Raw genomic sequence first — 56210 nt, forward strand, 5'->3', positions numbered from 1 at the left:
TCGTGCCCATGCCTGAGCGCCTGGCCCGGTTTCCACCAACACCGTCACGCTCGCTGGAAGCTTATGAAGAAATGCCTGAAAGGCCTCACGTGACTTGATTCGATTCTCGAACAACACCTGACCGAGAGCATCCTCCCCGGCCAACTGAAAGACTCTTTTGGCAAGATCCACCGCAACTGTGGTGCATGCCGCCAGATCGGCTGACAAAGACTGATTGATCGTCGTATGCTTTTTCATGGCCTCGCCCTCGCTGTCGTTGGCTTCTATAAGAATGCCACCGTGGCGCACAGACGCCTCGGCTTGGGCGAGTCCATTCAATTACAAGGATCGTGTTTTGGCTTAACTGATCGGCACTGGCCATCAAGGCGCCCGCTTTTTTGTGTCCATGATCCAAGTGGTTCGCCCGCATCCAACAGACGGCTGACCTTCCCTCAGGAGTGGACCCAAGACGTTCAAGCAGCCCCTTGAAATAACAATCAAGCCCTCCGCGTAGAGCAATACTCCACAATAAGCTGAGTAACCGCCGCCACAATCGCCTGATCCGCGTCAGGCGAGCTGAACAGCCGACATTGCGCATCCGGCAAATCCGGCAATCCTTGTTCTACCCCAATAACCGCCAACCCCTGCCCCAACTGACTGAGTGGCATGGGCGCTACCGCGAAGCCTGCCAGGGCCGCCGCCCGCAACCCGGCGGTGCTGCTGCACAACATCGCCGTGCGTTGGGCGATTCCCGCCTGCGCCAGCCTCGTCAGCGCGGCTTCGCGATAAGGGCACGGCGCGGGGAACAGGGCCAGGGGCAACGGCGTGGGTAACCGGGTGACGGGTTGCGCCGACCAGGCCCACACCAGCGGTTCTTGCCATAGCAACAGCCCCGTTTCGCTGGTTTCGCACAGCGAGCCGATGACCACTTCCAGATGCCCTTGCTTCATCAGCGCCAGTAACGTGCCCGGAATGTTCACCTGCACCTCGATCTTCATCCCGGGGTACTGCGCCGCGAATTCCTGAACAGTGCGCAGTAATCGAGACTCGACAAAATCTTCAGACACCCCGATCCGCAGCCGCCCGTGAAACGGTGTGCGGGTCAGGTCAGTCCAGGCATCACGGTTCAGCGCGAGGATCGTGCGCGCATAAGAGACCAGGCGCTCGCCATCGGCCGTCAGTTGCTGGGAACGGGTGGTGCGCGTCAACAGGGGTTTACCAATCTGTTCTTCCAATCGCCGCACATGGCCACTGACGGCCGACTGAGTGAGGTGCAGCTTCTGGGCCGCACGACTGAAGCCGTCTTCATCGACGACGGTGACAAATGTCTTGAGCAGCAGAGCATCGAACATAGTTTTATACGTGATCAATTGAACAGGAATTTACGATTTATATTTCAAATACAACTATGTTGCAATGCTCTCACCTGCCCTGCTTCCCCATCATCCAAGGTGTGCCATGACGACTCTTCTCCATATTCAGTGTTCGCCACGCAAGCAGCGTTCGGCTTCCCTTGAAGTCGCCCGCAGCTACATTGCGCGTTATCAAGCAAACACTCCGGACACCGAAATCATCACCCTCGACCTCTGGAACATGGCGTTGCCGGAATTCGATGATCTGGCCATGGAGGCCAAATACGCCGGGCTCAATGGCGCGCCGTTGACCGCCGCACAACAAGACGCCTGGAACACGTTAAAAGAGTTGGCCAGTCACCTGCACCGCGCGGATGTACTCGTGATGTCCGTACCGCTGTGGAATTTCAGCATCCCGTACAAACTCAAGCACTTCATCGACCTGGTATCGCAGAAAGACATTCTGTTCAGCGTTGACCCGGAACGCGGTCTGGAAGGCATGCTGCACAACAAACTCGCCGTGGTGATGTACGCCCGCGGCCTGGATTTTTCGGCGCAGTCGAGCACACCGGCGGAGCGCTTCGACTTCCAGAAGCCCTACGTGGAAGCCTGGCTGAAATTTATCGGCGTCACGGATGTGCATTCGGTGATTGTGGAGAAAACCATCCTGGGGGAAGACGTTGATCGGCGCGCGCGTGAGGACGCGACTCAGCAGGCCAGGAACCTGGCAGACAGGTTCAAGTGAAGTAAATGAACTTACTCTTGCCGGACAATATCGACCGAGATCTCCACCGCCGCAATCGTGCCTCTGTTCTCAAGCCAGTGTGTGGTGTTCCTGTCCTCGGGCCAGCCCACTCCCGGCCCGTAATCCGTGGCGACTCCATTTCGATGGTCGGTGATCGTTCCTTGCAGAATGTAGACGGTGCCGGGTCTGTCTATATGGTTGTGAATCGGCCCGAAGACGCCTCCAGGCTCGATGGTCACCTTGCGCATTCTAAGTTGGCGCCCCGCCATACCCTCGATCTCAGGCCCCAGGTCAATCGTTGCAAGTAACGTCACCGTAACGCCTTTCGTCTCGGGTGCAGCCTGTTCGTTGCTCATCGCGCGCTCCCCTCTGTACGTACAGGGCCTAACTAGAAGTAGAGACGCTAAAAGGTGTGATCAGTCGGGAGGCGACAAAGGGTCGTTTTCAGTCGGTCGCGACAGGCTGAAATTCGGCAGCCCGAGCCGCGCTCGAGGCGTCATCGCAGACTATTCTTGATCTGGGTAACCGACCGGTCGCACCGAAGGAGGTCACTCGTTTATGCACTGTGTCCTTTTCGAAATTCCGCCGCGGTTCGATCGGATGCATGAAGGCAAATCGATCCGCGCCGTCATCGAGTTCCGATGAACTACCGGTCTGGGGCACGGCCCCAGGCACTTTTGTCTAACCCCCTGAAACGGAGACGCCAGCATGAGCACCTTGCAACTTCACCCTGCACTGGACAATGGTATCCAACCCGCCGCCGCGAATTTCACAGGTGGCACCCTGCAATGCCAGTGTGCGACAGACAAGGTCGAGGTCAAGATCGACGCACAAACTCTGCATAACCACGCGTGCGGCTGCAGCAAATGCTGGAAACCGCAAGGCGCGACATTCGCCGTCATCGCGGTGGTGCCTCGGGATAAGGTCAGCGTCACTGCCCACGGTGAAAAACTGGCAATTGTCGACGAAACCGCCACCATCCAGCGGCACGCCTGCAAGCAGTGTCACGCCCATCTCTTTGGGCGTATCGAGAACAAGGACCATGCGTTTTATGGCCTGGACTTCGTCCACACCGAGCTTTCGCCACAGAGCGGATGGGCTGCGCCGGGATTCGCGGCGTTCGTGTCCTCCATCATCGAAACCGGCACACCGCCAGCGCAAATGAAGGCCATCCGTGAGCGCCTGCGCTCGATCGGCCTGGAACCCTATGACTGCCTGTCCCCGGACTTGATGGACGCACTGGCGACTCATGTCGCCAAACAGAAAGGCCTGCTCCCCGCCGCCTGATTGATCGGTCGCCGCGGTTTTTTTCCGGACCGCGGCTCCGATTCACCTTTGATGTTGTGCGCCCGACATAATTAACTTAGCGCCATGCTATCAAGCAACGTCAAACAAACAACGCCAAAAACCCAGTCATTTAGCGAACTCCTCGCGACTGGAATTTTTTCATGGCGTGAAGTGTAAAGTGCAAAAGGTGTCCTAGACTACAGGCTCAAATGGTCTGATTTCTTGAATTTTTCACCGCTGCAGCTACTGGTTTTTTATATGAATTCAGACAGCCTTCAGACGCAGCACTGCCTTTATAGAATGCCCTCTATCGACCCAAGAGCGGGATGCGAATATGAACAGTAGTTCCGTAGCGGGCTCTCGATTCAGCGTACTTGATGGATGGCGCGGCATAAGCATCTTGCTTGTCTTGGCATGCCACCTGCTACCACTTAGCCCAAAGGCTTGGCAATTTAATGCCGCCGCAGGCGTTATGGGAATGGCTATATTCTTTACGTTATCGGGTTTCCTGATAACAAATTTTCTGCTCAACAACAGCAGCGTCGTTGATTTTTTAATCCGCAGAATCTTTCGGGTTGTACCGCTCGCCTGGTTGTACATGCTCATTGCTTTACCTGTCATGAACAGCACTTCGGATGTCTACATCGCAAACTTTCTGTTCGTTGCCAACTGGCCGCCTATGTGGCTTGGCAGTGTAAACGGCCACCTATGGAGTTTGTGCATGGAGGTCCAGTTTTATTTCGCCATCGCTTTGCTGGTAGTTCTGATGAGAAACAAGTGGGTAGTGCTAATCCCTTGTCTCTGCATCGCCGTCACGATGTATCGAGTCATGAATGATGTCCATGTTGCAATCAACACTTATTACCGCATTGATGAAATACTTTCCGGATGCATACTTGCACTGATCTACAACAATAGACTGGGTAACATCCTTGACAAACTTCCGACACAAACGGGGATTACGCAAATATTTTTATTCCTCCTGTTTGTCTTGTCCTGCCATCCCGATGCGGGGTTCATGAACTACTTCCGCCCCTATCTTGCCGCAGCGATGGTAGGGAGCACGTTACTCAATAGCCAAACACGAGTTGCCCAGCTTCTGAATAATCGCGTTCTGTTTTATATCGCCACCATCTCGTACGCTCTCTACGTTGTTCATCCGCTGCTAATACATACTTGGCTGGGTAGCGGAGACACCGTCATAAAATATTTGAAGCGCCCTTTGTTGTTCGCCGCCATTTTTCTCACCGCGCATATCTCGACCTTCTATTATGAAAAATGGTGGATTGCTTTTGGTAAGAGATTTGCCAAGAAAGTAGCTAGCCAATCTGTTGCATCGGGCGTTTCGTAGTTTGGGATCTACCGAAGAAGATGTCCGGACTAGACTCGCTCATCCTTGCAGCCCTGCCATACTGTTCAACATGACCAGAGCAACCTTCCGCTTCTACGAGGAGCTCAACGATTTCCTGCCGGCCGAACGGCGGCGGCAGTCCTTCACTTGCGAGTGCGCGCGAGCGGCGACGGTCAAGCACATGATCGAGGCGCTCGGGATACCGCACACGGAGGTCGAGCTGGTGCTGCTCAACGGCGAGTCGGTGGGCTTGGAGCGGGTGATTTTCGACGGTGACCGGCTGGCGGTGTATCCCAAGTTCGAAGCGCTGGACATCAGCCCGCTGCTCAAGGTTCGTGCGCAACCTTTACGGGTGCTGCGCTTCGTCGCTGATGCGCACCTTGGCGGGCTGGCCAACCTGCTGCGCATGAGCGGCTTCGACACCCTCTACGACAATGGCTTCGAGGATGGCGAAATCGCCGAGATCGCTGCGCAGCAAGGACGCATCGTGCTAACCCGTGACCGCGAACTGCTCAAGCGACGGATCATCAGCCACGGCTGTTACGTGCATGCCCTGAAACCGTCGCTGCAGCTGCGCGAATTGTACGAGCGCCTCGACCTGGCGCGTAGCGCGCGGCCATTCAGCCTGTGCCTTCATTGCAACCTGCCGCTGCACGAGATCAGCGCGGAACTGGCCCGGTCGCAGGTGCCGCCACGCGTTGGCGCCCTCTATTCGCACTTCCTGCGCTGCGACGCCTGCCAACGGGTTTACTGGGAGGGTTCGCACTGGCGCGGCATGTGTGCACTGCTGGCACCTCTGCTGTACCGATAGCCGAGCGCATCGGGCCGCCTCTACGACTTGAAGCGCCCCACCAGCCCGTTCAGTTCATTCGAGAGGTGCTAACGCCGGCCTGAGTCTGTGCTGCTCTTCTGCTGCTGCCGATATCTGCAGGTTCTGATCCCTGATTTCATTGACGGACAACTGGATGCCTTCAAAGCTGTCACGTGCGCTCTCGATCGAAGACACACTGGTTCGCGACAGGTCCAGGCAACTTTCCATCTTCTGCGAAACTTCCTGGGTCTTGCTGCCGAGCGTGTTGAGCAACTGGTCGATTTACCCGGTGGAGTCGGACGAAGATAAGCAGGGTTGAAATTACTTGGGAAACAATAGCGTAAACGCCACCCGAAAACCCCAGCCCTCAGCGCCATCTTTCGGGCTGTCAACCCAGTAGCGCGGCCCTGCTTGCAGGCTCATGGGTTGGTGGCCCACTTTAAACAACTGGGTGACGAACAGGTTAATCGGCACTGACCATTCGCGGGTTTGCCAGTCGTAGGTGGATTCTGTGTTGATGCCGTAGGTTGTATAGGTATGGGTGGTGTAGCTGAAGAAAGGTTGCAGAAAGGTTTGGTTGATTTTGTTTTTGTCATCGGGCGGGCTGTTGTCCAGCGACCAGATGTGGTTGGCCAGAATACCGCGGGTCCAGCCATTACTTTGTTTGAGGGCAACCACGGTGGGCCCCGCCCCCCATTGTTCACCGCTCAACAGCTCGTCGCTGCCAGTCGGCACCAGAATCGCCGGCCCAGCCCCCCAAATCCAGCCGCTTACGGTCGGGTGTTTGGGTGAAAAGAAGAAACTCTGGGTCACGTCACCGATACCGGATTTGTCTGCCTGCCCGCCAGGTACCAGGCCATGCTGATCGATGATCGGCAAGATGGTTAGCCCGACTTTGGGTCAAATAATTGCCAAAGCGATCACAGACAGGAATTGAAGGCGTTTACTCATCAGTAGCTCCTTCCCGATATTGAGAATATGGACTACCACTTATGTGTGACCGAATCGGTCCCCGTCAGCTTAGTTCAGGTTTTCTCGACTATGGTTAGTTCGACCTGAGAGGGTGCGTGGTGCGCCGTGAATGACCCATGCCCTATGACCTCCAGCTACCCTTAGTCGAAAGTGGATATTTGCCGAGGTTAATCAGATGCAAGTCAAAACAGCTGCCCTGCCTGCCTCTACGCTGTTTACCTTGTGCTGCCAGCAGGCGTATGCGGGCGGCATCATGCTCTACGAAATCGGCACCGAAAACGCCGGCCTCGCCAACGCCGGCGCCGCCGCCCGCGCTCAAGGCCCGTCGACCATCGCCAGTAACCCGGCGGGCATGAGTTACCTGCCGGGCACACAAATCACCGGCGGCTTGCAGGTGCTCTACGGCGACCTGAGCTTCGATCGCGACGCCGGCACCAATGTCCCGGGCAGCGGCAGTGGCAATGCGCTGGACCCGATTCCCGGTGGCAGTTTCTTCATCAGCCATGAACTGGATGACCACTGGAGTGTCGGTTTCGGCCAGTACGGCGACTTCGGGCTGGCGGTCAATTACGACAACGACTGGTCCGGGCGCTACTTCGCGCAGAACGCCAGCCTCCTCGGTTTGTCCCTGGTGCCCAGCGTGGCTTACCGCTTCAACGAGCAGTGGTCGGTGGGCGTTGGCGTAAGAGCCATGTACGGCATGTTGCAAGCGCAAACCGCCATCGACCGCTCGCCTTTCGGCTTCACCGACCGTGGCGATGGCCAGTTCAAGTACAAGGACAAGGATTGGGGTTTTGGTGCCAACGTGGGCGTGATTTACGCCCCGCAACCGGGCACGCGCATCGGTCTGACTTACACCAGCAAGGTCGACCTGGAGTTCGAAGACGGGCTGGACGTCAAGGGCGATGGCCGGTTGCTGGAGCGAGTCAATGGCACTAACACCCAACTGGATATGACGGTGCCGCAAACCGTCACCTTGAGCCTGTTCCAGCAACTCGACCGGCAATGGGCGTTACTGGCGTCGGTCAACTGGCAGGATTGGTCGGAGTTCGGTGACATCGCCGTGCAGGTCGACACCACGGCGTTCGGATCGCAATCGAGAACTGTCGACGCCGACTTCAAGGATACCTGGCACCTCTCCCTTGGCGCGCAATACCAGGCCACCGAGCAACTGTTGTGGAATGTCGGCGTGGCGTATGACAGCAGCGCCGTCTCGGACAGCAACCGCACCTTCACCGTGCCTATGGGCGAATCCTGGCGCATTGCGACAGGAGCCACCTATGCTCTGAACAAGGACACTGATGTCAACGTCAGCTGGGCCATGGTCTGGCTTGGCGACATGCCGGTGGACCAGACCAAATCCGTATCGGGCACTCGAACTTCCGGTCAGTTTGACAGTGCCTGGATTCAAGCCTTGACCGGAAACATGACCTGGCGATTCTGATCTCCAGCCAACGAAATAAGACGACTTTAACCCAGGAGCACCTACCGCTATGAACTTGCCCCGAAAATTGCTCGTCGGCGCCACACTGGCCGGTCTGTTGCTTGGTGGTTGTACCTCAAAAGTCACCGAACAAAACCAATACTCCGGCTTCCTGCCTAACTACAACAACCTGGAAGAAGTGACGACCACCAGTGGCGAGAAAGCCATGCGCTGGGTGAGCCCGTCATGGAATCCGAATGCGTACGACACGGTAGTGTTCAACAAGCTGGAACTCTATCCGGCGCCCAAACCCAACGAGCGGGTCAACCAGCAGACGCTGGACGAATTGCAGAACTACATGACCAGCAAGGCCAAAGGCGTGCTGGGCCAGAAATACCGGGTAGTGTCCAAAACATCCGCTGCACCGGGCGGCTCAAAACCCCTGATCCTGCGCGCAGCGATCACCGGGGTGAGCGCCTCCAACGAAGGCATGAAGTGGTATGAAGTGGTGCCGATCGCGGCCGTGGTCGGGGCGACGCAGGCAGCTACCGGTCACCGGGATCAGGACACTAACCTGTTCATCGAAGCCGAGTTTATCGACGCGAAAACCAATCAGACCGTGGCCAAAGTCGTACGCAAGGTATTTGGCAGCCAGCTGTCGAACGAGAGCGAGAAAATCACCACCAAGGACTTCAAGGCCGCGATCGACAAATTGAACGCCGATCTCTGGGCCTTCATCCGCAGTTGACTCCTGTTTCAACCGCCAACAAACGTTGGCGGTTGAATAAACCTCAAGCAAAGGGTAGCTGACATGTGGACCCCTTCATCGCTTCGACTCTCAAGATTGCACAGACCGTTACTCATCGCAGCCCTCATCACCAGTGTGCTTGGGCTGAGCGCTTGCGCATCGGTAGATGCGCAGACGACCGCTTACGTCGGGGTCGAGCATCCCGCGCCGACCCTGCCCAGCGAAGTCCAGGTATTACGCGCAGAACCGACGCGCCCCAATGTGCGGTTGGGCGAAATCCTGATCGATGCCACTGTCGATCCTGCGCCGCCGATCACCCAAGTTGAACAAAAGTTGCGTGAAGAAGCCGCCAAACTTGGCGCAGACGCGGTAGTCGTCGTTTACGACCACATTCAGCCCGTCGCCGCTTACGTGACAGGTCCGTTGTGGAGCCGTGACATAGAAACGATCCAGGGACGCAAGCTAAAAGGCATTGCCATCAAATACCAATAACGAGGTGCACAACAATGAAAACTGTCCTGTCCTGGCTGTCGCTAACGTTGGCCACTGTGTTGATCAGTGCCTGCTCCGCCGTGGGATCAACCGATGGCGGTGCCGGTGAAATCGAGATTCGCTCAGGGAAGATCGAGCAGATATCGCTGACGCAGATGCAGACCAATCACGACAGTGGCGTCGGCGCCGTACTCGGAGGCCTTGGCGGACTCGGTATCGGCAGCCTGATCGGTCATGGCACCGGGCGCGATGTCGCCATGGTTGCGGGTGCTCTCGCCGGTGCTGTTGGCGGTAATTACGCAGAGAAGAAAAAATACGACCAACCGATCGAGGCGCAACAGATCATCGTGCGGGTAAGAAGTGGCGTGTTGGTATCGGTTACACAACCGATCAATCCATCCCTGGGTAAAGGTATGAACGTTTATATCCAAGGCTCAGGTAATGATGCCCGAGTGGTACCGCAAGGCGGTTAAACGGCTGGGGCATGCCTCTCTGTAAACCTTCTTTCCGAAACCCTGAATTTTTTTGCGGCACGGTTTGGGATGAGTTGCTTCCCGATCAGCCAGGGTGAATCGGTAGACCCATCTTCGGTAGCCCCCCATGAACTCGTACTTCACGCTGTTCTTCGGAATGTTCACCACCCTACTGGCAATCATCAATCCATTGGAGGCCATCCCTGTTTTCTTGGGCCTGCTACAAGACAAGGACGCCGCCGAACTGCGCCGAGTGGCACGCAAAGCGTGCCTCTACACGCTGCTGCTGATGTTCTTCTTTCTGATCTTCGGCAACCTGCTACTGCGCCTGTTCGAGGTGCCCCTCAGCATGATTCGGGTAGTTGGCGGGCTGATCCTGATGCGTATCGGCTTCGAGCTTTTCGCCCCCTCGCCCAATAGTAGCCTGATTCCCAGCGGCGCCAAGGGCGACCAGGATATTGCCTTCATCCCCATGGCCATGCCGATCATGTTTGGCCCTGGCGCCATCGCCACCGTGATCGGCTTGACCAGCACCATCAAGGATTCCCAACGCGCTGCGCTGTCGTTCGCCGTAGTGGCCCTGGCCATCTGCGCCACGATGTTCACCACCTACCTGTCACTGGTCTACGCCAAGGGCATATTGAAGAAGATCGGCCCGCAAGGCATAGACGCCGCGACCCGCATCGTCGGCTTTTTTGTCTCGGCCATGGGCGTGGGCCTCATTTTCCACGGCACGGTGGAGTTCCTACAGTCGTACGGAGTGCTACTCAATGGGGTGACAAAGTAGGAACTGCAATGACCGCCGAATTTTCCTGTGCCAAATAAGTACTCTTGATCTCTTCAGACATCCCCATCGTCTAGACTTATCCATCCACGAACTGACGTTTGCAGCACCGCAAGGCTGGAGGGTCATCATTACCAATTCTCGCATTTCGAACGAAGTGCAGCGGTAGTCAGATGTAGCTGTACGCCTATATCTATCGATAGAGGAACACGCTATGAGACTTAAACAGATGGTGCTGGTGGGGCTGGCCACCGGTGGCATGATGCTGGGGGCATCTGTGCCCACGCTCACCCAGGCGGCCGACAAAAAACCCAACATTCTGTTCATCATGGGAGATGACATCGGTTGGATGCAGGTCGGGGCTTATCAGAACGGGCTGGGTTTTGACACAACCCCCAGCCTGGACCGGATTGCCAATGAAGGCGCCAAGTTCATGACTTACTACGCCGAGCAAAGTTGCACGGCGGGTCGTAATGCCTTCTTCACAGGCATGACTCCCTTGCGAACCGGCATGATCCCGCCGCAACTACCCGGCAGCCCCTCCTACCTTCGACCTGGCACACCGGCGATCTCCAAGTTCCTGCTCGACCAAGGCTACAACACTGGCGAGTTTGGCAAGAATCACCTAGGTGATCACCCGGACGCACTGCCCACGGCACACGGCTTCCAGGAATTCTGGGGGTACCTCTATCACCTGGATGCCATGCAGCAGGTGAGCTTTCCAGACATCAACAAGAGCCCTACCGAGCAGGGCTTTGCCCCACCGTGCCAGGCGGAACTCATTCCAGGGGTGCCGCCAGTACCAGGCGCAGTCGATCCCAAGACCACCGTTTGTTTGACGCCACCGCGGCCGGTCCTGGCCTGTACGTCCAAGGATGGTTCGGCGCAGAACCAGACGTGCAAGGATGAGGGGCCGCTGACGCTGGAACGCTCGAAAACCGTGGATGAAGAAATTTCCGCCAAGGTGATCGATTTCCTCGACCGCAACGATCCGAAGACGACCAACAAGCCGTTTTTTGTCTGGTACAACCCGGCGCGCATGCACATAACCACCGTTTTCTCGCCCAAGTATGAGGCCATGCTGGGTGAACGAGGGGGTAACGACTGGGGCATCCAGGAAGTCGGCATGAAGCAGATGGACGACAATATCGGCCTGGTATTGAAAAAGCTCGAAAGCATGGGGCAACTGGACAACACCATCGTGGTGTTCACCACGGATAACGGCGCGGAAAGCCAGACATTCCCCGATGGCGGCATGACGCCCTTCAAGGCTAACAAACTGACGACCTGGGAAGGCGGTATGCGTGTTCCGGCGCTGATCCGCTGGCCAGGTCAAATCAAGCCGGGCACGGTATATGAAGACATCTTTGCCTCGTACGATTGGTTGCCAACACTGGTTGAAGTCGCGGGTGGTCCGAAAGGCAATGCACTCAACGAGCAGATCATGGCGGGCAAGTACCCTGGCATCCTCAAGACCAAGTTGCAGGGCGTTAATCAACTCGACTACCTGACGGGCAAGTCGAACAAGTCTGCGCGTGACACGTTCTTGTATTACACCGGGGCTACACCGTCGGCCGTACGCTACAAGAACTGGAAGATCTACTTCACCATGGAAGGCTCCTCTGGCGTTTCAGCGTTGATGGGTCCACAGACATATGGCTGGGCGCAGGTGCAAAACATCCGTAGGGACCCGTTCGAGCAGGCCGTAGGGGAAGATCAGAAGTCGGTGCTGTCGGTCGGCGGTGCATTGGCTGGGGCAAGTACGGCCTATCTCTATAACTGGAACGTGTTACCGGTAGGCCAGCAACTGTGGCTGCAGGAACTTGAGTCCTTTGCAGCGTTCCCACCTCTGCAGTCGCCGGAATCCTACAACCTCACGCAGGTCCTGGAGCAAGTCAAGGCGATGAGCAAGAAGGTTCCAGGCCAGTAGGAGTGTGAAGTGAGAAAGCCAGGGCGCGCTAACCCTGGCTTTCTTCGCTGTACCTGATCAAATCCATCCCGGTTGTGTTGGGGAAGTGATGGCATTAGCGGGGATGCAGGGATTTGTTGGCCAAAATTCACGCACCCGATCGATTGCAGCCCCTCAAAACAGGCAGCTACCGGCCAACTTCTGCCGATGCTGACCGGCAGCCTGGGTCGATTGCAGCCCGTTGCTGACCACTAATCAACGGCCTTCACTTCAACATTAATCCCCATTTAATGCAGATTTTAAGGATGGCTTTCCAAACGCCAAGAACACCGATAACGTAGTAAGAACTACAAAATAAATAGCGCTCTCTACATGAATAACTGGCTGACACTGATTCTCGCTTTACCCACCGCGAATGCCACCGAGCGCATGCGAGCCTGGCGTGCTCTGAAAGCCTCAGGTGCGGCGGTTTTGCGCGATGGTGCCTATCTGTTGCCTGATACCGGTGTCTGTCGCGATGCTCTGGCGTCTGTCGAGCGCGACATCCTTTCTATCAATGGCACTGTTTACATCCTGCCCGTGGTCGATCCGGAGGGTGAGCGCTTTGTCGAGTTGTTCGACCGTAGCGATGACTACAGCAAGCTACGCGCAGAGATTGAAGAGTGCCGTGGGCAGCTCAACCCTGAAAACGCAGTGGCCACCACCAAACAAATTCGCAAGCTGCGCAAAAACTACGATCAGCTCACCAGCATCGATTATTTCCCAGGCAAGCCCAAGGAGCAGATTGATTCAGCCTTGCAGGAGCTTGAGACGGCTGTCAGCAGAGCGTTGTCTGCCGATGAACCCCATAGCCGCGACGAGCCCATCACGGCACTCAACCGTGGTGATTATCAACGTCGTGTCTGGGCAACACGTAAGCGTCCGTGGGTTGACCGTCTGGCATGTGCCTGGTTGATTCGGCGCTTCATTGATCCTCAAGCCCGGATCCTCTGGCTGAATACTCCACATGACTGTCCGGCAGACGCGCTGGGCTTCGACTTCGATAATGCGACCTTCAGTCATGTCGGAAATCGCGTGACCTTCGAAACCCTGCAAGCCAGTTTTGAGCTTCAAGAGCCCGGCCTGAACCGCATCGCGGCCATGGTGCACTACCTCGATATCGGCGGCATTCAGCCTTTGGAGGCGGCCGGCATCGAACGAGTGCTGGCAGGGTTGCGCGAAACCATTACCCATGACGACCACTTGCTGGCTGCTGCCAGCGCCATCTTCGACGGCCTGCTCGCCGAGTTTGCGAAAGAGGAACAACCCAATGAGTAAGGTGTTGGCATCAACGGCTGAAGAGGATCTATCGAGGCCGGAGGCGATCAGCTTGTGTGAGGCATTCCGGTTCTGGTTGAAGCTCGGCTTCATCAGTTTCGGCGGGCCAGCAGGACAGATTTCGATCATGCACCAGGAACTGGTAGAACGTCGGCGCTGGATCTCCGAACGACGCTTTCTCCATGCGCTCAACTATTGCATGTTGCTACCTGGGCCAGAGGCTCAGCAATTGGCGACCTACATCGGCTGGCTGATGCATCGAACCTGGGGCGGAGTGATCGCCGGAGTGTTGTTTGTGCTGCCCTCACTGTTCATCCTCATCGCGTTGTCGTGGATGTACATCGCGTTCGGCGAAGTGCCTGTGGTGGCCGGCCTCTTCTATGGGATCAAGCCTGCCGTGACGGCCATCGTGGTGCAGGCAGCACACAGGATCGGCACTCGGGCGCTGAAGAATAATTGGCTGTGGGCGATAGCAGCAGCTTCATTTACCGCGATCTTCGCGTTCAATGTTCCTTTCCCGCTGATCGTATTGGGGGCAGCGTTAATCGGCTATGTCGGAGGGCGTCTGGCGCCTGAGAAGTTCAGAACAGGGGGCCATGGCGCTGCCAAAAAGTCCTTCGGCCCAGCCTTGATCGATGACGACACCCCGCCCCCGGAACATGCCCGTTTCAGCTGGTTCAAGCTGGCGTCGCTCGCCCTGACTGGCACCGTGTTGTGGGCTTTGCCGATGGGTATTTTGATCGTCCTCTTTGGTTGGGAAGGCACCTTGACCCAGATGGGCTGGTTCTTTACCAAGGCCGCGTTGCTGACTTTTGGCGGGGCCTATGCAGTCCTCCCGTATGTCTATCAAGGTGCGGTCGGTCACTATGGCTGGCTTACCCCGACCCAGATGATCGACGGTTTGGCACTGGGAGAAACCACACCAGGGCCGCTGATCATGGTGGTGGCCTTCGTCGGCTTTGTTGGAGCGTACGTCTCACAAGTGTTCGGCGCCGATCATGTATTTCTGGCCGGGGCTGTCGCAGCCACCCTGGTGACATGGTTCACCTTCCTGCCCTCGTTTCTGTTCATCCTCGCCGGTGGCCCGCTGGTGGAATCGACCCACAATGAACTCAAGTTCACCGCACCGCTCACCGCAATCACAGCGGCGGTGGTTGGAGTGATCCTCAATCTGGCATGTTTCTTCGGCTATCACGTGCTGTGGCCGAAGGGCTTCAGCGGCAACCTCGACTGGCCCTCTGCACTGATTGCCATTGCCGCGGCGATTGCCTTGTTCCGCTTCAAACGGGGTGTCATTCAGGTGCTGATGGCTTGCGCGCTTGTCGGCTTGGCGGTGCATCTGCTGCGCTAGAGAGGATGTGATCGGTCGACGTTTACGGACTCAAGCAGCGGAACAAACGAAAACGGGCGCCTTGTCGGGGCGCCCGTTTTGTTTAGGGTTACGTGCTGCGGGTTTTGGTCGCTTGCAGCCTATTCACCCACTGCCGAACGACGTAGGCCATCGCAGCAAGCAGCTAAGCTTTAGCAGAAGACCTTCGCGAAACCTTGAAAAGTCTGGAGGCAAACAATGAGCAAACAACCTCAACCCCGGAGCCGCTCCAACCCCCAACCCAGATCTCGCCCGGTAGTGCCTGCCCTGTCCGGCAAAACAGGCACCCAGTCCGGGGGGTTGCGCAGTAACTACCCGCCGAAGAAGTCCAATTGAGCTCAAGCGTGCGGCAGACTTTGCAGTTGAGCCTGTTGTACTTCCCTACCAGCCCTTATGGCTGATCAGTGCGTTCTTTTCGATACCGATGTCCCGGCTTTGCTCAACCCTTTCGTGTTGTGATCGCCTGGTGTCGTGGTCGAGATTGCTCTGGCTTTGGCCACGCCGCGAGTATCTTTGGAATGGGCGATGCCTGAAGTCGTTGGGCCATGACCGCGATCACTATTGCGATCACTGCCATAGTGGTTTCCGCTTTCACCATGGTCGCGAACAGCCTTGCCGGCATGATCGCTGCTCAGTCCATTGCCGCGGCCGTTACTGTTGGCACCGCCGGAGTGATCCGAACCACTGTGGCCGCCGCCTATACCGCCGCCGTGGCCACCGCCATTACCACCACCTCCGTTTCCGCCCCCATTACCACCGTCTTTCGCATAGGCGGAGTTCATGATGGACAGGTCAGCAGGGAGTAATGGGGCGGCCGCAAGCATCAGGGCGCAGGACATTACAGCAACGAGACTCTTATTCTTTAAAAGCATGATTGCTTCCGTAGGGTTGGTTGATATCACGAGTCTTATGACGCATTAAGCCCCAGACAGTTCAAGTCCTGCGACCGACGGATGCTGCCAGCGCTAGTGTGCAGCGCTCCGGGTACCCGCGAACGCGCTCGTGCCAAGCCAGCGCCACAAACTTTCCGCATCCTTCACCGCGCCATCTACACGAAGTTCTCGCGACTGAAGAACCTCCCGTGGTGTGCGGTCGCCCGTCCACACCTCGGTCAACGCACGCACGCTGGAGTCCACGACGAGCGTCAGTTCGCGGCCGGGGTCGTCGCGACAGAGGTCTGCCACGCCCTGTTCAACCACGAGCCACCACGCTTGCTCGCCGGGTCGCGCGTCACGGAATCTGAAGTGGATGACCACCGGTCGGGACGGGAACGTCTCGACGCACACGAACCGGCGCACGTCCCACATGAGCAGGCCCGCGTCGAGTTCGTCATCGCGAAGGCGACTGCCGATCCAGCGCGCGCCCCAATGCCCTAGCGCCATGATGATGGGGCGCAATTCCTCGCCCGCCTCGGTCAGGCTGTACTCCCAGACTTTGCCGGTGGCCGTGCGGTGCACGACGCCAATTTCTTCCAAATGGCGCAGCCGCTGTGCCAGCAGGTTGGTGGACATCCGGGGCACGCCGCGGTGCAGTTCATTGAAGCGCTTGCTGCCGCACAGCAATTCGCGCACGACCAAGGGTGTCCAGCGCTCGCACAGGGCTTCAGCACCGCGCGCGACCGTGCAGAACTGACCGTAGCTTTCGTCCATTGCCTTGGCTCCGCAATTACAACGCTTCAGATTCTGAACTAGCCCCGCCACTTCGCCACGCGCACGCTGAAACCTCGAAAGCCAAATACCAAAAGGAGCACGCCATGACCAAGGTAGCCATCATTCAGCGCCCGCCCGTGCTGCTCGATCGCAGCGCGACGATCGCCCGGGCCGTGCAATCAGTCACTGAGGCTGCGGCAGCGGGAGCCTCGCTGATCGTTTTGCCCGAATCGTTCATTCCAGGTTACCCGTCGTGGATCTGGCGGCTGGCGGCGGGAAGAGACGGGGCTGTCATGGGCCAGTTGCACACGCGGCTGCTGGCCAACGCCGTCGATATCGCGAACGGTGACCTGAGCGAATTGTGCGAGGCCGCCCGGGTCCACGCGGTGACGATCGTGTGCGGCATCAATGAATGCGACCAGCGCAATGGTGGCGGCACGCTCTACAACAGCGTAGTCGTTATCGGCGCGAACGGCGCAGTGCTCAACCGCCACCGCAAGCTGATGCCAACCAATCCCGAGCGCATGGTGCATGGCTTCGGTGATGCCTGCGGGTTGCGTACGGTGGATACACCCGTCGGCCGCGTGGGCACGCTCATCTGCTGGGAAAACTACATGCCGCTGGCACGCTACTCTCTGTATGCCCAAGGGGTGGAAATCTACATCGCCCCCACGTACGACACGGGAGATGGCTGGATCAGCACGATGCGTCACATTGCTCTCGAAGGCCGCTGTTGGGTGCTCGGCAGCGGCACCGTGCTGCGCGGCAGTGACATCCCCGACGACTTCCCGTCTCGTGCGCAACTGTTTCCCGATCCGGACGAATGGATCAACGACGGCGACTCGGTGGTGGTCAGTCCTCAAGGCCGGATCGTGGCCGGTCCATTACACCGAGAGGCCGGCATTCTGTATGCGGACATCGACGTCGCACTCGTGGCGCCAGCGCGGCGGGCGCTCGACGTCACCGGGCATTACGCGCGCCCTGACATTTTCGAACTGCAGGTGCGGCGCACGCCGGCGACTGCGGTGCACTACATTGACGAATGACGTCCGGCGGTATCGCCTGGCAATTGATCAAGGAGTCATGCCATGAGCATTGAACAGTCTTACAAGGGCAGTTGTTTTTGCGGCGCAGTCGAGTTCACCGTCAGTGGCGAGCCGGCCGCGATGGGCTACTGCCATTGCGAGTCATGTCGGCATTGGTCAGCAGGGCCGGTCAATGCCTTCACGCTGTGGAAACCCGAGGCGGTGCAAGTGACTCGGGGTGCTGACAACATCGGCACCTACAACAAGACACCGCAGAGTTATCGCAAGTGGTGCAAGACGTGCGGCGGGCACATCTTCACTGAGCACCCGGGGATGGGGCTCATCGATGTATATGCCGCGGTCATCCCGGATCTTGCGTATTCGCCAGGCGTTCACGTCCACTATCAGGAGACCGTGCTGCGCATCAAAGATGGATTGCCCAAGCTGAAGGATGTCCCCAACGAATTAGGGGGATCGGGCATCAGCGTGGGCGAATAGCGCTGTTTACACTGGTTGCCACCTTCAAATGGGCATATGGATCATGCCCATTAATCAAATGCACCGTTGAGCACTTCGTAGATGAGCCCGGTTGCCAGCGCGACCAATATCAAGTCGGTGCCAACTTGCTGCCATTCATACCCATCATAATGAGGAAGCCTGCCGATCAACCGGCCGTCCAGTTTTTTGGCAATCCCGGGGGGAAGCGGCTTACCTCGCGCGAGGTTCTTTTGAATGCCGGGTGGCAATGCAGGTCCGGGGCTCCAGTAGTCCCGATACCCACCAACAATTCCAAGAACGCTTGCGTGATTGATGCTTGGGCCATTATCCCAATCGCCGCCTCCGGCGTTTTTGCCCTTGCCTCCCTGGTTGCCATGAACCTGGCTGTTTTGCGGATGCCCCTTGCCGTTTCCCTGGCCCTTTCCATTACCAGGATCGGCCAATGCAGTCACTGAACCGGAAACCAGCGCAAGGCATGTAATAGCTGCAATCAATGAGCGAGATCTGAGCATGAGTCGTTCCTTCAGCGTGGCGGGACATCTCTCTGTAATTTAGACGCTATCGACGATGTGGGTTCCATGTTCTCCCATCGACACCCAAGCCCCCACGGCCGGTTTGCAATGGAGCCTATCGAACTGCGCGTCACTTCAGCATTACTTGCCTCTATTTCTGAATAAGGCAGGTCATTCCAGCATGTCGAGGCATACATGAGAAATCGTGAAGAGCGTAGCCGTTTGCCATCACGCCTCCCGTGTTCGACGTCGAACACAGGAAACAATGGGCCGCACGTTTCATCAGTAATGCTCAATGCGCAGTAGCTGTTAGTGCCACGGCATCTGCATCAACGGTTGTTTTTTTATGGCGCCGCCTCGGTCAAAACAACCCGGTAAATTTTCCACACAGTGCATTTCCCGCATAACCATGAAAGATAGGTCCCAGGGTCATCAGAGGGCCGCAGGCATAAAACGGTGATGTTAAAGATTGCCCCTGGTGAAGTTTGCAGACGGGCAATTTCAAGGGGATCGGTACGATCACGGCCCAAAGCGTTACACCACACCACGCCCGCGTGGTCAGGTCGCTATCTGTTTGCTGGTAGGTCAAGGGAATGCGTTCACTTTCCGGTTCCGGTACGGAAACCACTACCCCGACACAGCCAGTGAGAGACAGGGACATGGCGGTTATGGCAGTGACTATCTTTGTGTGGAACTGGAGAGACATCGTTGGTTTCATCCGTAAATCCAATCGTTAGGCAATGGCAGTCGACAGACCTTGTCGAATCACGTTGAGACCGCTCGCAAGGCTGTCAGGGCACAACGATGTTCACTGAGCCAGCTCGAGCAGAAAGCCTACGTGCCCGCGACTTAACCAAGCTGCGTGTACGGGAGACGGCTAGCGGGAGAACGTGTAACGAATTAAGTCACGGATGTTTACCTACAGAGCAGATCCTTATACGATGAAGCCCGCACATACTGCTATCCATCAGGCCCGAGTAAGCTATGGTTATTATGTATCGCAAAGCGGCTTAACAAATTACGCTTTATAGTCACGCAAAATTTTGCGCAGACAAATAAGCGAAAGCTGTATAAAGATTCAATTACTCCTACAATAACATGCAATATCATTGGGCGCCTGAACGATGAATAACACTAGTTTCCTGGCTGACGACTCTAAAACTTTCAGCATCGTTATAGTCAATTACAAAACACCAGAAATCACCAAGATATGCTTAGACTTATTGCACCAGCACGTGGGCAACCACAATGTCCCAATATGGGTAGTTGACAACTATTCCGCCGATGAAAGCACTGAGTACTTACGAACGCTTGACTGGATAAATTTAATCGAGCGCTCTGTTTCTGAACCAGAAGCCGGGCATATCGCGCATGGCAAAGCACTTGACCTGGTTTTGGATCGAGTTGAAACTGATTATTTATTTCTAATGCACACCGATACATTTGTTTTTGATAAAAATGTTTTCCCGATGATGCTAAATAAATGTTTAAAAAATCAAAAAACCGTAGCTGTCGGTTGTGTCGAGCAAATAAATCGCGGTACTGCCAGAACACTTTGGCGCTTTAGCTCACGCCTATTCCAACACCATTTCAGACGCCTGAAAATCTCCATGGGTTTGCGTTCCAGAGATCCAAAACCGTACAGAGAAGTCTACTTGAAAAGTTTCTGCACATTGTGGAACTGCAAACTTATCAAACAGCACAACATGCATTTTTCGATGGATGATCGCGTGCCTGGCTACACCCTCCAAGACCGCATGACCGAGCTTGGCTATGTCGTTGAAATGTTATCACCGCGTAAAATTTTCAGTTATCTGGATCACATGCAGTCCGGCACTGTCGCAGCGGCTGGCAGCTATGGAAAGACTCATAGACGAACCAAAATGTACAATAATATCCTTAAGCGTCTGAAGAAAGACGACAGAAAAAGTTAAGCTACGATAGAGACGCAACGAGCAGTGCGCTGAACGCTGCTTGAAGTCACCCACAAGTCTTTATATGAAGTTATTGGAGCGGTAATGGCACCCATCACTCAAGCACTACCTATGACCCTCTCCCCGGCGCTTGATTTCGACCAGAACGCCGCCAGCGCCTTGGGTTCCTCATTGGCAAGTCGCTATATTCAGGCTACGCCATTTCCGCACATCGTCATCGATAATTTCCTGGATGAAGAGCTGATTGCGAGTATCTGCTCGCACTTCCCAACCGAACCCACCAACAACGAAATGCTCTATGAGCGCGGCTATAAAGGTCAACTAAAACGTCAAATCAGCCCCAACGAATGCCCCCCCTATTTGAAGACTGTTTTCAACGCCTTTAACTCTGCCCCCATGTTGCAGTTTCTTGAAAAGCTCACAGGCATCGAAGGTCTGATACCCGACCCCTACTTTGCCGGTGGCGGTCTGCATGAAACGAAAAGCGGCGGTTTCCTGGGGGTGCACTCGGACTTCAGACTCAACAAAAAGCTTAATGTTGAGCGCAGACTGAATATCATCATTTATCTGAATGAAGACTGGCGAGAGGAATACGGCGGCAACCTTGAACTTTGGGATGTCGACATGAAGACCTGTCTTAAAAAAGTCCTGCCCATCTACAATCGATGTGTCATTTTCAACACAGACAAAGACAGCAATCATGGGCATCCAGAGCCTTTAACAACGCCAGAGCACATCACGCGCAGGTCTATAGCGCTTTATTACTACACCGCAGGAACCATGGTGATCGATCCTGCACAAAGAAACAAAACCCACTACAAGCCAAGGCCCAAAGATCGTTTCAGCCTGAAGTACTACATGGGTAAACTAATCAAGAAGAAAAACTAGACTACGGAACACCCGCTGAAAGATTTAGCCAGTCTAAAGTTTCGCCATCTTCAAGGAAGATCATGGCCATTCGATTGACGGAAGCCAAAGACTGGATGCTTTTGAAGCAAGTCCGTCTCGCTGCGCTTTTGGACACGCCGACAGCGTTTGGTGTGAGTTACCAAACGGCCGCTCAATACAGTGACGAGCAGTGGAAAGAGCGAGCCTCGAACTTCTATCTAAAGCAGGGTTTCTCTTTCATCGATGAATGGGAACCTTTGGTCAGTCATCCGCATATCAGGGTTCAGACCATGCTGTGGACTGTACGGAACTGACGAACAGGCGGATCGGGGTCGTCAGTACCGACCCCAAATGGCCTCTCAGCACGCCCACGTTTTCCCGAGTGTCTCCAGACCGGCCTTTTGCAAATCCTGTGCGCTCATCACAACACGGAACTTGCAGGTAGCATTGAAGTTGAGAAAAAAAGGTTCCGCAAAAGCGGGGATGTCGGAGGGGTCTTGTACGTCGACCACAAAAATCCCAGCACGCATGCCATCTTGTTCAGTAAAGTACACCGCCTCCGGTTTGATGCTGTTCAGGATGCGCTCAATAACCTCGCCCACCGTCCCCGCTTTGACAAGGGAGTTGAAGGGTTCGTTAGGGCACTCGACCATCAGTAACATCTTCATCATTCAATCCTCTGTTCCACTTGCAACCCGGTAGTGTCATGAAGAATAGCTAAGCGTGAGTCAACCCTCGGGCCGGGTTACGGGCGGTCATGAAACATGGCGATTTCGGGCTGCTAAAAGCGTTAACCCAAGGATCATCCTGGCCGGATCGACTTCAGGCTTGTCGCACTACCAATCGGGCCGAAAGCGGTCAATTTAGCTCCATTTCGTCTACCCTCACAAAGCGCCATGCAGCAATCAGCTTGCGCCTGGCGTATCGACATTTTTGCCTTAATGCACCGGAGAATTTTCATGCTCAACCGTACCCTGGCATTGGCTGTCGGCTTGACCCTGTCTTTTTGCACCCTGTTGGCGCAGGCCGCCGACACCCTGAAAGTCAGCGCGATTCCCGATGAAGCCCCGACCGAACTGCTGCGCAAGTTCAAGCCGCTGGGCACCTACCTGGAGCAGCAATTGGGCATGAAGGTCGAGTTCGTTCCCGTGAGCGACTATCCGGCCGTGGTCGAGGCGCTGGCCACCGACCGAATCGATATGGCCTGGCTGGGCGGCTTCACGTTCGTGCAGGCACGCCTGAAAACCGGCAATGCCATTCCGCTGGTACAGCGCGAACAGGACGCCCAGTTCACCAGCAAATTCATCACCGCCGACCCGGCCGTCAAATCCCTCGCCGACCTCAAGGGCAAGACCTTCGCCTTCGGTTCGGTGTCCTCCACTTCAGGCAGTCTCATGCCGCGCTATTTCATGCTGAAGGACGGCATCAAGCCGGAAACCTACTTCAGTCGTGTGGGCTATTCCGGTGCCCATGACGCCACTGTCGCCTGGGTCCAGGCCGGCAAAGTGGACGCCGGGGTACTTAATGCCAGCGTGTGGGAAAAACTGGTCGCCGCCGGCAAGGTCGACACCACCAAGGTCAGAGTGTTTGCGACCACCCCGGCCTACTACGACTACAACTGGACGGTGCGCGGGACCCTCGACCCGGCGCTGGCGGCCAAGATAAAGGCCGCCTTCCTGGCGCTCGATCCAGCGAACCCGAAAGACAAGGAGATTCTGGATCTGCAGGCCGCCAGCCGATTCATCGAAACCAAACCCGAGAACTACAAGGGCATCGAGGAAGCCGCACGCGCTGCCGAACTGCTCAAATGACGTTGCATCTGACCCAGGTCAGCCTTACCCACGTTAACGGCGTCCATGCGTTGCGTGGGGTGGACCTGCACATCGGTGCCAGCGAACAGGTCGCCATCATCGGTCCGTCCGGCGCGGGCAAGTCGAGCCTGCTCAACTTGCTGGCCACCGCCCTGCGACCGGACGACGGTGAGCTGCAGGTGCTCGGCGAGCGAGCCTGGCAGCTTTCTGCCCGTCAGCGTCAGCGTCTGCGCGCGCGCATCGGTCTGATCCATCAAGCGCCCCCGCTGCCACCGCGCCAGCGCGTGGTCACCGCGGTTCTGGCTGGAAAGCTGGGCCAGTGGGGCCTGGGCAAAAGTCTGCTGAACTTGCTGCATCCGGTGGATATTCCGGGCGCACGCGCGGCATTGGCCAGGCTCGACCTCAGCGACAAGTTGTTCGCGCAATGTCAGCAACTGTCCGGTGGACAGTTACAGCGCGTGGGCATTGCCCGCGTGTTGTATCAAGCGCCCGAAGTGTTGCTGGCCGATGAGCCGGTTTCGGCCATGGACCCGGTGTTGGCCGAGCACACGCTTTCGGTACTCTGCCGCCATGCCCGGCAGCACAACGTCACCCTGGTCGCCAGCCTGCATGCGGTGGAGCTGGCCCTGGCGCACTTTTCGCGGATCATCGGCTTGCGTGATGGGCAGGTCATGTTCGACCTTGCTGCCAGCGACGTCGACCGCGGGCTGCTCGACAAGCTCTACGCCAACGAACAACTGCAATCCCCACCGATTACTCCGGCGCCCTTGAGTGTGCAGATTCCCCGATGCTGACCCGTGATACCCGAGATCCGGCCACCCGGCCCCGCCTGCTGTTCACCTTACTGGCCCTTGCCTTGCTGTGGCCGGGCATCCACTTCAGCGAATTGGACCTCAGTGTTCTGGTGGCGAGTGACAGTCAGAGCGAGATGGGCCGGTTCGTCTCAGCCTTCTGGCCACCGGCACATGGCGAGGAATTCATTGAACTGTTAGTGCAAGCCACCCTGCAGACCCTGGCCATCGCCACGGCCGGCATGGCCCTGGCGTTGCTGTTGGCCGTCCCCGCCAGCCTGCTGGCCAGTCGGGCTCTGTCGCTGTCTGCCGCCTCCCGTGCCGGCCACCCCAGCTATTGGGGCCAACTGCTGCGTTGGCCGGTCCGCGGTTTACTGATCTTCCTGCGCAGCGTGCCGGAAATCGTCTGGGCGCTTTTGTTCGTGCGCGCCGTCGGCCTCGGCCCGACTGCCGGGGTGCTGGCCATTGCCATTACCTACAGCGGCATGCTGGGCAAGGTCTACGCGGAAATTTTCGAGTCGGTCGACCAGCGCCCGGCTCACGCGCTATTGCAGGCTGGCAGCGGTCGGCTCGCAGCCTTTTTCTACGGGATCCTGCCCAATGTCGCTGCGGAACTGTTGTCGTACACGGTGTACCGCTGGGAATGCGCCATCCGCGCCTCGGTGGTGATGGGCTTCGTCGGTGCCGGCGGTCTGGGCCAGCAAATGGACCTGTCGCTGCGCATGTTCGCCGGCGGTGAAGTGGCCAGTTTGTTACTGACGTTTCTCGTATTGGTGCTGCTCGCCGATCAACTCAGCCGCCTGCTGCGCTGGAGGCTGGTATGAACCGCTTGATCAACCTGACACTGCTCCTGTGTATCGGCGCAGCGGTGGTCGCCTCGTTCATCTACCTGGGCATCGACCTCGGCGAGCTCGGAGGCAGCGGCAACCTGAAGCAAATGAGCGCTTATGCGCAGCGTTTTCTCAGCCCGGACCTGAGCGCGGGCCATCTGCAAGCCATCGGCCACGGCGCCCTGGAAACCATCGCCATGTCCGCCCTTGGCACCCTGCTCGCGGCGGTATTCGGCCTGCTGTTGGCATTGCCCGCGGCCGGGCGCTTCGGCTGGCCTTTGCAGAGCGCGTCGCGCCTGGTGCTCAACGCCTTGCGCGCGGTTCCGGAACTGGTGTGGGCTGCGCTGATGGTCCTCGCCGCAGGGCTCGGCCCCAATGCTGGCACCCTGGCCTTGGCCTTGCACACCACCGGCGTGCTCGGCCGGCTGTTCGCCGAAGCGCTGGAAAACACCCCACCCGAACCGGCCGAAGCCATCCGCTTGCAGGGCGGCAATGCCGTATGCGCGTTCTGCTACGGATCACTGCCCAACCTGGTGCCACAGCTACTGGCCTACATCCTGTACCGCTGGGAAAACAATATCCGCATGGCCAGTGTGCTCGGCTTCGTCGGTGCCGGTGGTTTGGGGCAAATGCTCTATGTCAGCCTCAGCCTGTTCCAGGAAGCTCAAGCCAGCACGGTCATTCTGGCCATGCTGCTGCTGGTATTTGCCGTCGACACATTAAGCAGCTGGAGCCGTCAACGCTGGGTCAAGGCCTGACGGCTTCGCAGCACCCGATGGCAAAGAGTTGTTCCAGACTAAGCCAACGGTTGGTGACTGGTCACACAGTGGATACCGCCGCCACCGGCAGAGATCGCGTCGATGTTGAGCTGCACCACCTCACGGTCCGGGTAGAGTTCGGACAACAAATCAAAGGCTTTGGAGTCTGCCGCCCGGTCACCAAACTCGGGCGCAACGACCGCCCCGTTGATCACGAAGTAGTTGATGTAGCCTGCCGCAAAGTCTGGATTGTTGCGGCTGAACTTGCTCTTTCGTGGGTTGAGCGGTGGCGACACGGTATGCACTTGCAGCTTGCGGCCATCGGCATCCGTGGCATTTTTGAGAATGTCCAAATGGGCCCGCGTGACGCTGTAATCGTATGACTGAGGATCGTTGTCGAGGTTGGCGATCACCACGCCTGGTTTGACGAATCGGGCGTAGAAATCGACGTGGGCATCCGTGATGTCCTTACCTTTGATCCCTGGCAGCCAGATGATCTTGCGCAAGCCCAAGCGCGCTTTCAGCTCTTGCTCGATCACGGCCTTGCTCCAATCGGGGTTGCGGTTGGCATTGATCCAGCTGCTTTCAGTCATGATCCCCGTGCCGTGACCATCCACTTCGATACCACCGCCCTCGCCCACCAACTCGCTGCGCAAATGACGGGCTTCCACAATGTCAGCCACAAGTGCGGCAACCTGCGCATCCTCGCCGTGCTGCTGTTTGTTGCCCCAGCCGTTGAAGTTGAAATCCACGGCGCCGAGCTCGCCTTTCCCATCGATGACGAAGTTGGCGCCGATATCGCGCATCCAGATGTCGTCGAGTTCGCTGGTGACGTAGCTGATGTTAGCCGTGCCGCAGTGTTCTTCGGCCAGTTCCCGTTCACGCTCACGACAGAACACGGTCACTGGTTCATATCGCGCGAGGGTGCGAGCGATCAGGCCAATGGCGGCTTGTACGTCGGGGGTGAAATCTTCCCAGATCGCTTCCTGTGCGCCAAAGGCGATGAAGGCCCGCTGATGCCTGTCGCCCTCATCCGGCATTCGCCAACCGGAGGGAGCCGCTTGCGCGCGCAGGGGCGTCAGGCCAAGCCCGATAGACGCTGCCGCGCCCAAACCGGCGACGACCGATACCTGTTTGATGAACTCACGACGCGTCGACATGTGTTGATCCCTGGAGTGTTTGTCTGAAGTCATTTCGCGGTGGCCGTCTTGAACTTGGTCCAGGTGCGCATGCGCGCCCGCATATCGGGTTGGGGAATGTCCTTGCCGGGGATCAGCCGCGCATAAGTGGCTTCATCGAGGTAAATATCCGGGTTTTTGCGCATGGTCGCATCGACGCTCGGACGTGCCTTGGCATTGGAGGTAGGGTAGCCGGTGAAGTTACTGATGGCGGCCATGTTGTCCGGGCGCATGACGAAGTTGATGAAGGCATAGGCGTATTCCGGATGTTTGGCGTCGACCGGAATCGCCATGGCGTCCATCCACACCGTGGTGCCTTCACGGGGAACACGGTATTGAAACATGGCGTTCTTGCCGGCGGAATCCGCCGTCCGTTGCGCCTGCGTCATGTCCCCGCTGTAACCGAGCGACAGGCACAGGTTGCCGTTCACCAGATCGGTGACCGGCTGCGACTGGAACTTGCGGATGTACGGCCGAAGTTTCAGCAGCAGCTCACTCGCCGCTGCCAGATCTTCAGGCTTGGCGCTGCGTGGCTCGCGGCCCAAATAATTGAGCACCACTGCCAGCACTTCGTCCGGCGAGTCGATCATCGAAATGCCGCAGTCGGCAAATTTGGCAGCCAGCTCCGGTTTGAACAACATGTCGAGGCTATTGACCGGAGCATCCGGCAAACGCTGTTTGATCTGCTCGGCATTGTAGGTCAGGCCGATGGTGCCCCAGGTGTAAGGGACGGTGGCCTGGCGCGAATACTCGTAATGCGTTCGCAGCTTCTGCAAGCCAGGTTCGATGTCATCCAGGGCCGTGATTTTTGACCGGTCCAGCGGTTGCAGGCTGCCGGCGCGCATCAAGCGTTCGGCGACAGTGTCACCCGGGAAGATCAGGTCATAACCGCTGCCGCCGGCGAGCATTTTGGCTTCCAGCGTCTCACTGCCGTCCATGACGTCGTAGATCACTTTGATCCCGGTTTCGGCGGTGAATTTGGCCAGCGTGTCCTCGGCAAAATAGTCGGCCCAGTTGTACAGCCGGAGGGTTTTCTCTTCCGCGTGCAGCGCCGGCAAGGCACAGCCCAGCGCCAGGCCCAAGGCACCGCTCAACAGCTTTTTGATCGAGTGCATATCAAACCTCTTGAGTCTTCCAGCGTGCATGGGTGTGACGACCGTCCTGAGTCAACAGCGCGCCGTACATGTCCGGACGGCGATCGCGGTAAATGCCCCAGCTCAAGCGCTCTTCGCGCATCGCGGCCAGGTCCAGGCTTTGCACCAGCACGCCGGTGCTGTCACGGTCGGCCTCGGCGAGCAACTTGCCCTTGTGATTGCAGATAAAGGATGAGCCGTAGAAGCTCATCTGCAAGGTCGGATCGGTGGTCGCCGCCTCTCGGCCGACGCGATTGGCCGCCACCACCGGCAGCAGGTTGGCGGCGGCGTGGCCGCGCATGGTCATCTGCCAGTGGTCACGGGAATCCAGCGCCGCGCAGCCAGGCTCAGAACCGATGGCGGTGGGAAACAGCAGGACTTCAGCGCCCATCAACGCCAGGCAGCGCGCGGTTTCGGGGAACCACTGATCCCAGCAGATCCCCACACCCAGGCGCCCGAACGCCGTGTCCCAGACACGAAAACCGGTATCGCCGGGGCTGAAGTATTCCTTCTCCTGATAGCCGATGGCGTTGGGAATGTGGGTCTTGCGATACACACCCAGCAAGCGCCCATCGGCATCGGCCACGCTCAAGGAATTGAAGTAGGCATTGCTGGCCTTCTCGAACCAACTCAGCGGCAGCACCACACCCAACTCTTTGGCCAATGCGGCAAAGCGCTTGAGTACAGGGCTGTATCGATATTCTTCGGCCAGAGCGAGGTGCTTGTGGCTTTGCTCGATGCAGAAATACGGCGTGGCAAACAGCTCCTGCAACAGGATGACCTGGGCGCCTTTGGCCGCGGCTTCGCGCACCCGTTGCTCGGCCTGATCGAGGTTGTGTTGCAGGTCCCAGGTGCAGGGCATCTGGGTGGTGGCGATGGTCAGAAGCGTCATGGCATCAACCCTCCACCGGCCAGGCGGGCTGTTGCTGGGTGATACAATGCACACCGCCACCGCCATGGGCCAGGTGATTGATCCGCACCGGCACCACTTCGCGCCCCGGGAATGCCTGAGCCAACACTTCGGCCGCCACGTTGTCGGCATCAATGCCGTAAGCCGGCATGATGATGGCGTCGTTGGCGATGTAGAAATTGGTGTAGGAGGCACAGAACACTTCAGCTTCGGTGTCCACGGCATCGGTGGCTTCATACAATTCGATCAGCTCGAACTGTCGGCCTTGGGCATCGGTGGCCAGTTCCAGGGCACGACGGTTTTCGCGGGCCACTTCGGCATACACCGAGCGCTGGTCGTGGGTGGCGTCCACCAGCAAAACCCCGGGGCGAGCGAACGCGCACACGCCATCGACGTGGCCGTCAGTCATGTCGCCGGTCACGTAGTCCGGATCACCCGGCAGCCAGATCGTCTTCTTCACACCCAGCAGACGCGTGAAGATTTCCTCCATCTCCGCCTTGTTCATGCCCGGGTTGCGATTGGGGTTGAGCAACACCGACTCGGTGGTGATCAGCGTGCCCTCGCCGTCCACATGGATGGCTCCGCCTTCATTGCTCAGCGCGGTACCAAAGCACTCCACGCCCAAATGATTGAGTGCACGACGAGCCAGGCTTTCGTCCAGATCATGGGCCGACTTGCCGCCCCACGCGTTGAAACGCCAGCTCACCCCGGCCAGGCCATGTTGCAGATGGCAGACGAAGCTCGGACCGGAGTCCCGGCACCAGCTGTCGTTCACCGCCAGCTCGATCAATTCGATGTTCGGTCCACATAACGCTTTGGCGCTGGCGATAGCAGAAGGGTCGACGACCAGTTTCACCGGTTCGAAACGAGCGATGGCGTTGGCGACGCGAGCGAAGTCCTCTTGCACCAGAGGCAATGTCACGCCCCAACCGGACTCCCAGAGTGCTGTGTTGTGCGGCCAGACCATCCAGGTGGCGGCGTGCCTGACCCACTCGGCCGGCATCATCCAACCGCTGTTTCGAATTTCATTCTGCTGCATGACATGCTGCATGATAAAAAGCCCTTTAAGTTAAGCCATTGTGTTCAACAAAACTGCTTGGGTGATCCTGGCATGCATGCTACGGCCGTAAAATCAGGCAAACAAACGATGGATTTAGCGGACAAATGATTAGAGGAACTTATCAATATGCTCAAACACTGGCCGCCACTCAGCACCCTTCGCGGCTTTGAAGCCGCCGCCCGGCTGGGCAGTTTCCACAAGGCGGCCGCCGAGTTGCACCTCACCCAATCGGCGATCAGTCAGCAGATCCGCAGTCTTGAGGCGTACCTCGAACAACCCTTGTTCTTTCGCAATGGACGCAGCGTCAGCCTGACCGATGCCGGGCACGACCTGCTCAGCACCACTCAGGCATTGCTGCAACAACTGGCCGTCGGCATTCGCCGCCTCGGGCAATACCAGAAGCCCAACCAACTGGTCCTCAACACCACCCCGGCATTCGCCCGTCACTGGCTGTTGCCACGCTTGGGGGATTTTCGCCGCGAGCATCCGGACGTTGACCTGTGGATTTTCAGTACCGATGAAGTCCCGGACATGACCACCCAGACCATCGACCTCGCCGTGCGCGATGACATCAGTTCCCAAGCCGAGTGCAGCTTCAAGGTGTTGCACGCCGACCGCCTCTACCCGGCGTGTCACCCGAACCTGTTGGCGTTGCCACAGGAACAGCGCACCACCCTTCACGGTGAGCGGGAAATGGATTGGAGTCACTGGGCGGTGGAAGCTGGCATCGATGTCGGCCAGAAAGATCAGGGGCTGAATTTCTCCGACCCTGGCCTGCTGCTGGACGCCGCGTGCGCGGGCCTCGGTATCGCCCTGGTCAGCCAGTTATTGAGTCGGCAGGCGCGCACCCAAGGATTGTTGCAACCCTTGGTGGAGCAAACCATTCGCGGCCCGAACTGGGCCATGCTGACCCATCGTGACAGTGAGAATAATGTGCTGGCGCGAAGCTTCAGTGAGTGGCTGCTGGGTAACCTGGACTGAGTGAAGCCTCACACTACGGTTCGCGCAGCGCGTACTTTCGCGTATTTCGAGAGTCCGATCTTGATGCCAACCAGCATGGGCGCGGCGACGACAAAAAGCAGGGCAACAGCGATGAACGCTGTGTCGAAGGCAATCACAGTGGCCTGACCTGACACGACCCGGCCCAGCAGGCTCACCGCTGCCCGGCCGCCGGCCGCTGCATCCATCCCTTTCACCGTCAGCATCGCTGTCGTGGTCGTCAGCCGTTCGATGACCGCCGCTCCTCCCGGGGTGACATTGGCGCCGAGGACCACGGCATTGGCGACGACGTTATGGTCGATCAGTGTCTGAAGTCCTGCGACGCCCATCAGACCGCCCAACTGGCGCCCCGTATTGAAGAGACCTATCCCGCAGGCGAGGTTGCGGCTGTTGAGATCGCTGAAAGCGATCAGCGTGATCGATAGAAACAGGAAGCCAAGGCCCAGGCCGCGCAACAGGATGGCTGCCATCATGTCGTCCGTGCCGCTTTCGCTGGTCGAACCGGACAGCATCCACATCGCAACCATGATCATCAGGATTCCAAAGGGCACTGTGACGACCGGCGGAACGCGACGGACCTGCATGAGATAGGCGGATATGAGCAGTCCGCCGATAAAGAACCCGCCACTGGGCAACAGGAGCAGGCCGGCATCGGTAGGCGTGAACGCGAGGACCGACAGGGCGAACGCAGGGATCAAAAACGCGCTGCCGAACAAGGCGGCGCCAGCGACAAAACTGACGATAAAGGCGAAGGAAAAATCGCTCGATTTGAACAGGGTGAAGTCGAACAGACCTTGGCCTTTGGTCAACACTTGTTGGCCGAGAAATGCCAGCAGCGCGGCTGAGCTGATCACACTCAGCCAGAGGATGCGTGGCTCTTCGAACCAGTCCCATCGGCTGCCCTGGCTGAGAACGTAAGTGAAGCAAAACAGCGTGGCAGCGATCAGCGCGAAGCCGACCCAGTCAAACGGGCGGTGCTGGGACTTGACTGGCATCGGGCCGTCTGCGATCAGCAGAAATCCGGTCGCCGCCAGGGCCACCGGAACAACGCTGAAGAAAATCCATGTCCAGGACTGGCTATCGATCAACCACCCTTGAAGGGCCGGGGCGAGCGTTGCGGACGCGACAACGGCGCCCATGGCAAACAAGGCTTGAAGGATGGGTTGGCGAGATCGCGCAAAGGCGCGAAATATCATCGCCTGCCCCCCGACCAGCAGGGTGCCGCCAGCGAAGCCCTGAATAATTCGAAGCGCGATCAGCAGGTCCAGCCGAGCCGTGATGGCGGCAATGCCGCATGCCATGCCCATGGCCAGGGTTGAGCCGATGATCACATCACGCGGATTAAAACGCGTCAGCAGCCAAGGCGCGGTCATGAACCCGATCAGCTTGAGCGCGGTGTAGCCGATATCCAGCCAGGCGAACTCATCAGGCGTTGCATAGGTGTCGCCGATGATGTCGCCGCGTCCGAGCGACAGAACGGTGCTGGCGATCGCTTCCGTCAGCGTGGCAAGCACGATGCCCACCATGAGCAAGACACCGGTCGTAGCGCGGGTGTTGCTCCGCGTCGCGCTGGCATCCGCGTTCATGATCCCTCCCCGCGCTCAACCTCGACTCGCGCGGACAGGCCCGGCACGATGCGGCCCGGCAACGGGTTGTGGACAAGCCGGATCTTCACCGGAACGCGCTGCACGACACGCACAAAGTTGCCGGTCGCGTTGTCGGTGGGGAGCAAGCTGAACGCCGACCCGCTACCCGGTGCAAAGCTGTCGACCACGCCTTCAAGTGCCCCGCTGGGGTAGCCGTCGACCGTGACTCGCACGCGCTGACCGGGGCGGATTTGTTCGAGCTGGGTTTCCTTGAAATTCGCCACAACCCAAACGTCATTGACCGGCACGATATCGAGCAAGGCAACGCCCGTCGTAACAAAACGGCCGATGCGGACCTGTCGGTTACCGACCACGCCATCAACCGGCGCGCGTACGACGGTGCTGTCGAGATCGATCTGAGCAAGATCGTGCGCGGCCTGCGCCTGCGTCACCGCAGCAACGGCAGCTTCGCGCTCCGCCACGAGGACGGCGATGCGTTGCTGTTGCGCCTCGACCGTTGCGGAAGCGCCGGATACCGTCGCCTCGGCTCTCAATCGTGCCGCATCGCTTTCATCGACGAGGGCTTGGCTGACCGCGTTGCTGAGAATCAGTTTGCGGCTGCGATCATGGGTTTTGTTCGCCAGATTCATCTCGGCCACGCCCGAGCGTCTCTGGGCTTCGGCCTGTCGAATCAGGGCGCGCTGAAGCTGGGTTTCTGCATCGACATGGGTCAGGCGAGCCTGGGCAGCGCTGACATTGGCCACGGCTTGCGCCAGCCGTGCGCGGTAGTCCCGATCATCGATACGGAACAGGACGTCACCGGCCCGGACGGCTTGGTTGTCCTCGACCTCGACCGCAGTGACATAGCCGGCAACCTTTGCGGCGAGCGACGTGACGTCGCCGCGCACATAAGCGTTATCGGTGGAGGTCGCACCGCTCGAAAGCGCCATGGCCCATCCGCCAGCCAGGACCACCACGGCACCGATGCACAGCAGGATGCCAATCTTCTTTCTCTTGCTTTGCCGCACCACCACGACAGGGATCTCGGCAGTTGCGCCGGTGGCAATGGCGGCCTTGTCCTGAAGCGAGTTCATCTTGTCATTTCCTGTTCAATGCCTGGGACTACAGCAGCCACGGGCGGCAGTGGTCTGCCGCCGGGCTGTCGAGCATTCATGAGCGCGTGATTGGCTCACTTTTTGATCGGTGTAACGAGCGGCGTTTCATCGGTGTCGAGGACGAATACGGCCAACAGGCGTGCGGGTTGGGTGTCGCTGGCGTTGGCGCTGACTTCGTGTACGGAACCCGGCTCCTCTACAAAGTTTTCGCCGACCTTGTAGATCTTTTCCGGCTCGCCTTTGACTTTGATGCGAAACGAGCCCTCCAGGACCGTTGCATAAATGAAGGCCGTTTTCGGATGGGTGTGGGACGGCGACGCGGCGCCCGGCCCATACTCGACGACTACGCCCTTCATGCTCTTGCCAGGGATGTTGGGAATGGGACGGTCAAACACGACCGTCACCTTGCCGGCGTGCGGCTCGGCGGCCGAAGCTGCGCTGATCGACAGCACTGCAAAGGCAGCGGCCAAGAGGTATCGGGTAAACATGACAATTCTCCTTCGTGGTGTGAGTTGTGACGTCGCGGCCCGTTACCCGGCCGTCGACTGACTGAGCCAGTCTTCGAAGCGGATCGCGCCCAGGCGCGGGTTCTTGCCGGGGGTCAGCGATTGATCGTCAAGCTCGGCGCCGTAGTAGCGCGCGTGTACGTCCGGTATGACCTGGCGAGTATCCTGAGTGGCCCGCAGAAAGCGCCTGATCAGCTCGTCTAGCGGCATGGCTTCGGGCCCCGCGACTTCGACCGTGCCATTGACCGGCGCTGCCAGTACGACGTCGGTGAGCGCCGCCACTACGTCGTCGGACGCCAACGGCTGGATCAGCGCCGGTGAAACGCAAAGCTCTTCGCCGACGGTAAACGAATGGGCAATGCCGCCGACAAATTCGAAGAACTGCGTTGCACGCAAAATGGAGTAAGGAATGCCGGATGCCTTGATGAGGTTTTCCTGCACGACCTTGGCCCGGAAGTAGCCATTCTCGGGAAGCCGTTCGCTACCGACGATCGACAGGGCAACGTGATGACGAACACCGGCCGCAGCTTCCGCAGCCAGCAGGTTACGGCTCGACGTTTCGAAGAAATCGAGGACGGCCTGGTCTTCCCACGACGGCGCGTTCGCCACGTCGACGACAACCTCAGCGCCATCCATTGCCTGGGCCAGGCCCTCGCGGGTGATGCTGTTTACGCCCGTGCTGGGGCTGGCGGCGAGCGCGTCATGGCCGCGCTCGCGGAGGTTGTTCACAAGTTTCGATCCAATGAGGCCGGAGCCTCCGATGACGACGATCTTCATGGGTTCTCTCCCTACGCTTCTCGACAGCAACCATTGCTGTCGATGTAGAAAGAGAGTGCCCGCGCGCGTGAGGGATGTCCTTGTGCCGACCTTGAGTTTGTCTTCGGGCAAGCTTGGTTTTTCGTCCAAAGAAGCCGCTTGCTGGACGGTGCATAGGGTTACGCGCTGCCGTATTATCGGCACCACGTACCAATCGCCAGCTCGGACACGGAGTCGAGGGCGCTCGACCAGGGGATCCGCACCTTGCCATTCGTGTTTGAAGACTACGTACTCGATCAGGAGCGCCGGGAGCTGACCTTGCGCGGGCAAGTCGTGGCCGTCGGGCCACAGGCCTTCGATCTATTGCTGCAGCTCGTCAACAACCGCGATCGCGTCGTCAGCAAGGACGACCTGCTCAAAGCGGTGTGGAACGGCCGGATCGTCTCGGAATCGACGATCACCAGCCACATCAATGCGGTGCGCAAGGCCATCGGCGATACCGGCGAGGAACAACGGCTGGTGCGCACGGTCGCCCGCAAGGGCTACCGCTTCGTCGGCGAGATCAAGGTCGGCGAGATCGACGGAGCACGACAGCCTGACGGGCCTGGCACCGGCGAAATTGCGCCCGTGGCCCCGAAGCAAACACCGCCCTCCTCGCTCGTCCTCCCGGACAAACCCTCCATTACCGTCCTGCCCTTCCACAACCTGAGCGGGGATCCTGAGCAGGAATATTTCGCCGACGGCATGGTCGAGGACATCATCGCCGCCCTGTCGCGAATCCGCTGGCTGTTCGTCATCGCACGCAATTCGAGCTTCACCTACAAGGGCCGCGCGGTGGACGTCAGGGGCGTCGGCCAGGAGCTCGGCGTGCGCTACGTGCTCGAAGGTAGCGTGCGTAAATCGGGGAACAAGGTACGCATCACCGGGCAGCTCATCGACGCAACAAACGGGACGCATATCTGGGCGGATCGCTTCGAAGGCCTGCTCGACGACATCTTTGAACTGCAGGATCAAATCGCCGAAAGCGTCGTCGGAGCCATCGCGCCGCAGCTGGAACGGGCGGAAATCGAACGCGCCAAGCGCAAACCGACGGAAAGCCTGGACGCCTACGACTATTACCTGCGCGGCATGGCGAAACTGCACAGCGGCACCCGGGAAGCCATCGAGGTGGCGCTGCCATTGTTCTACAAGGCCATTGAGCTTGACCCGGAATTTGCATCGGCCTATGGCATGGCAGCCTGGTGCCATTTCTGGCGCAAGTTGAATGGCTGGATGATCGATCGGACTCGAGAGATCGCCGAAGGCGTACGGCTTGCGCGGCTGGCGGTGGCACTCGGCCGGGATGATGCGGTGGCGCTGACGCGAGGCGGACATGCGCTTGCCCATCTCGCTGGCGATGTCGATGGTGGCATTGCACTGCTCGACAGGGCACGCCTGCTCAATCCCAACCTCGCCCCTGCCTGGTTCCTGGGCGGTATCCTGCGCGCACTGCGCGGTGAAACAGACGAAGCGATTGAGCATTTGACCCATGCCGTTCGCTTGAGTCCGCTGGACCCGGAAATGTTCCGGATGCAGGTGGGAATGGCGCTCGCGTATTTCTTCGCCGGGCGCTTCGACGCCGCTTCGACCTGGGCGGAGAAGGCGCTGGGGAACCTGCCCACCCTCCTGCCCTCGGTTGCCCTGATGGCGGCCAGTCATGCGCTCACCGGGCAAATGGACAAAGCGAAGCAGGCGATACAGCGCCTGCACGAGCTGGAACCCTCGTTGCGCGTCTCCAACCTGAAGGACTGGCTGCCCATCCAACGGCCCGAGGATCTCGCGCGGTTCGCGGATGGACTGCGGCTGGCCGGGTTGCCCGAGTGACCGCGGCCCGATTACAGCGTTAAAATCCGGCTGGTTTTGGTTCACATGTTTGAGGATGACCACCGTATGTCCAGGCTCGACACCTCCCTGCAAGACACCGCCGCACCTGAAGGTGTTTGTTACGGCTGCGGCAGCAGTAATCCGCACGGGCTTCACATCAAGAGCTTCTGGCATGAGGACGGCGTGCATGTCATGGCCGAACACCTGCCTGACGCCAAGTATTGCGGCTGGCCGGATCTGGTTTACGGCGGACTGACAGCGATGCTGGTTGACTGCCATTCAAACTGGACGGCGATGGCTTATCACTACCGTATGGAACACCGCGAAGTCGGGAGCCTCCCCCGCATCAATTGCGTCACTGGCAACCTCGGCATCAAGTTCATCAAACCGACACCGATGGGTGTACCGCTAACCCTGCGCGCGAAAGTCGAAGGTGAAGTCGGACGCAAAACTCGCGTCATCTGCGAGGTCTACGCGGGGGAAGTGCTCACGGCTATTGGAGACTCCGTTTTTGTTCGCGTAGACACCGAGCAACTGGCAGCCGTTGCTCATAGTCGGTAGGTTGCCTTCCATCCAAGCACCACCCATTGGCCGTTTCACCATCAAATGAGGTTCAAATGGACAGCACACTGGGGCTGGAAATCGAGGTGGCCGCCTATAACGAATTTTTCAGCCTTTGGAACCAGGGAATGTTCGAGAAGCAGCGTCTGGGTCAAGCCTTCTATAACTATTTCCGCCTGCATCGCCTCACCGACCAAGCGTCCTTGTTTGGCCTCTATGAGGCTGACGGGGAGAAAGCCTTGGTCACGATTTCACGCTTGTTTCAGATCAAATAGTCTCTCTTTCTGAAAGGCTGGAATCGACTGAAGCAGACCTTCAAGTCCAGCTGTGTAATTGCATCGATCTGACCAGTCATTTGCATTCGTTCTGACCACCCAACTGCATGAACTTGACCAGTGCTCGTTAAGCTGGATGCACCAGGAGGGATAATGCCCAGTAGCATTTAAGATGTATCGCCAGCTAGACCGCAGAGGGCAGTCCGAAAGAACCATAAAGCTATACCTACGAAACCAAGGGCGATTCAGAGAGCAGTTAAAACTCACTTAAAAAATCTGAGATTTAAACTTTGTTAAAAACAACAAAGTCCAGAAGCGAATACAGCGGCAGACTAACCAAAATACCTATCGACGCTAAATTCGATTGCTGCATTCGATACAGCAATGTAATGCATGCATATTTCTTGATTGGGTAAATAGTAGCGTATAGCGTTCAGTACACAATTGAACGCAAGAAGGATAAAAAAATGCCAACCGCGATTATCGCAAATAAAGCTGGAGGTCCAGAGGTTTTGGAGCTTCATACCTTTGAGCAAAAAAAACCTGGTCAAGGTGAGGTCTGGATTGAACATGAAGCTATAGGTGTCAATTACCTCGACATCAATCATCGTGATGGGTCTGTACCACTTTCCTTTCCGAGCGGTATAGGTATCGAAGGATCGGGACGAGTTGTCGATATCGGCCCAGGTGTCGAAGGTTTCTCGGTAGGTAGTCGCGTGGCCTACGCGCTAGGAGAAATTGGAAGCTATTCTAGTGGCCGTTTGATCAGTGGCGATCGCTTACTGCCATTGCCCGAATGGATATCCTACGATGACGCGGCTGCGGTGACCTTGAAGGGCCTCACAGCCCACTATCTGCTGTTTTCTGCATACACCGTAACGGCAAATACCACCGTTCTCATGTATGGGGTAGCCGGTGCTTTGGGCCAGATGATGGCGAGTTGGGCCAAGAGCTTAGGTGCCACCGTCATTGGCGTGGTATCAGATGAAGCTAGTATCGAGATCGGACTACAGGCAGGTTGCGATTCAGTGTTGCCATGGGATCAAAATAATCTGCCCAATCAGGTTGCTGATCTGACTAATGGCAAGCTTGTTGATGTTGTGTATGACGGCATCGGAAAAATCTCGTTTGACACATCGCTCGCTTGCTTGCGTACTCGCGGCACGATGGTATCTATTGGGGCGATATCTGGCATTCCCGCCCCGATCGACATCGGCAAGATCAATAAAAAATCGCTTTATCTTACTCGTCCTAGCCTGGTCGCCTACACGTCAGATCCCAACGAGTACAAAGCCCGTGGGGAAGCCGTATTTGACGCGGTTAAACAGGGCATTCTCAAGCCGACAGTTTGGAAAAGCTATAGCCTCGAACAAGTGAGGGAGGCACACGAAGCGCTGCAGTCTGGTCAGTCCCGAGGAACAATCTTACTCAAGCCATAAACCAGTATTGGTAGGTTATGAAAGCAAGATATATGTTAGGTTTCGCGCCGTATTTTAAATGAAAAAAAATGATGCCGTATTACTCGCCCCTACTTCTTTGTAGCTAAGCATTCTAGCAATGCACGACAGCAACGACGCCGTTTATATAGCGGCGTTTTTGTTTCTACTTTGCATCCCGATACTGTCGGCCCCTCACTCCAAACATATTATAAAGATGAGATTTTGCCTACTGAGTCGCGCCAGATGCTCAGCGTGAGGGGGTCGAGTTCTACTAGGAATGAACCCAGACTCACCCTATGATGCACGCGTAGAAAGACAGAGTTTTGTCCCTCAAACCGTGATTGAGGATCGCCATGAACCCTTTCCAAAGCCAGAATATTGATCAGATTGCCGCTTTTCTTGCAGTGCACGAGGGTGGTTCATTTATAGCAGCGGCAAAATCGCTGAGCCGACATTCAACAATAATCTCAAAACGCATATCAGATCTAGAAGCACGGCTTGGTGTGCGATTGATCGAACGCACGACGCGTCAACTGCGATTTACAGAGGCGGGACTAGCTTATATTCAACGTCTTCAATCCATAAGAGATGCCTTGGAAGAAGCTGAGTTAGAGGTCAGCGATTGTTCGACGCAGTTGAACGGTACGCTTAGATTGGCCGTTCCTGGGGCATTTGGTCGGATGTGGCTAGCTAAGTTGATCGCGAAATTTGGTCAGCAGCATCCAACATTGAATATTCATGTCGAGTATTCCGAACGGTTCGTAGACATCATTCATGATAGATTTGATGCGGCTATAAGAATTGGGGACCTGCCAGATAGCAGATTGAGAGCAAAAAAATTGGCCGATAACTTCCGAATTCTTTGTGCTTCACCCTCATATATTGAGTTGAATGGATACCCTGAAGAACCTATTGATTTGCAATCACATCATTGTTTTGGCTTCACTGAGTTGGCTAGCTTCCCAACACTCAACCTTAACAATGGAAGTAGTCGACAATCCATTGCAGTAAACTCAAAATTTTTGAGTAACGATGGCGAAGCTTTATTAACTGCTGCGATTGAGGGAGCCGGTATTTTAGCCGCCAGTGAGTGGCTCATGCGAAGCAGTATAAAAGCGGGCAAGCTAATTCAAGTATTACCCGAGTGGCGCCTGGACACCCAATCGGGCATCTATTTTGTAAGGCCATCCATCGAATTCCCACCGGCAAAAATTCGCTTATTCAAAAGCTGGATTGAGTCTGCCTTTGAATCAGGTGTTCCTTGGGAGTAATCAAGTAAGTCTAGCGGCCTACCCAGTACAAAAGGCTGAGCACTATGCTCAGCCTTTTTTTAGCAATTACTCGTTGCTAGGGAAAGCCATGGAGAGAGTGTGCGAATCTCCACCCGATTCAGGCCAGCGCTGAGACACTGTTTTTAAATCTGAGTAAAAGCGCGCGGCATCTGGGCCAAACATATGTGCATCACCAAACTTCGAGCGCCGCAGCCCACCAAAATTGTGATGTCCTACAGGTACTGGTACCGCTACGTTGACGCCAAGCATCCCAGCTTTTACTTCAACGGTGAAGCGATGTGCAGAATTACCATCGCGTGTATAAATCACCGCGCCGTTGCCATACTCATGATGATTGGTAACATCGATTGCTTCGTCGAGGCTATTGACTCGTACGATACCTCTCACCGGCCCGAATATCTCTTTCTTATACATCTCCATTTCCACAGTGACATTGTCGATCAAGCTGGCACCAACGTAGAATCCGTTAGAATCTTCGCCAAATCGCCCGTCGATGATCAGTTCGCCGCCTTGTTCAATAGCGGTGTCAATCGATGCGAGAACCTGTTCTTTGGATACAGTTGAAATTACAGCGCCAAAATCTGCCTTCGGATCATTGTAAGCTCCCATACGCAATGCTTTGATTTTGGGAACGATTAATTCGATCAGCTTATCTGCGGTTTGTTTTCCGACCGGTAAAAGCAATGAAATTGCCATACAGCGCTGACTAGCCGAGCCATATGCTGCACTTACAAACGCAGAAGCTGCGGCCTCTAGATCAGCATCAGGCATCACCACCATGTGGTTTTTTCCGCCGGTATAAGCTGCAACTCGCTTACCGTGGTGCGAGCCTTTTTGGTAGATGTATTCACCGATGGCGGTGGAACCCACGAAGCTGATGGCCGGAATGTCTGGGTTTGTCAGAATACCGTCCACAACCTCCTTGCCTCCATTCACCATGTTCCAGACCCCGTCCGGCAGCCCAGCTTCCTTCCACAGCTCACTCAGCAGAAACGAAGCGCCTGGTACTTTCTCCGAAGGCTTCAAGATAACCGCGTTACCGCACGCAATTGCCATGCTAGCCATCATCAGAGGCACCATGACCGGAAAGTTGAAGGGAGCAATACATCCAACAACGCCTACGGGTTGCCGAAATGAGTAGACATCAATCCCGCCACCGACATTCAACGAGTACTCGCCCTTGGAAATTTGGGCGGCGTTCGTCGCGTATTCTAACGCTTCGAGTGCTCTGCCAATTTCGCCTTTTGCATCTGCAAGGGTCTTGCCGTTTTCTTGACCTGTAATTTCTGCAATACGATCAGTATTAGCGATAACGAGCTCACGCATCTTGAAGATAATCTGCAAGCGACGTGCCTGAGAGGTTTTTGCCCATTCAGCGCCTGCTTTCTTAGCTACAGCTACGGCGTGATCGACCAAGTCACTATCACCGTAATCTAGATCATAAAGTTTATGACCGTTCGATGGATTAAAAACTGGGCCGGTGTGTATCCCGCTACCAGCATGGGGTTGACCAGCGATAAAGTGCGAAATTTTCATATTGTTTCCCTTATGCAAAAAATCTAATCGTAGTATCGCAAGCATCGGGCATTTACGGCCCAACGTTACCTATTGAGGTGAATAGCGTTTGGATATAAGAAAAATCTTTAATTAATGCGTCGGGAGATTCATGTGAGCGTAGCGTATACAAGTTTTTACTTAGAGCGCCAAAGGGAGTAAAGGACTTCGTGACCTCTGCATTGGCCATGGCTAGGTTAAGATCCTTAAGCATCAATTGCAGTTGAAACCCCCCGTTGTAGTTATTGCTGGAAGGCGCGTCTTGCTGTACCCCCGGCCAAGGATTCCACCGTTCAACAAGAAAGCTGCCGCCAGAACTGTTTTTGATAACGTTGCACAGTAAGGTCGGATCAAGTCCATTGCGAACACCGAGAGCAATGGCCTCAGCAGTAGCTGCCATGATGATGGCTGCTAGCATGTTGTTGCAGATTTTGGCAGCTTGACCCGCCCCTGCTGGCCCCATGTGAATGATGACTTTGCCCATCGCTTGCAACACTGGTAATGCGGCTTCAAGAGCATTTGGTTCGCCACCAACCATAAAACTCAGGGCTGCATTCTTTGCTCCCGTTGGTCCACCTGAAACAGGAGCGTCCACCATCGGCACGGAAGCTCCGGCTGCAACGCTGGCAACCTGCTTTGTGGTTTCGATTGAGATTGTGGAACAATCAATGATGAGAGGTTTGTGCTCAAGAAAAGGGATGATGCCTGTACTGCCTATGTAAAATTCGCGAACGGCAGCATCATTTGGCAGCATGCTAACAATTATATCCGCATTCTTAACCGCTTCCTGTTTCGACATTGCCACCTGGGCGCCACGCTCCTCGAGCGCCTTCAATGCTGCCGTATTCAAGTCATATACAGTGACCTGATATCCAGCGGCGATCAGGTTCTCAGCCATGGGTGCGCCCATCGCACCCAGTCCAACAAATAGTAGTTGGGGCATATTCGTCACTCTTATAATTAGGTTTGATTGTTCTAATAATCGTTCGGATGTTCTCTCAAACTTGCCGAACCACCTTTGAAGATGCAGTTCCAGCATAAGTCTCATGGAGATATCTGCCCACCACTATATTCAGAGTGAAAACACCTTCCAGATGTGCTTTTTTGTAGCTATAAAACCGTACGAAAAAGATCTATACAGCGTAAAGCACTGCAAAATGCTGTGAGATCGCGATAAACATGCCAAAAATGCAATTGCTGCATCACATGCATCACACCGATGCAGTGAAGACTGATGCCGTATTTTTTATTTGCGCCAGAATAGACTTGGAAGTCGCGGGCAAGCATGTCGTTTTCGTGAGCATGCTAAACAATTTTCATTGCTGTCACACATATCACTTGGAGACGAACGCTAGAACTTAACCAGAAATAACTACCCCGCTGAATTCAGGGCTCCAACAACAACAATTCGGAGAATTCCATGAGTGCCAATAGTGAAACCCTAGACGTCGATGTACGTCCCGTTAGAAGCCAAACGACAACCCGCGCAGTATTTGCCGCTGCCATGGGTACCGTTTTCGAATGGTACGAATTCACGCTTTACGGCGCATTGACATCAGTCATCGCGCTCAATTTCTTCACCAATTTAAATCCAACCATTGCATTTGTCTTTGCCCTACTCACGTTCGCTGTTGGATTTATAATCCGGCCTTTAGGGGCGATTATTTTTGGTCGAGTGGGCGATAGAGTAGGACGTAAAAAAACTTTTCTGATCACGATTATTCTGATGGGTGCCTCTACCGTTTCTGTAGGACTTCTTCCTACTTACCAAGCGATTGGCGTGTGGGCTCCAATCCTTTTGATCGTTATGCGCGCGATACAGGGTATGGCGATTGGTGGTGAGTTTGGTGGTGCTGCTACCTATGTCGCGGAACACTCGAGCAGCAAAGTTCGGGGACTAAATACCTCTTGGATTTCTGCGACTGCCGTAGGGGGATTATTAATGTCATTCGGCATGGTAATGCTCTGCCGGGCCTGGGCCGGTGAGGCTTTTAACGATTGGGGATGGAGGATCCCATTTCTTTTTTCAGGCGTATTGTTGGCGATATCCTTGATCGTACGTTTGAAAATGGAAGAATCTCCCGCATTTGAAAAAATGAAATCCGAAGAGCGTCTATCGGAATCACCACTGCGTGAAGTATTCACCAACTGGAAAAATATAAAAATTGTATTGATTGCCTTTTTCGGTGTTTGCGGCGGGATGGCCTGCTGTTACTACGTAGCGATGCTCTACCCTGCTTTTTTTATGACCCAAGTTTTGAAAGTAGACCCACAACAAGCGACCTCAATGCTTACTTTAGCCATGCTGGTAGCTTCGCCTCTGTTTCTTGTCTCAGGTTGGCTGTCAGATAAGATCGGTCGCAAACCTGTATTGCTAACGGGATTCATCCTATCCGCTCTACTTATCTTCCCTATTTTCAAAGGCTTAGCCTGGTACGGCAATCCAGATCTGGTAACGGCACAGGAACAGGCGCCAATTGTTCTAGAGGTTTCCGAAGAGCAGTGCTCATTCATGTTCAATCCAACAGGGACCCGGCGCTTCACCAGTTTGTGTGATATTGCGCGTCAAACCCTTTCAGCAGCAGGAGTCACTTACGAAACTATTCCATCTCAAAAAAATGATGGCGCGCTCATACGGGTAGGCAGTCAGCAAATAAGTGCCCCCGACTTTACCAACCTGCTGGGTGATCAAGTTATTGCTCAAACCAAACAATTGGAAACGCAGATTAAAAAGGCGATGGTCGACGCTGGCTACCCTAGCAAAGCCGACCCCAACAAATTCTCCCATCTTCATGTTTTTCTTTTATTGTTCGCTTTGATCTGCTGCGGCATTATCACTTACGCACCGGTGAGCGTGATCTTGGTGGAGATGTTTCCTGCGCGGATTCGATACACGGGTATGTCATTCCCTTATCACCTCGCCAGTGGCTGGGTTGGCGGACTGCTTCCAACTATCGCGTTTGCGCTATCAGCCCAAGCAGGAGATATCTATTATGGCCTTTGGTATCCGGTTTTGTGGGCTACTTTGGGGATTGTGATCTCTCTGATTTTTCTCAAAGAAACCCGTCATGTTGATATTTTAAAGTAGACCTCAAAGAAGAGAGTCGACTCTGCCAAGTGCGGCCGGCTCTACTCCTGCAAATTAAATGTCTTTGCTTTTGAAAGCACTGCTAGAAACTCAAGCTTTCGCAGAAACTAATAACGAGATTTTTGCACTACTTTCACGAAGTGGTGTTACGCGCCCACTATTAAACAAGGTAATCTTGATGCCCAATTACTGCGCTCCTTTACGCGACCTTCGCTTTGTTCTCTATGAAGTCTTCGATGCGCCATCACTCTGGGCGCGCCTGCCCCAACTGGCTGAACGCGTGGACGCCGAAACGGCTAACGCTATTCTGGAAGAAGCGGCAAAAGTAACCAGTCAGTTGGTTGCCCCCCTCAACCGCAGTGGCGACGAGGAGGGTGTTCAATGGGACAACGGCACAGTTACGACGCCAACAGGCTTTAAGGAGGCCTATTCGGCCTACATTGCAGGAGGTTGGGTTGGGCTCTCAGGCAATCCAAATTTCGGCGGACTCGGCATGCCGAAAATGCTTTCCATACAGTTCGAAGAAATGCTGTATGCAGCGAACGCCAGCTTTGCCCTTTACTCCGCACTGTCGGCAGGCGCCTGTTTGGCCATCGATGCTCATGCCAGTGAAAGCCTTAAAAGCACATATTTACCTCCGATGTATGAGGGACGCTGGGCGGGGTCAATGTGTCTGACCGAGCCGCATGCTGGTACTGATCTAGGCCTCCTGCGAACAAGAGCAAAACCACAAGCAGATGGCAGCTATCTGGTCAGCGGCACCAAGATTTTCATCACAGGTGGTGAACAGGATTTAACCGAAAACATCATCCATTTAGTGCTGGCTAAACTGCCTGACGCGCCACCGGGACCAAAAGGACTCTCTCTACTCCTGGTCCCCAAATTACTAGTGAACGCGGATCGCTCGCTCGGGGCGAAAAATAGCGTGTCCTGTGGCTCTATCGAACACAAGATGGGTATCAAGGCTTCAGCCACTTGCGTGATGAACTTCGACGACGCTATTGGCTACCTGGTCGGTGAGCCAAACAAGGGTCTGGCGGCGATGTTCACTATGATGAACTACGAACGCCTTTCCATCGGGATCCAAGGTATTGGCTGTGCTGACGCGTCCTACCAAAGCGCCGTGACCTATGCGCGTGATCGAGTGCAAGGACGGGCTTCAAGCGGTCCAGTGGAGGAAAACAAGATCGCGGATCCGATTATTCACCACCCGGATGTGCGACGCATGCTACTCAGCATGAAAGCAATGACCGAAGGGGGGCGTGCATTTGCCGCTTACGTGGGCCAACAGTTAGATTTGGCCAAATATGCAGAGGACAGTGCGGAGCGGGAACACGCCGCGGCATTGGTGGCATTACTTACTCCAATCGCAAAAGCCTTCTTCACTGACACAGGTCTGGACAGTTGCATACTTGGACAACAAGTGTTTGGTGGCCACGGCTATATCCGCGAGTGGGGTCAAGAGCAACTTGTTCGTGACGTACGTATCGCGCAAATTTATGAAGGCACCAATGGCATCCAGGCCTTGGACCTTCTGGGTCGCAAGGTGATAGCCGACAGGGGCGCGGCGCTAAAGTTGTTTGGAGACGAAGTTCGCCTCTTCGCAGATCAGATGAACGCTCCATACAGCGTCGAATTGCTCGAAGCCCTGAACTGTCTCGAAGATACCAGTGACTGGCTAATCGAGCAGGCTACACGCAATCCAACGGAAATAGGTGCAGCGTCCGTGGAGTATCTGCACCTGTTTGGGTATGTAGCCTATGCCTGGTTGTGGGCTCGCATGGCTGCGATAGCGGAATCACGACGCTGCCACGATGAGGCTTACTACGGGGCCAAGCTCGCTACTGCCCATTTTTTCTTCAGCCGCGTGCTACCACGCACCCAGTCCTTGGCCATCAATATTCGCGCAGGCGCCGCCCCCCTCTTCGGCCTCTCTAGCGAACAGTTCTAACTCTTCGTTGCATGCTCGTGTCCCTTTCGGTGCGGGCGTTCAATGCATTGGTGACAGTCGTTAAAAACTACATCGCGCATACAACAACAACAAATGGTGCATCAGACATGTCAATAAAAAGTGTGACGTCGCTCTCGACGATCCTGTTCACGTGCGCGGCGCCCAACGCCTTCGCGGACTTTATCAGCGACGCAAAGACCAGCCTTGAACTGCGTAACTTCTATTACAACCGTGATTATCGTAACGACGAAGCCCGGCAGTCCAAACGTGATGAATGGGCGCAAGGCTTCATCTTGAATGTGCAGTCGGGGTTTACTGAGGGCACCCTTGGTTTTGGCGTAGACGCGCTCGGCCTGCTCGGGGTCAAACTGGATTCCAGTCCGGACCGAACCGGCTCCGGGCTGTTGGCTTTTGATTCGCAACGCAACGTAAACGATGAGTACAGCAAGCTAATACCCACCGCCAAGGCTCGCCTGGCCGGCAGCGAATTACGCATCGGGGGGCTCAATCCCGTCATGCCTCTGCTGTCCAGCAATAACAGCCGCTTACTCCCGCAAGTCTTCCGCGGTGGAATGCTGGTCTCCAAAGACTTTGAGCCTTTGACCTTCAGTGCGTTACGGATCAATGCTGTAAAGCAGCGTAACTCAACGGACTTTGAATCACTGACCACCTTCGGCTACAAAGCGGTGCAGGCCGACCATTACACCTACCTGGCATTTGACTACAAAGTGTTGCCGCAACTGTCGCTCAGCTACCATGTGGCCGAGTTGGAAGACCTCTACCGTTCGAATTTTTTCGGCTTGAAATTCGAACGAGCGCTGGGCCCCGGATCGGTGATTTCCGACGTTCGTTATTTTGCTGCCAGCGAAACCGGGGATGAGGCGCTGGGTGAAGTGGACAACCGGACACTCAGTACGATGTTCTCCTACCGTCAAAGCGGTCACACAATCGGCCTCGGCTTTCAGAAAGCCTGGGGAGACACGTCCTTCGCCATGGTCAACGGGACCGACACCTACCTGTTCGGTGAGTCACTGGTGAGTACCTTTACCGCTCCGAACGAGCGCGTCTGGATTGCCCGTTACGATTTTGATTTCGCTGCCGCTGGCGTACCCGGGTTAACTCTGGGCTTGAAGTATGTAAAGGGAGACGAAGTCGATCCTGCCCTTTTGGGATCATCCCAGGCAGCCAGTCTGCGAGCCCAAGGTCAGGATGGCAAAGAATGGGAGCGGGTCAGCGATATCACTTACACCATTCAAAGTGGCCCGTTGAAGAACGTGTCGGCACAATGGCGTAACTCCACAAACCGCTCCACCTACGCCGACAGCGCCAACGAAAACCGCCTGATTTTTCGATACACGTACAAGTTTTAAGCGGACGTCTGAATGATCGCCGCACGCAGATTCTGCGTGCGGTTCTACAGTGATGAACGGGAATGCTCAACGGGACTACTCTGGAACGACGACGACTTTGCCAATCCTGGAGCGGTCTGTAAGAGCCGCAAAAGCTGCATTAGCTTGGTGCAAAGGAAAGCACGTTACGCGGGGGGCCGTTAAGCGTCCACAGACTAGCCTGGTGAAAAAATCTTCCCATGCGCTTTTAGCTTTGTCAGGCATCGTCTCAACTAGGTAGCGCACATCTACGCCGACCAATGAGGCGCTCTTTAATAGAGGAAGATTGGCAGGCAATGACGGAATGCGTCCACCCGCGAACCCCAGTACCAAGTGCCGTCCCTCCTTACCCAGTGATCGGAAGTAAATTTCCATGTCGTCGCCGCAAACGGGATCGAACACTACATCCGCGACACCATGGGGCAACAGGTTTCTAAGACGCGCCCTTAGCTCCGGCTCTTCTGAACGTAACACATCACTGGCTCCCAGACGCCTGGCCTCCTCTGCCTTTTCTGTGCTCGAGACGACGGCGACAACATGCGCACCGGCCGCGACTCCCAACTGGATTGCTGCTGCCCCAATTCCGCCGGTCGCACCTCGGATGACTAACACCTCACCCGTTATTAAGCGACCCCGCTCGAACAATGCATACCATGCTGTCAAGAAATCCAACAATGTAGATGCTGCCGTGACCGCATCTAGGTGATACGGAATTCGAATCAGGTGTGCCGCTTGCAAAAGAGTGTACTCGGCCAGTCCACCACCTATCTGCCATGCTCCAACTCGCTGTCCAATTCGGAACTCACAAACAGCCGAACCAACAGCATCAACCACTCCGACAATTTCACCGCCCGGGGTGTAGGGGAGCTCGGGTTTGATCTGGTACAACCCTCTGACTAGCAGTGTGTCGACAAACCCCAAACCTGTGGCTTCGACTCTTACCCTAACTTCAGTTGGTCCTGGCTCGGGGATAGGCGACTCAATCAGTGAATACGCATTTGGAAATTGGAACTGATCTCCTCGAAAACATTGCATAGTAACTCCCAATCTGTAATGGAGGTTCTTCATTCACATGAAGACGGGATGCTAAAAATTCACAATACCTTATTTACTCTCGAAAGAATCGCCAGCCAAAGTTACAAATATTGAGGTGAGGATAATGACATCTCAATCAAGCAAGCTTGGAATTTTCCCGCTGAAATCCAGCCATGGATTAGTCCCTAGCAGCTCTGAACCGTCGATGCTGGCGTCATAGTACCGAACAACAAAGCTCCTTGGGCCATGTGCGTAAGCTATGAGAATCCCATTCTCAGAGTTTAAATACGTGCCGTGAATCCCCAATCCAGGGTAGCTGATACGCCATGCCTTACCTCCTGGATCCACGGCTCCAAGTGTCAGCTTGACGACGCTATTGTCCAAAAGACGAAAAAACCAGACCGAGCCTCCACCTGACACAATCGTCATGACTTCGTCGATTCCAGCTCCATCTTCAGAGCTATTGGAGTGCAGCTTTCCAAGTCTCGCTTGGAAATCGGGCAGGTCGTCTGCGCTGATAGCTTTCATGTCGACTACCTTGGGATATGGCGTCCCACCGTACTCTGCAGTCGACATAAAACCACCACGGTGCATTTCTGGTGTTCGCCCCGCCCTCTCAATCTCTTCCAGCAATTCACCCCTGTGTAAAGGAAACAATGAGATCAACTCATCATGATCTTCTACTGATAACTTCCTATACATGGAAGCTTTCAGGATGGGAATGGCGTCCTTGGGGATGTCAACCTGGCTTACCCTCACTCCTGCCGCCAGCAAAACTGCGTTGACTGCAGCTAATCCTAACGTGGCCGGCCTTCTATCTTGATAAGAAAGCTTTAAATAACCATGATGTAGACTATCGATACTCAATGATATCGAGTCGATATCCTTCATAGTAGACATTATAAATCTCCCTCTAGCTGATCCTATAATAATGGAGAATCCAATTGTTCAACACTTGCAATTAAGCAAAGACAGATCACTACAATCTGGCTTGTGAAAATAAACTATGCACAACAGACTTATTTTCAAAGTGTTTTTCGGCGGGTGCAGCGGTTGGCAGATGACAAAAATAAACGTTAACGATTAATTTCAGCGCTCTGGTTAGGTATTCTTGACTGAAAAATCTATTTTTGCAGCCTAATTTAGGTGCATGGGTGTAATGCATCAGTTGCATAAATGCGATGCAAGCTGAAACTCACTTCAATCCTGAAGTGACGAGAATTTGAGCAGTCTATTTTCAGATGTCAGTGGCTATGTTGATCATGCCATTCTTTAGATAAACCCCGATACCGCCTGACCTGCTTGTTCCGGAAAGCGACCACACGATGGCGATCACGAGGACGCCACCGCATATAAACCGCGCTCCTACAACAGACACTCAATGGCCATTGCCGTGGCCTCACCGCCGCCGATGCAGATCGCTGCAACACCGCGTTTCAGCCCTTTCTGGCGCAGGGCCGAAAGCAAAGTCACGAGGATCCGCGCGCCGGACGCGCCGATCGGGTGGCCGAGGGCACAGGCGCCACCGTGAACGTTGACCTTCTCGTGGGGGATCTCCAGTCGGGTCATGGTCACAAGGCTGACCACGGCGAAGGCTTCGCTGATTTCGAGCAGATCGACTTGCTCCAGCGACCAGCCGGTTTTCTTCATCAGTTTCTTGATCGCGCCCACTGGTGCTACCGGAAACAGCTCTGGAGCATCGGCAAACGCCGCATGGCCGTGAATCACCGCCAGTGGTTTCAAACCGCGTTTTGCAGCTTCGGACTGGCGCATCAGCACCAATGCCGCGGCGCCATCGGAGATCGAGCTGGAGTTCGCCGCCGTCACCGTGCCGCCGTCGCGGAACGCCGGTTTCAAGGAAGCGATCTTGTCCAGTTTGGCTTTCGGTGGCTGTTCGTCGTTGCTGATCAACACGTGCTCTTTGCCGACAGTCACGGTGAGCGGCACGATTTCGTCCTTGAAACTGCCGTCCTTGATCGCCTGCTGCGCGCGGGTGGTCGAAGCGATGGCAAACGCATCCTGCGCTTTGCGGCTGAAGCCGTTGGTTTCGGCGCAATCCTCGGCGAAGGTGCCCATCAAGCGGCCTTTGTCGTAAGCGTCTTCCAGACCGTCGAGGAACATGGAATCGAGCATACGACCATGGCCCATGCGGTAACCGCTGCGGGCACGGTCGAGCAGGTAAGGCGCGTTGGACATGCTTTCCATGCCGCCGGCGACGACCACGTCGGCGCTGCCGGCGACCAGCATGTCGTGGGCCAGAATCGCTGCTTCCATACCGGAACCGCACATTTTGTTCAGGGTGGTGCAGCGGGTCGACTTGTCCAGCCCCGCGCCGAGTGCGGCTTGACGCGCCGGCGCCTGGCCGAGCCCGGCAGCCAATACGCAACCGAACAGCACTTGATCAACCGAATCGGGCGCGACACCGGCGCGTTCGACCGCGGCTTTGATGGCAGCGGCGCCGAGTTGCGGTGCGGTCAGGCTTTTCAATTCGCCCTGAAAACCACCCATCGGGGTGCGGACGGCGCTGACGATAACAATCGGATCGTTAGAAGTAGTCATGACAAATCCTCTTACTTGGCGGCCATGCGCAAGGCACCGTCGAGGCGGATCACCTCGCCATTGAGCATGCTGTTTTCAATAATATGTTTGACTAGTCCGGCGTACTCGGCAGGTTTGCCCAAACGCGGTGGAAACGGCACACCGGTCGCCAGAGAGTCACGGACTTCCTGGGTCATGCCGGCCATCATCGGGGTTTCGAAAATGCCCGGCGCGATGGTCATCACCCGAATGCCGAAGCGCGCCAGTTCCCGGGCGGCGGGCAAGGTCAGGCTAACGATCGCACCTTTGGACGCGGCATAGGCCACCTGACCGATCTGGCCGTCGTACGCGGCCGCCGAGGCGGTATTAATGATCACGCCGCGCTCGCCGTCGGCATCCGCTTCGGTTTCAGCGATTGCCGCCGCTGCCAGGCGCAGCATGTTGAAACTGCCGATCAAGTTGACGTTGATTACCTGGCTGAAATTGGCCAGCACATGAGGGCCATTCTTGCCGAGGATCTTCTCACCGCGCACGATGCCGGCGCAGTTGACCAGACCATTCAAGCCACCGAAGGCTTTGACCGTCGCCTGCACGGCTGCTTCGGCCGCGACTTCGTTGCTGATGTCTGCAACCACGCTTTGCACGCCGAGTCGTTCAGCCTGGGCCGCAACGGCCTCGGCGTTCATGTCCACCAGCATCACTTTGGCACCGGTCGCGACCAGCATTTCAGCCGTGGCCGCACCGAGCCCGGAGGCACCGCCGGTGACGAGAAAAACCTTGTTGTCGATCTGCATTATGGCTTCCTGTATTCAAGCTGGAACGGTCATCGCCGCAGTCTCTAGAGACATGGCGATATCGTGGCGGCGCAACATAGATGCCGCCTTTAGCCACTCTTTTTTTTGGTAAATCAATGACGTATTGCTAGCCCTAGGAAAGTAAGCTGGGTACAGCATCCTAAAGAGATACGGCGCGGTGTTGAGTGCGCTCAACGGTTGCACCACTTGGTTGTACGCAATGCGATATAAGGGGACGAACAATGGTACTAACTCATAGTCCTAGCTGGTCTTGTTAAGGTTGGAAGAACTAAAGTTGATGAAATACTGGGGCCACATGACTAGCCGGACAATGGTCAAAGCCACCAACTTGTGTGATCGGTTTGGCCAAGGGCCGGGTTAGAAAGGACCAAATTCGCGGCTTGTGGCGAATGCGAACTGACCACGAAAGTCATACACCGAGCACAGCACTCACCACGTGGAGAAAATGATGGTTACACCTCAGGACAAGGGAACCACGTCAATCGCACTGGTGCATGAAGCCCTCTATAGCGCCAAGCAACGAGGCATCGACGTGGCACTGGCCTTAGGGAAAGCCGACATCGACCTGCAACTGCTTGATGCCCCAAAAGCAAGGGTGTCAGCCGGCTCATTCGCTCAGCTGTGGATCGAGTTGGCGGATCTGTTGGATGACGAATTCTTTGGTATCGACAGCCATCCGATGCGACGTGGCAGCTTCAAATTGATGTGCCATGCGCTCCTTGATTGCTGCACCTTGGGCCAAGCTCTGCAGCGAATGCTTTCGTTCTTGAGGCTGGTACTCGATGACATCCATGGTGAAATACACACCGAGGAAGATCACGCCTTCATCATCCTCCACGATCACGGAAACCTGCGGCGGCTGTTCGCTTACGGCACGTGGTTTATCCTCGTACATGGCCTGGCGTGCTGGCTAGTCAACCAACGCATTCCATTGCTGGCGCTCAGTTTTCGCGCCACGAAGCCTGCCGATGAAAGCGACTACCGAATGCGTTTTTGTGAAGACATTCAATACGACGCGCCGACAACGCAGGTCAATTTCGACAAAAAATTCCTGGATATGAAAATTGCACAGACTCCCGCCAGTCTATGCGCGTTCCTAAAAGAGTCCCCCGCCAGCCTTTTAGTAAAATACCGTAACGACGACAGCATCAGTGCGCAGATAAGGCGGCGCTTACGAGGGTTGAGTCCGGACAAGTGGCCGGAAAGGGACGAGCTGGCACTTTTGCTCTGCATGTCCAATTCAACCCTGCAGCGCCGGCTGCAGGCCGAGGGCACCCACTATCAAAACCTCAAAGATGATTTACGTCGTGACATGGCCATTGACCTCCTGTCACGCGGAGACATGACGGTTACTGAGGTCGCCACAGAAACCGGTTTTCAGGAAACGAGCGCTTTTCACCGCGCATTCAAAAAGTGGACGGGAGTTAACCCAGGCGCCTATCGACGCAACCGTTCAGACGAGTAATTTCATTTATCGGAACGATGCCCCAGCCCCATCCACAAGCGTCATGTGGATTTATTAGCTACGTGTTTTCTCTACAACCGCGTACGCCACTTCAATGCTTTTTCGCTGGTGTTTGACTCGCTGGCACCTCTCTCAAACATGCCCAAACAGCTCACCCAAGTTGGCACCGCCAGGCATGGGCTGCTTTAAATCGCCTACCTAGAATGGCCATGAACCAGCAGCCGCTCTCTCATCAGTAAAGGCTTAGTGGTCGGCGGTGCCGAGCTGGCTTTTCGACGGCAATCTTGATGTACGCAAGCAAGTGCACTTCACCAAAAAAAATAAAATCGAAGGAGACACAATATGCAACCAATCAACGTATACACGCTCGCGGGCAACTCAAAATTCAACAGCTTCCATAGACTGATTCTTTTCTGGTGCGTGCTGATATTGGTCATTGACGGCTACGACCTAGCCGTCGTTGGCGCTGCATTGCCTGCCATTATGCTGGACATGAAGATAGACCCGACCAGCGCAGGCATCATGGCCGGCTCGGCCCTGCTAGGAACCATGCTTGGCGCGATCTTTCTGGGGACGTTAGCCGACCGCATCGGCCGACCAAAAATGATCGCTATCTGTGTCGCGCTGTTCAGTCTGTTCACCGCGACTGCCGGGCTCACTAGCGACCCGATCAGCTTCAGCGTCGCCCGATTCATCGCAGGGCTGGGCATCGGTGGCGTTCTGCCGATCGTGACTGCACAAATGGGCGAGTTCTCACCGGCGAAACTTCGTACCCGGCTTGTCACGTTAGTGTTTGCCGGCTATTCCGTGGGCGGAATTCTGGTCGCACTCACCGGCAAGCAACTGATCGAAAGCCACGGATGGCAGTCGGTGTTCTACGTTGCTGGGCTACCCGTGCTGCTGATCCCGTTCATTTTGAAGACTATGCCGGAATCCATGGCTTTCTTGCTCAAGCAGGGTCGTCAGCAGGATCTGAGCCTCATCATCAAAAGGATCGATCCCACTTATCCATTGGATGCCGAGACAGTGCTGGCGGGACATCCTGCCGAGAACAATTACTCACTCGACACCCCGGTTAAAGGGTTGTTCAGCGATGGCCGCGGATTCAGCACGGTGATGATCTGGACAGCCTTCATGACGGGACTGTTTATGGTCTACGCGCTCAATTCCTGGTTGACCAAACTGATGGCGATGTCCGGCCACAGCTTGGGCTCGGCGCTTAATTTTGTCATCGTTTTTAACGTAGGAGCGATTGTCGGTGCGCTCGGCGGCGGATGGCTCAGCGACAAGTTCAATATCAAATATGTCCTGGTTTCATTCTACGTGGTGGGCGCGCTGGCGCTTACTGCGATGGGCTTTACACACTCGACTGAGTTGCTGTTTTTGGTCGTATTCATTGTGGGCGCCTCCACCCTCGGCACTCAATTGATTGCCTATGCCTATGCAGGGGATTTTTACCCGACCTCAATCCGTTCCACTGGCGTGGGCTTCGCGTCCGGGGTCGGCCGCATCGGCGCAATTATCGCCCCGGTGCTTATCGGCTGGTTCGTCTCGCTGGCCTTGCCACTCGAACAAAACTTCATGGTGATCGCACTTGCAGGCCTGATGGGCGCGGTGGCGGTCTCGTTTGTAAACCAGTCACGGGCGGATTCGACACAGGTCAGCAAAGCGCCAGCGTTGTCACGCTGACCGACAGGCTGCAGTTGAGATCTCCTTGCCCGTTTGACTCGATCAGTAGAAGGATGTGTACCTTGAATCGCTTGTCACTACCGCCGTTGTCAGCGCAAGAACTTAAGTGCACCGTCGACTGGGCAATTGCGTCACGCCGCAGTGTCAGAGCCTTCCTGCCAACTACAGTGTCGCGTGAAGAAATCGAAGCGATTCTGGACATCGCTCGTTTCAGCGCCTCAGGCGTCAACATGCAGCCGTGGCGTGTTCACGTCGTTACCGGCGAAGTGAAGGAGCATCTGTCGATGGCGATCGCCGCCATCGATA

53 protein-coding genes and 3 pseudogenes (1 of these 56 running past the window's edge) are annotated in these 56210 nt (G+C 56.0%); 33 read left to right on the forward strand and 23 right to left on the reverse strand.

Annotated elements, in window-relative coordinates; genetic code table 11:
• Both KGB23_RS07005 and KGB23_RS07010 read right to left on the reverse strand, forming a co-directional pair.
• Window positions 1-237 (reverse strand): annotated as a pseudogene (locus KGB23_RS07005) (IS110 family transposase); the annotation flags it as partial.
• A 239-nt stretch (window positions 238-476) separates the two neighbouring features.
• Window positions 477-1331: a LysR substrate-binding domain-containing protein gene (locus KGB23_RS07010; protein WP_223430436.1), complete on the reverse strand. Its 855-nt coding sequence runs from the start codon at window positions 1329-1331 to the stop codon at window positions 477-479.
• 106 nt (window positions 1332-1437) lie between these two features.
• Here KGB23_RS07010 and KGB23_RS07015 point away from each other — a divergent pair, with 106 nt between their 5' ends.
• The gene (locus KGB23_RS07015) at window positions 1438-2076 is read left to right on the forward strand and encodes an FMN-dependent NADH-azoreductase (protein WP_223430437.1); all 639 of its coding nucleotides are present in this window, start codon (window positions 1438-1440) and stop codon (window positions 2074-2076) included.
• A gap of 11 nt (window positions 2077-2087) precedes the next feature.
• Here the strand turns inward: KGB23_RS07015 and KGB23_RS07020 are convergent, their stop codons facing one another.
• Window positions 2088-2432, reverse strand: coding sequence for a cupin domain-containing protein (locus KGB23_RS07020; protein WP_150656170.1), 345 nt, complete (start codon window positions 2430-2432; stop codon window positions 2088-2090).
• A gap of 352 nt (window positions 2433-2784) precedes the next feature.
• On the opposite strand from KGB23_RS07020, the gene gfa reads away from it, so the two are divergent.
• The 3 genes from gfa to KGB23_RS07035 all read left to right on the forward strand — a co-directional run bounded on the left by gfa (window position 2785) and on the right by KGB23_RS07035 (window position 5525).
• Window positions 2785-3363, forward strand: a complete 579-nt coding sequence (gfa, locus tag KGB23_RS07025) for an S-(hydroxymethyl)glutathione synthase (RefSeq protein ID WP_223430438.1) — start codon at window positions 2785-2787, stop codon at window positions 3361-3363.
• A 334-nt stretch (window positions 3364-3697) separates the two neighbouring features.
• A complete protein-coding gene (locus KGB23_RS07030; RefSeq protein ID WP_223430439.1) occupies window positions 3698-4714 on the forward strand; it encodes an acyltransferase family protein in 1017 nt (338 codons plus the stop codon).
• 70 nt (window positions 4715-4784) lie between these two features.
• Window positions 4785-5525 (forward strand): Mut7-C ubiquitin/RNAse domain-containing protein, encoded by a 741-nt coding sequence (locus KGB23_RS07035; RefSeq protein ID WP_223430440.1) that lies wholly within the window; start codon window positions 4785-4787, stop codon window positions 5523-5525.
• A gap of 20 nt (window positions 5526-5545) precedes the next feature.
• Here KGB23_RS07035 and KGB23_RS30225 read toward each other — a convergent pair.
• Both KGB23_RS30225 and KGB23_RS30355 read right to left on the reverse strand, forming a co-directional pair.
• Window positions 5546-5828 (reverse strand): annotated as a pseudogene (locus KGB23_RS30225) (chemotaxis protein); the annotation flags it as partial.
• 18 nt (window positions 5829-5846) lie between these two features.
• Window positions 5847-6419: pseudogene (locus KGB23_RS30355) on the reverse strand (transporter); the annotation flags it as partial.
• A gap of 253 nt (window positions 6420-6672) precedes the next feature.
• On the opposite strand from KGB23_RS30355, the gene KGB23_RS07050 reads away from it, so the two are divergent.
• From KGB23_RS07050 to chrA, 8 genes are all read left to right on the forward strand, one after another.
• Window positions 6673-7941 (forward strand): OmpP1/FadL family transporter, encoded by a 1269-nt coding sequence (locus KGB23_RS07050; protein WP_223430442.1) that lies wholly within the window; start codon window positions 6673-6675, stop codon window positions 7939-7941.
• A gap of 49 nt (window positions 7942-7990) precedes the next feature.
• Entirely contained in the window at window positions 7991-8668 is a 678-nt protein-coding gene (locus KGB23_RS07055) for a DUF3313 domain-containing protein (protein ID WP_223430443.1), read from the forward strand.
• Window positions 8669-8731: 63 nt separating this feature from the next.
• Complete coding sequence (locus KGB23_RS07060; RefSeq protein WP_223430444.1) at window positions 8732-9160, forward strand: hypothetical protein; 429 nt, start codon at window positions 8732-8734, stop codon at window positions 9158-9160.
• A 14-nt stretch (window positions 9161-9174) separates the two neighbouring features.
• The gene (locus KGB23_RS07065; protein WP_223430445.1) at window positions 9175-9633 is read left to right on the forward strand and encodes a glycine zipper 2TM domain-containing protein; all 459 of its coding nucleotides are present in this window, start codon (window positions 9175-9177) and stop codon (window positions 9631-9633) included.
• Window positions 9634-9760: 127 nt separating this feature from the next.
• The gene (locus KGB23_RS07070; RefSeq protein ID WP_223430446.1) at window positions 9761-10420 is read left to right on the forward strand and encodes a MarC family protein; all 660 of its coding nucleotides are present in this window, start codon (window positions 9761-9763) and stop codon (window positions 10418-10420) included.
• Window positions 10421-10631: 211 nt separating this feature from the next.
• Window positions 10632-12347: an arylsulfatase gene (locus tag KGB23_RS07075; protein WP_223430447.1), complete on the forward strand. Its 1716-nt coding sequence runs from the start codon at window positions 10632-10634 to the stop codon at window positions 12345-12347.
• Window positions 12348-12698: 351 nt separating this feature from the next.
• Entirely contained in the window at window positions 12699-13643 is a 945-nt protein-coding gene (locus KGB23_RS07080) for a chromate resistance protein ChrB domain-containing protein (protein WP_223430448.1), read from the forward strand.
• Window positions 13636-14994: a chromate efflux transporter gene (gene chrA, locus KGB23_RS07085; protein WP_223430449.1), complete on the forward strand. Its 1359-nt coding sequence runs from the start codon at window positions 13636-13638 to the stop codon at window positions 14992-14994. The genes KGB23_RS07080 and chrA overlap by 8 nt, the downstream gene beginning before the upstream one ends.
• Window positions 14995-15413: 419 nt before the next feature.
• Here chrA and KGB23_RS07090 read toward each other — a convergent pair whose 3' ends face one another.
• Window positions 15414-15884 (reverse strand): hypothetical protein, encoded by a 471-nt coding sequence (locus tag KGB23_RS07090; protein ID WP_223430450.1) that lies wholly within the window; start codon window positions 15882-15884, stop codon window positions 15414-15416.
• Between the two features lie 93 nt (window positions 15885-15977).
• Entirely contained in the window at window positions 15978-16661 is a 684-nt protein-coding gene (locus tag KGB23_RS07095) for a winged helix-turn-helix transcriptional regulator (protein ID WP_223430451.1), read from the reverse strand.
• Window positions 16662-16765: 104 nt separating this feature from the next.
• Between KGB23_RS07095 and KGB23_RS07100 the strand changes: the two genes are divergently transcribed.
• Together KGB23_RS07100 and KGB23_RS07105 are read left to right on the forward strand one after the other, a co-directional pair.
• Complete coding sequence (locus tag KGB23_RS07100; RefSeq protein ID WP_223430452.1) at window positions 16766-17707, forward strand: carbon-nitrogen hydrolase family protein; 942 nt, start codon at window positions 16766-16768, stop codon at window positions 17705-17707.
• A gap of 42 nt (window positions 17708-17749) precedes the next feature.
• Window positions 17750-18184 (forward strand): GFA family protein, encoded by a 435-nt coding sequence (locus KGB23_RS07105; RefSeq protein WP_223430453.1) that lies wholly within the window; start codon window positions 17750-17752, stop codon window positions 18182-18184.
• Between the two features lie 50 nt (window positions 18185-18234).
• Here KGB23_RS07105 and KGB23_RS07110 read toward each other — a convergent pair whose 3' ends face one another.
• On the reverse strand, window positions 18235-18696 hold the full coding sequence (locus tag KGB23_RS07110; protein ID WP_150656189.1) for an anti-virulence regulator CigR family protein: 462 nt from the start codon (window positions 18694-18696) through the stop codon (window positions 18235-18237).
• Between the two features lie 1124 nt (window positions 18697-19820).
• On the opposite strand from KGB23_RS07110, the gene KGB23_RS07115 reads away from it, so the two are divergent.
• The 3 genes from KGB23_RS07115 to KGB23_RS07125 all read left to right on the forward strand — a co-directional run bounded on the left by KGB23_RS07115 (window position 19821) and on the right by KGB23_RS07125 (window position 21832).
• Complete coding sequence (locus KGB23_RS07115) at window positions 19821-20630, forward strand: glycosyltransferase family 2 protein (protein ID WP_223430454.1); 810 nt, start codon at window positions 19821-19823, stop codon at window positions 20628-20630.
• Window positions 20631-20714: 84 nt separating this feature from the next.
• Window positions 20715-21518 (forward strand): 2OG-Fe(II) oxygenase, encoded by an 804-nt coding sequence (locus tag KGB23_RS07120; RefSeq protein WP_223430455.1) that lies wholly within the window; start codon window positions 20715-20717, stop codon window positions 21516-21518.
• 62 nt (window positions 21519-21580) lie between these two features.
• Window positions 21581-21832: a hypothetical protein gene (locus KGB23_RS07125; protein WP_223430456.1), complete on the forward strand. Its 252-nt coding sequence runs from the start codon at window positions 21581-21583 to the stop codon at window positions 21830-21832.
• Between the two features lie 45 nt (window positions 21833-21877).
• Here KGB23_RS07125 and KGB23_RS07130 read toward each other — a convergent pair whose 3' ends face one another.
• Entirely contained in the window at window positions 21878-22186 is a 309-nt protein-coding gene (locus KGB23_RS07130) for a panthothenate synthetase (protein WP_223430457.1), read from the reverse strand.
• A 291-nt stretch (window positions 22187-22477) separates the two neighbouring features.
• Here KGB23_RS07130 and KGB23_RS07135 point away from each other — a divergent pair, with 291 nt between their 5' ends.
• The 4 genes from KGB23_RS07135 to phnE are packed head-to-tail and all read left to right on the forward strand — an operon-like array spanning window position 22478 to window position 25708.
• Window positions 22478-23329, forward strand: coding sequence for a putative selenate ABC transporter substrate-binding protein (locus tag KGB23_RS07135; RefSeq protein WP_223430458.1), 852 nt, complete (start codon window positions 22478-22480; stop codon window positions 23327-23329).
• The gene (locus KGB23_RS07140; protein WP_223430459.1) at window positions 23326-24123 is read left to right on the forward strand and encodes a phosphonate ABC transporter ATP-binding protein; all 798 of its coding nucleotides are present in this window, start codon (window positions 23326-23328) and stop codon (window positions 24121-24123) included. Before KGB23_RS07135 ends, KGB23_RS07140 begins: the two co-directional genes overlap by 4 nt.
• Window positions 24117-24944 (forward strand): PhnE/PtxC family ABC transporter permease, encoded by an 828-nt coding sequence (locus KGB23_RS07145; RefSeq protein ID WP_223430460.1) that lies wholly within the window; start codon window positions 24117-24119, stop codon window positions 24942-24944. The genes KGB23_RS07140 and KGB23_RS07145 overlap by 7 nt, the downstream gene beginning before the upstream one ends.
• Window positions 24941-25708, forward strand: a complete 768-nt coding sequence (gene phnE, locus KGB23_RS07150) for a phosphonate ABC transporter, permease protein PhnE (RefSeq protein ID WP_223430461.1) — start codon at window positions 24941-24943, stop codon at window positions 25706-25708. Before KGB23_RS07145 ends, phnE begins: the two co-directional genes overlap by 4 nt.
• A gap of 38 nt (window positions 25709-25746) precedes the next feature.
• Here phnE and KGB23_RS07155 read toward each other — a convergent pair whose 3' ends face one another.
• From KGB23_RS07155 to KGB23_RS07170, 4 genes are read right to left on the reverse strand one after another with little or no spacing between them, the layout of a single operon-like run.
• Window positions 25747-26868, reverse strand: a complete 1122-nt coding sequence (locus KGB23_RS07155) for an agmatine/peptidylarginine deiminase (protein WP_223430462.1) — start codon at window positions 26866-26868, stop codon at window positions 25747-25749.
• 29 nt (window positions 26869-26897) lie between these two features.
• Complete coding sequence (locus tag KGB23_RS07160; protein WP_223430463.1) at window positions 26898-28001, reverse strand: extracellular solute-binding protein; 1104 nt, start codon at window positions 27999-28001, stop codon at window positions 26898-26900.
• Window position 28002: 1 nt separating this feature from the next.
• Window positions 28003-28911: an N-carbamoylputrescine amidase gene (aguB, locus tag KGB23_RS07165; protein ID WP_223430464.1), complete on the reverse strand. Its 909-nt coding sequence runs from the start codon at window positions 28909-28911 to the stop codon at window positions 28003-28005.
• Window positions 28912-28915: 4 nt separating this feature from the next.
• Complete coding sequence (locus KGB23_RS07170) at window positions 28916-29968, reverse strand: agmatine/peptidylarginine deiminase (RefSeq protein ID WP_223430465.1); 1053 nt, start codon at window positions 29966-29968, stop codon at window positions 28916-28918.
• 147 nt (window positions 29969-30115) lie between these two features.
• Between KGB23_RS07170 and KGB23_RS07175 the strand changes: the two genes are divergently transcribed.
• Complete coding sequence (locus KGB23_RS07175) at window positions 30116-30970, forward strand: LysR substrate-binding domain-containing protein (RefSeq protein ID WP_223430466.1); 855 nt, start codon at window positions 30116-30118, stop codon at window positions 30968-30970.
• Between the two features lie 8 nt (window positions 30971-30978).
• Here KGB23_RS07175 and KGB23_RS07180 read toward each other — a convergent pair whose 3' ends face one another.
• From KGB23_RS07180 to KGB23_RS07195, 4 genes are all read right to left on the reverse strand, one after another.
• Entirely contained in the window at window positions 30979-32574 is a 1596-nt protein-coding gene (locus KGB23_RS07180) for an MFS transporter (RefSeq protein ID WP_223430467.1), read from the reverse strand.
• Complete coding sequence (locus tag KGB23_RS07185; RefSeq protein ID WP_223430468.1) at window positions 32571-33668, reverse strand: HlyD family secretion protein; 1098 nt, start codon at window positions 33666-33668, stop codon at window positions 32571-32573. The genes KGB23_RS07180 and KGB23_RS07185 overlap by 4 nt, the downstream gene beginning before the upstream one ends.
• A gap of 95 nt (window positions 33669-33763) precedes the next feature.
• Window positions 33764-34177, reverse strand: coding sequence for a cupin domain-containing protein (locus KGB23_RS07190; RefSeq protein ID WP_223430469.1), 414 nt, complete (start codon window positions 34175-34177; stop codon window positions 33764-33766).
• Between the two features lie 42 nt (window positions 34178-34219).
• Window positions 34220-34972, reverse strand: coding sequence for an SDR family oxidoreductase (locus tag KGB23_RS07195; RefSeq protein ID WP_223430470.1), 753 nt, complete (start codon window positions 34970-34972; stop codon window positions 34220-34222).
• 243 nt (window positions 34973-35215) lie between these two features.
• On the opposite strand from KGB23_RS07195, the gene KGB23_RS07200 reads away from it, so the two are divergent.
• From KGB23_RS07200 to KGB23_RS07220, 5 genes are all read left to right on the forward strand, one after another.
• Window positions 35216-36814 (forward strand): winged helix-turn-helix domain-containing protein, encoded by a 1599-nt coding sequence (locus KGB23_RS07200; protein ID WP_223430471.1) that lies wholly within the window; start codon window positions 35216-35218, stop codon window positions 36812-36814.
• 66 nt (window positions 36815-36880) lie between these two features.
• Entirely contained in the window at window positions 36881-37375 is a 495-nt protein-coding gene (locus tag KGB23_RS07205) for a PaaI family thioesterase (protein WP_223430472.1), read from the forward strand.
• Window positions 37376-37431: 56 nt separating this feature from the next.
• Window positions 37432-37650: a hypothetical protein gene (locus KGB23_RS07210; protein WP_223430473.1), complete on the forward strand. Its 219-nt coding sequence runs from the start codon at window positions 37432-37434 to the stop codon at window positions 37648-37650.
• 467 nt (window positions 37651-38117) lie between these two features.
• Window positions 38118-39089, forward strand: a complete 972-nt coding sequence (locus KGB23_RS07215) for a quinone oxidoreductase family protein (RefSeq protein ID WP_223430474.1) — start codon at window positions 38118-38120, stop codon at window positions 39087-39089.
• A gap of 353 nt (window positions 39090-39442) precedes the next feature.
• Window positions 39443-40360, forward strand: coding sequence for a LysR family transcriptional regulator (locus KGB23_RS07220; protein ID WP_223430475.1), 918 nt, complete (start codon window positions 39443-39445; stop codon window positions 40358-40360).
• A 66-nt stretch (window positions 40361-40426) separates the two neighbouring features.
• On the opposite strand, the gene KGB23_RS07225 is transcribed toward KGB23_RS07220, so the two are convergent.
• The gene (locus KGB23_RS07225; protein WP_223430476.1) at window positions 40427-41917 is read right to left on the reverse strand and encodes a CoA-acylating methylmalonate-semialdehyde dehydrogenase; all 1491 of its coding nucleotides are present in this window, start codon (window positions 41915-41917) and stop codon (window positions 40427-40429) included.
• 52 nt (window positions 41918-41969) lie between these two features.
• Window positions 41970-42974, reverse strand: a complete 1005-nt coding sequence (gene mmsB / locus KGB23_RS07230) for a 3-hydroxyisobutyrate dehydrogenase (RefSeq protein WP_223430477.1) — start codon at window positions 42972-42974, stop codon at window positions 41970-41972.
• A 381-nt stretch (window positions 42975-43355) separates the two neighbouring features.
• Between mmsB and KGB23_RS07235 the strand changes: the two genes are divergently transcribed.
• The 3 genes from KGB23_RS07235 (at window position 43356) to KGB23_RS07245 (ending at window position 48344) form a co-directional block, all read left to right on the forward strand.
• Window positions 43356-45023 (forward strand): MFS transporter, encoded by a 1668-nt coding sequence (locus KGB23_RS07235; protein WP_223430478.1) that lies wholly within the window; start codon window positions 43356-43358, stop codon window positions 45021-45023.
• A gap of 178 nt (window positions 45024-45201) precedes the next feature.
• The gene (locus KGB23_RS07240) at window positions 45202-46974 is read left to right on the forward strand and encodes an acyl-CoA dehydrogenase C-terminal domain-containing protein (RefSeq protein WP_223430571.1); all 1773 of its coding nucleotides are present in this window, start codon (window positions 45202-45204) and stop codon (window positions 46972-46974) included.
• 107 nt (window positions 46975-47081) lie between these two features.
• Window positions 47082-48344, forward strand: coding sequence for an OprD family porin (locus KGB23_RS07245; protein ID WP_223430572.1), 1263 nt, complete (start codon window positions 47082-47084; stop codon window positions 48342-48344).
• 75 nt (window positions 48345-48419) lie between these two features.
• Here the strand turns inward: KGB23_RS07245 and KGB23_RS07250 are convergent, their stop codons facing one another.
• The 4 genes from KGB23_RS07250 to KGB23_RS07265 all read right to left on the reverse strand — a co-directional run bounded on the left by KGB23_RS07250 (window position 48420) and on the right by KGB23_RS07265 (window position 52729).
• Window positions 48420-49430, reverse strand: coding sequence for an NADPH:quinone oxidoreductase family protein (locus tag KGB23_RS07250; RefSeq protein ID WP_317851610.1), 1011 nt, complete (start codon window positions 49428-49430; stop codon window positions 48420-48422).
• A 99-nt stretch (window positions 49431-49529) separates the two neighbouring features.
• The gene (locus KGB23_RS07255) at window positions 49530-50297 is read right to left on the reverse strand and encodes a hypothetical protein (protein WP_223430480.1); all 768 of its coding nucleotides are present in this window, start codon (window positions 50295-50297) and stop codon (window positions 49530-49532) included.
• A 465-nt stretch (window positions 50298-50762) separates the two neighbouring features.
• Window positions 50763-51956 (reverse strand): acetyl-CoA C-acyltransferase, encoded by a 1194-nt coding sequence (locus KGB23_RS07260; protein ID WP_223430481.1) that lies wholly within the window; start codon window positions 51954-51956, stop codon window positions 50763-50765.
• A gap of 11 nt (window positions 51957-51967) precedes the next feature.
• Entirely contained in the window at window positions 51968-52729 is a 762-nt protein-coding gene (locus KGB23_RS07265) for an SDR family NAD(P)-dependent oxidoreductase (RefSeq protein WP_223430482.1), read from the reverse strand.
• Window positions 52730-53198: 469 nt separating this feature from the next.
• Here KGB23_RS07265 and KGB23_RS07270 point away from each other — a divergent pair, with 469 nt between their 5' ends.
• From KGB23_RS07270 to KGB23_RS07280, 3 genes are all read left to right on the forward strand, one after another.
• Window positions 53199-54215, forward strand: a complete 1017-nt coding sequence (locus KGB23_RS07270; protein WP_223430483.1) for an AraC family transcriptional regulator — start codon at window positions 53199-53201, stop codon at window positions 54213-54215.
• Window positions 54216-54557: 342 nt separating this feature from the next.
• Complete coding sequence (locus KGB23_RS07275; RefSeq protein WP_223430484.1) at window positions 54558-55904, forward strand: MFS transporter; 1347 nt, start codon at window positions 54558-54560, stop codon at window positions 55902-55904.
• Between the two features lie 53 nt (window positions 55905-55957).
• Window positions 55958-56210, forward strand: the start of a protein-coding gene (locus KGB23_RS07280; RefSeq protein WP_223430485.1) for a nitroreductase. It continues 497 nt past the right edge of the window; 253 of the gene's 750 nt are visible here — the first part of the coding sequence; its start codon is at window positions 55958-55960; the stop codon falls past the right edge of the window.

The organism is Pseudomonas sp. GL-B-26, from assembly GCF_019947405.1.
Classification (GTDB): domain Bacteria; phylum Pseudomonadota; class Gammaproteobacteria; order Pseudomonadales; family Pseudomonadaceae; genus Aquipseudomonas.

Excerpts from the sequence above, each read along its gene's own strand:
- KGB23_RS07010 (WP_223430436.1), bottom strand. The coding sequence starts at position 1,331 with ATGTTCGATGCTCTGCTGCTCAAGACATTTGTCACCGTCGTCGATGAA.
- KGB23_RS07015 (WP_223430437.1), top strand. The coding sequence starts at position 1,438 with ATGACGACTCTTCTCCATATTCAGTGTTCGCCACGCAAGCAGCGTTCG.
- KGB23_RS07020 (WP_150656170.1), bottom strand. The coding sequence starts at position 2,432 with ATGAGCAACGAACAGGCTGCACCCGAGACGAAAGGCGTTACGGTGACG.
- gfa (WP_223430438.1), top strand. The coding sequence starts at position 2,785 with ATGAGCACCTTGCAACTTCACCCTGCACTGGACAATGGTATCCAACCC.
- KGB23_RS07030 (WP_223430439.1), top strand. The coding sequence starts at position 3,698 with ATGAACAGTAGTTCCGTAGCGGGCTCTCGATTCAGCGTACTTGATGGA.
- KGB23_RS07035 (WP_223430440.1), top strand. The coding sequence starts at position 4,785 with ATGACCAGAGCAACCTTCCGCTTCTACGAGGAGCTCAACGATTTCCTG.
- KGB23_RS07050 (WP_223430442.1), top strand. The coding sequence starts at position 6,673 with ATGCAAGTCAAAACAGCTGCCCTGCCTGCCTCTACGCTGTTTACCTTG.
- KGB23_RS07055 (WP_223430443.1), top strand. The coding sequence starts at position 7,991 with ATGAACTTGCCCCGAAAATTGCTCGTCGGCGCCACACTGGCCGGTCTG.
- KGB23_RS07060 (WP_223430444.1), top strand. The coding sequence starts at position 8,732 with ATGTGGACCCCTTCATCGCTTCGACTCTCAAGATTGCACAGACCGTTA.
- KGB23_RS07065 (WP_223430445.1), top strand. The coding sequence starts at position 9,175 with ATGAAAACTGTCCTGTCCTGGCTGTCGCTAACGTTGGCCACTGTGTTG.
- KGB23_RS07070 (WP_223430446.1), top strand. The coding sequence starts at position 9,761 with ATGAACTCGTACTTCACGCTGTTCTTCGGAATGTTCACCACCCTACTG.
- KGB23_RS07075 (WP_223430447.1), top strand. The coding sequence starts at position 10,632 with ATGAGACTTAAACAGATGGTGCTGGTGGGGCTGGCCACCGGTGGCATG.
- KGB23_RS07080 (WP_223430448.1), top strand. The coding sequence starts at position 12,699 with ATGAATAACTGGCTGACACTGATTCTCGCTTTACCCACCGCGAATGCC.
- chrA (WP_223430449.1), top strand. The coding sequence starts at position 13,636 with ATGAGTAAGGTGTTGGCATCAACGGCTGAAGAGGATCTATCGAGGCCG.
- KGB23_RS07090 (WP_223430450.1), bottom strand. The coding sequence starts at position 15,884 with ATGCTTTTAAAGAATAAGAGTCTCGTTGCTGTAATGTCCTGCGCCCTG.
- KGB23_RS07095 (WP_223430451.1), bottom strand. The coding sequence starts at position 16,661 with ATGGACGAAAGCTACGGTCAGTTCTGCACGGTCGCGCGCGGTGCTGAA.
- KGB23_RS07100 (WP_223430452.1), top strand. The coding sequence starts at position 16,766 with ATGACCAAGGTAGCCATCATTCAGCGCCCGCCCGTGCTGCTCGATCGC.
- KGB23_RS07105 (WP_223430453.1), top strand. The coding sequence starts at position 17,750 with ATGAGCATTGAACAGTCTTACAAGGGCAGTTGTTTTTGCGGCGCAGTC.
- KGB23_RS07110 (WP_150656189.1), bottom strand. The coding sequence starts at position 18,696 with ATGCTCAGATCTCGCTCATTGATTGCAGCTATTACATGCCTTGCGCTG.
- KGB23_RS07115 (WP_223430454.1), top strand. The coding sequence starts at position 19,821 with ATGAATAACACTAGTTTCCTGGCTGACGACTCTAAAACTTTCAGCATC.
- KGB23_RS07120 (WP_223430455.1), top strand. The coding sequence starts at position 20,715 with ATGGCACCCATCACTCAAGCACTACCTATGACCCTCTCCCCGGCGCTT.
- KGB23_RS07125 (WP_223430456.1), top strand. The coding sequence starts at position 21,581 with ATGGCCATTCGATTGACGGAAGCCAAAGACTGGATGCTTTTGAAGCAA.
- KGB23_RS07130 (WP_223430457.1), bottom strand. The coding sequence starts at position 22,186 with ATGAAGATGTTACTGATGGTCGAGTGCCCTAACGAACCCTTCAACTCC.
- KGB23_RS07135 (WP_223430458.1), top strand. The coding sequence starts at position 22,478 with ATGCTCAACCGTACCCTGGCATTGGCTGTCGGCTTGACCCTGTCTTTT.
- KGB23_RS07140 (WP_223430459.1), top strand. The coding sequence starts at position 23,326 with ATGACGTTGCATCTGACCCAGGTCAGCCTTACCCACGTTAACGGCGTC.
- KGB23_RS07145 (WP_223430460.1), top strand. The coding sequence starts at position 24,117 with ATGCTGACCCGTGATACCCGAGATCCGGCCACCCGGCCCCGCCTGCTG.
- phnE (WP_223430461.1), top strand. The coding sequence starts at position 24,941 with ATGAACCGCTTGATCAACCTGACACTGCTCCTGTGTATCGGCGCAGCG.
- KGB23_RS07155 (WP_223430462.1), bottom strand. The coding sequence starts at position 26,868 with ATGTCGACGCGTCGTGAGTTCATCAAACAGGTATCGGTCGTCGCCGGT.
- KGB23_RS07160 (WP_223430463.1), bottom strand. The coding sequence starts at position 28,001 with ATGCACTCGATCAAAAAGCTGTTGAGCGGTGCCTTGGGCCTGGCGCTG.
- aguB (WP_223430464.1), bottom strand. The coding sequence starts at position 28,911 with ATGACGCTTCTGACCATCGCCACCACCCAGATGCCCTGCACCTGGGAC.
- KGB23_RS07170 (WP_223430465.1), bottom strand. The coding sequence starts at position 29,968 with ATGCAGCAGAATGAAATTCGAAACAGCGGTTGGATGATGCCGGCCGAG.
- KGB23_RS07175 (WP_223430466.1), top strand. The coding sequence starts at position 30,116 with ATGCTCAAACACTGGCCGCCACTCAGCACCCTTCGCGGCTTTGAAGCC.
- KGB23_RS07180 (WP_223430467.1), bottom strand. The coding sequence starts at position 32,574 with ATGAACGCGGATGCCAGCGCGACGCGGAGCAACACCCGCGCTACGACC.
- KGB23_RS07185 (WP_223430468.1), bottom strand. The coding sequence starts at position 33,668 with ATGAACTCGCTTCAGGACAAGGCCGCCATTGCCACCGGCGCAACTGCC.
- KGB23_RS07190 (WP_223430469.1), bottom strand. The coding sequence starts at position 34,177 with ATGTTTACCCGATACCTCTTGGCCGCTGCCTTTGCAGTGCTGTCGATC.
- KGB23_RS07195 (WP_223430470.1), bottom strand. The coding sequence starts at position 34,972 with ATGAAGATCGTCGTCATCGGAGGCTCCGGCCTCATTGGATCGAAACTT.
- KGB23_RS07205 (WP_223430472.1), top strand. The coding sequence starts at position 36,881 with ATGTCCAGGCTCGACACCTCCCTGCAAGACACCGCCGCACCTGAAGGT.
- KGB23_RS07210 (WP_223430473.1), top strand. The coding sequence starts at position 37,432 with ATGGACAGCACACTGGGGCTGGAAATCGAGGTGGCCGCCTATAACGAA.
- KGB23_RS07215 (WP_223430474.1), top strand. The coding sequence starts at position 38,118 with ATGCCAACCGCGATTATCGCAAATAAAGCTGGAGGTCCAGAGGTTTTG.
- KGB23_RS07220 (WP_223430475.1), top strand. The coding sequence starts at position 39,443 with ATGAACCCTTTCCAAAGCCAGAATATTGATCAGATTGCCGCTTTTCTT.
- KGB23_RS07225 (WP_223430476.1), bottom strand. The coding sequence starts at position 41,917 with ATGAAAATTTCGCACTTTATCGCTGGTCAACCCCATGCTGGTAGCGGG.
- mmsB (WP_223430477.1), bottom strand. The coding sequence starts at position 42,974 with ATGCTGGAACTGCATCTTCAAAGGTGGTTCGGCAAGTTTGAGAGAACA.
- KGB23_RS07235 (WP_223430478.1), top strand. The coding sequence starts at position 43,356 with ATGAGTGCCAATAGTGAAACCCTAGACGTCGATGTACGTCCCGTTAGA.
- KGB23_RS07240 (WP_223430571.1), top strand. The coding sequence starts at position 45,202 with ATGCCCAATTACTGCGCTCCTTTACGCGACCTTCGCTTTGTTCTCTAT.
- KGB23_RS07245 (WP_223430572.1), top strand. The coding sequence starts at position 47,082 with ATGTCAATAAAAAGTGTGACGTCGCTCTCGACGATCCTGTTCACGTGC.
- KGB23_RS07250 (WP_317851610.1), bottom strand. The coding sequence starts at position 49,430 with ATGAAGAACCTCCATTACAGATTGGGAGTTACTATGCAATGTTTTCGA.
- KGB23_RS07255 (WP_223430480.1), bottom strand. The coding sequence starts at position 50,297 with ATGTCTACTATGAAGGATATCGACTCGATATCATTGAGTATCGATAGT.
- KGB23_RS07260 (WP_223430481.1), bottom strand. The coding sequence starts at position 51,956 with ATGACTACTTCTAACGATCCGATTGTTATCGTCAGCGCCGTCCGCACC.
- KGB23_RS07265 (WP_223430482.1), bottom strand. The coding sequence starts at position 52,729 with ATGCAGATCGACAACAAGGTTTTTCTCGTCACCGGCGGTGCCTCCGGG.
- KGB23_RS07270 (WP_223430483.1), top strand. The coding sequence starts at position 53,199 with ATGGTTACACCTCAGGACAAGGGAACCACGTCAATCGCACTGGTGCAT.
- KGB23_RS07275 (WP_223430484.1), top strand. The coding sequence starts at position 54,558 with ATGCAACCAATCAACGTATACACGCTCGCGGGCAACTCAAAATTCAAC.